General features: G+C 71.4%; 49 protein-coding genes and 1 pseudogene. 19 read left to right on the forward strand and 31 right to left on the reverse strand.

Annotation, left to right across the window (positions count from 1 at the left end; genetic code table 11):
* Window positions 1–111: biotin carboxylase N-terminal domain-containing protein (locus AC07C1_RS23190; RefSeq protein ID WP_392821657.1), on the reverse strand; the 111-nt coding region annotated here is incomplete at its 3' end.
* A 48-nt stretch (window positions 112–159) separates the two neighbouring features.
* Window positions 160–297 (reverse strand): hypothetical protein, encoded by a 138-nt coding sequence (locus AC07C1_RS23195; protein ID WP_478941745.1) that lies wholly within the window; start codon window positions 295–297, stop codon window positions 160–162.
* 675 nt (window positions 298–972) lie between these two features.
* Here AC07C1_RS23195 and AC07C1_RS23200 point away from each other — a divergent pair.
* On the forward strand, window positions 973–1,728 hold the full coding sequence (locus AC07C1_RS23200; RefSeq protein WP_478941747.1) for a response regulator transcription factor: 756 nt from the start codon (window positions 973–975) through the stop codon (window positions 1,726–1,728).
* Between the two features lie 10 nt (window positions 1,729–1,738).
* On the opposite strand, the gene AC07C1_RS23205 is transcribed toward AC07C1_RS23200, so the two are convergent.
* Both AC07C1_RS23205 and AC07C1_RS23210 read right to left on the reverse strand, forming a co-directional pair.
* A complete protein-coding gene (locus AC07C1_RS23205; RefSeq protein WP_478941749.1) occupies window positions 1,739–2,551 on the reverse strand; it encodes a hypothetical protein in 813 nt (270 codons plus the stop codon).
* A 336-nt stretch (window positions 2,552–2,887) separates the two neighbouring features.
* Window positions 2,888–3,343: a MarR family winged helix-turn-helix transcriptional regulator gene (locus AC07C1_RS23210; protein WP_478942083.1), complete on the reverse strand. Its 456-nt coding sequence runs from the start codon at window positions 3,341–3,343 to the stop codon at window positions 2,888–2,890.
* A gap of 152 nt (window positions 3,344–3,495) precedes the next feature.
* On the opposite strand from AC07C1_RS23210, the gene AC07C1_RS23215 reads away from it, so the two are divergent.
* The gene (locus AC07C1_RS23215) at window positions 3,496–4,320 is read left to right on the forward strand and encodes an NmrA family NAD(P)-binding protein (protein ID WP_478941751.1); all 825 of its coding nucleotides are present in this window, start codon (window positions 3,496–3,498) and stop codon (window positions 4,318–4,320) included.
* A 245-nt stretch (window positions 4,321–4,565) separates the two neighbouring features.
* Here the strand turns inward: AC07C1_RS23215 and AC07C1_RS23220 are convergent, their stop codons facing one another.
* From AC07C1_RS23220 to AC07C1_RS23240, 5 genes are all read right to left on the reverse strand, one after another.
* Window positions 4,566–5,954: an FAD-binding oxidoreductase gene (locus AC07C1_RS23220; RefSeq protein WP_478941753.1), complete on the reverse strand. Its 1,389-nt coding sequence runs from the start codon at window positions 5,952–5,954 to the stop codon at window positions 4,566–4,568.
* A gap of 204 nt (window positions 5,955–6,158) precedes the next feature.
* A complete protein-coding gene (locus AC07C1_RS23225; RefSeq protein ID WP_478941755.1) occupies window positions 6,159–7,073 on the reverse strand; it encodes an alpha/beta hydrolase in 915 nt (304 codons plus the stop codon).
* Window positions 7,074–7,131: 58 nt separating this feature from the next.
* Entirely contained in the window at window positions 7,132–7,761 is a 630-nt protein-coding gene (locus AC07C1_RS23230; RefSeq protein ID WP_478941757.1) for an NADPH-dependent FMN reductase, read from the reverse strand.
* A 35-nt stretch (window positions 7,762–7,796) separates the two neighbouring features.
* Window positions 7,797–8,615, reverse strand: a complete 819-nt coding sequence (locus AC07C1_RS23235) for an SDR family oxidoreductase (protein WP_478941759.1) — start codon at window positions 8,613–8,615, stop codon at window positions 7,797–7,799.
* 76 nt (window positions 8,616–8,691) lie between these two features.
* Window positions 8,692–10,230, reverse strand: coding sequence for an acyl-CoA dehydrogenase family protein (locus AC07C1_RS23240; protein ID WP_478941761.1), 1,539 nt, complete (start codon window positions 10,228–10,230; stop codon window positions 8,692–8,694).
* Window positions 10,231–10,361: 131 nt separating this feature from the next.
* On the opposite strand from AC07C1_RS23240, the gene AC07C1_RS23245 reads away from it, so the two are divergent.
* The gene (locus tag AC07C1_RS23245) at window positions 10,362–11,891 is read left to right on the forward strand and encodes an MFS transporter (protein WP_478941763.1); all 1,530 of its coding nucleotides are present in this window, start codon (window positions 10,362–10,364) and stop codon (window positions 11,889–11,891) included.
* A 49-nt stretch (window positions 11,892–11,940) separates the two neighbouring features.
* Window positions 11,941–12,612 (forward strand): TetR/AcrR family transcriptional regulator, encoded by a 672-nt coding sequence (locus AC07C1_RS23250; RefSeq protein WP_478941764.1) that lies wholly within the window; start codon window positions 11,941–11,943, stop codon window positions 12,610–12,612.
* 479 nt (window positions 12,613–13,091) lie between these two features.
* Here the strand turns inward: AC07C1_RS23250 and AC07C1_RS23255 are convergent, their stop codons facing one another.
* The 18 genes from AC07C1_RS23255 to AC07C1_RS23340 form a co-directional block, all read right to left on the reverse strand.
* Complete coding sequence (locus AC07C1_RS23255) at window positions 13,092–14,099, reverse strand: acyltransferase domain-containing protein (protein ID WP_478941766.1); 1,008 nt, start codon at window positions 14,097–14,099, stop codon at window positions 13,092–13,094.
* An 80-nt stretch (window positions 14,100–14,179) separates the two neighbouring features.
* Window positions 14,180–14,377 carry an acyl-CoA carboxylase epsilon subunit gene (locus AC07C1_RS23260; RefSeq protein WP_478941768.1) on the reverse strand — a complete coding sequence of 66 codons (198 nt, stop codon included), beginning with the start codon at window positions 14,375–14,377 and terminating at the stop codon, window positions 14,180–14,182.
* 68 nt (window positions 14,378–14,445) lie between these two features.
* Window positions 14,446–15,990, reverse strand: a complete 1,545-nt coding sequence (locus AC07C1_RS23265; protein ID WP_478941770.1) for an acyl-CoA carboxylase subunit beta — start codon at window positions 15,988–15,990, stop codon at window positions 14,446–14,448.
* Window positions 15,990–16,958: an ACP S-malonyltransferase gene (gene fabD / locus AC07C1_RS23270; RefSeq protein ID WP_478941772.1), complete on the reverse strand. Its 969-nt coding sequence runs from the start codon at window positions 16,956–16,958 to the stop codon at window positions 15,990–15,992. Before fabD ends, AC07C1_RS23265 begins: the two co-directional genes overlap by 1 nt.
* Before the next feature lie 49 nt (window positions 16,959–17,007).
* Complete coding sequence (locus AC07C1_RS23275; protein ID WP_478941774.1) at window positions 17,008–19,401, reverse strand: SDR family oxidoreductase; 2,394 nt, start codon at window positions 19,399–19,401, stop codon at window positions 17,008–17,010.
* A complete protein-coding gene (locus AC07C1_RS23280; RefSeq protein ID WP_478941776.1) occupies window positions 19,398–20,666 on the reverse strand; it encodes an NAD(P)/FAD-dependent oxidoreductase in 1,269 nt (422 codons plus the stop codon). Before AC07C1_RS23280 ends, AC07C1_RS23275 begins: the two co-directional genes overlap by 4 nt.
* The gene (locus tag AC07C1_RS23285) at window positions 20,663–22,018 is read right to left on the reverse strand and encodes an FAD-dependent oxidoreductase (RefSeq protein ID WP_478941778.1); all 1,356 of its coding nucleotides are present in this window, start codon (window positions 22,016–22,018) and stop codon (window positions 20,663–20,665) included. The genes AC07C1_RS23280 and AC07C1_RS23285 overlap by 4 nt, the downstream gene beginning before the upstream one ends.
* A gap of 49 nt (window positions 22,019–22,067) precedes the next feature.
* Entirely contained in the window at window positions 22,068–22,271 is a 204-nt protein-coding gene (locus AC07C1_RS23290) for a ferredoxin (protein WP_478941780.1), read from the reverse strand.
* Window positions 22,272–22,313: 42 nt separating this feature from the next.
* A complete protein-coding gene (locus AC07C1_RS23295; protein WP_478941782.1) occupies window positions 22,314–23,498 on the reverse strand; it encodes a cytochrome P450 in 1,185 nt (394 codons plus the stop codon).
* A 32-nt stretch (window positions 23,499–23,530) separates the two neighbouring features.
* Complete coding sequence (locus AC07C1_RS23300) at window positions 23,531–24,472, reverse strand: aromatase/cyclase (RefSeq protein WP_478941784.1); 942 nt, start codon at window positions 24,470–24,472, stop codon at window positions 23,531–23,533.
* A gap of 34 nt (window positions 24,473–24,506) precedes the next feature.
* Complete coding sequence (locus AC07C1_RS23305) at window positions 24,507–25,289, reverse strand: SDR family NAD(P)-dependent oxidoreductase (RefSeq protein ID WP_478941785.1); 783 nt, start codon at window positions 25,287–25,289, stop codon at window positions 24,507–24,509.
* Between the two features lie 81 nt (window positions 25,290–25,370).
* Window positions 25,371–25,634: an acyl carrier protein gene (locus tag AC07C1_RS23310; RefSeq protein ID WP_478941787.1), complete on the reverse strand. Its 264-nt coding sequence runs from the start codon at window positions 25,632–25,634 to the stop codon at window positions 25,371–25,373.
* A 50-nt stretch (window positions 25,635–25,684) separates the two neighbouring features.
* A complete protein-coding gene (locus tag AC07C1_RS23315; protein WP_478941789.1) occupies window positions 25,685–26,899 on the reverse strand; it encodes a ketosynthase chain-length factor in 1,215 nt (404 codons plus the stop codon).
* Window positions 26,896–28,164, reverse strand: a complete 1,269-nt coding sequence (locus tag AC07C1_RS23320; RefSeq protein WP_478941790.1) for a beta-ketoacyl-[acyl-carrier-protein] synthase family protein — start codon at window positions 28,162–28,164, stop codon at window positions 26,896–26,898. The genes AC07C1_RS23315 and AC07C1_RS23320 overlap by 4 nt, the downstream gene beginning before the upstream one ends.
* Window positions 28,161–28,499, reverse strand: coding sequence for a TcmI family type II polyketide cyclase (locus tag AC07C1_RS23325; protein WP_478941792.1), 339 nt, complete (start codon window positions 28,497–28,499; stop codon window positions 28,161–28,163). Before AC07C1_RS23325 ends, AC07C1_RS23320 begins: the two co-directional genes overlap by 4 nt.
* A 50-nt stretch (window positions 28,500–28,549) precedes the next feature.
* Window positions 28,550–30,013 carry an FAD-dependent monooxygenase gene (locus tag AC07C1_RS23330; protein WP_478941794.1) on the reverse strand — a complete coding sequence of 488 codons (1,464 nt, stop codon included), beginning with the start codon at window positions 30,011–30,013 and terminating at the stop codon, window positions 28,550–28,552.
* A 297-nt stretch (window positions 30,014–30,310) separates the two neighbouring features.
* Window positions 30,311–31,069: a DUF2182 domain-containing protein gene (locus AC07C1_RS23335; RefSeq protein ID WP_478941796.1), complete on the reverse strand. Its 759-nt coding sequence runs from the start codon at window positions 31,067–31,069 to the stop codon at window positions 30,311–30,313.
* Window positions 31,066–31,680, reverse strand: coding sequence for a DUF1326 domain-containing protein (locus AC07C1_RS23340; RefSeq protein ID WP_478941798.1), 615 nt, complete (start codon window positions 31,678–31,680; stop codon window positions 31,066–31,068). Before AC07C1_RS23340 ends, AC07C1_RS23335 begins: the two co-directional genes overlap by 4 nt.
* A gap of 203 nt (window positions 31,681–31,883) precedes the next feature.
* Between AC07C1_RS23340 and AC07C1_RS23345 the strand changes: the two genes are divergently transcribed.
* Window positions 31,884–32,396, forward strand: a complete 513-nt coding sequence (locus AC07C1_RS23345; protein WP_478941802.1) for a hypothetical protein — start codon at window positions 31,884–31,886, stop codon at window positions 32,394–32,396.
* Window positions 32,397–32,493: 97 nt separating this feature from the next.
* Here AC07C1_RS23345 and AC07C1_RS23350 read toward each other — a convergent pair whose 3' ends face one another.
* Window positions 32,494–34,119 (reverse strand): acetolactate synthase large subunit, encoded by a 1,626-nt coding sequence (locus AC07C1_RS23350; RefSeq protein ID WP_478941803.1) that lies wholly within the window; start codon window positions 34,117–34,119, stop codon window positions 32,494–32,496.
* 380 nt (window positions 34,120–34,499) lie between these two features.
* Here AC07C1_RS23350 and AC07C1_RS23355 point away from each other — a divergent pair.
* A pseudogene (locus AC07C1_RS23355) lies at window positions 34,500–34,824 on the forward strand (ATP-binding protein); the annotation flags it as partial.
* Between the two features lie 399 nt (window positions 34,825–35,223).
* Here the strand turns inward: AC07C1_RS23355 and AC07C1_RS23360 are convergent.
* The gene (locus tag AC07C1_RS23360) at window positions 35,224–36,045 is read right to left on the reverse strand and encodes a class I SAM-dependent methyltransferase (protein WP_478941805.1); all 822 of its coding nucleotides are present in this window, start codon (window positions 36,043–36,045) and stop codon (window positions 35,224–35,226) included.
* Between the two features lie 570 nt (window positions 36,046–36,615).
* Between AC07C1_RS23360 and AC07C1_RS23365 the strand changes: the two genes are divergently transcribed.
* From AC07C1_RS23365 to AC07C1_RS23420, 12 genes are all read left to right on the forward strand, one after another.
* Complete coding sequence (locus AC07C1_RS23365) at window positions 36,616–37,512, forward strand: TauD/TfdA dioxygenase family protein (protein ID WP_478941807.1); 897 nt, start codon at window positions 36,616–36,618, stop codon at window positions 37,510–37,512.
* Window positions 37,509–38,396: an ABC transporter permease gene (locus AC07C1_RS23370; protein ID WP_478941809.1), complete on the forward strand. Its 888-nt coding sequence runs from the start codon at window positions 37,509–37,511 to the stop codon at window positions 38,394–38,396. Before AC07C1_RS23365 ends, AC07C1_RS23370 begins: the two co-directional genes overlap by 4 nt.
* Window positions 38,393–39,124 (forward strand): ABC transporter ATP-binding protein, encoded by a 732-nt coding sequence (locus AC07C1_RS23375; protein WP_478941810.1) that lies wholly within the window; start codon window positions 38,393–38,395, stop codon window positions 39,122–39,124. The genes AC07C1_RS23370 and AC07C1_RS23375 overlap by 4 nt, the downstream gene beginning before the upstream one ends.
* A 36-nt stretch (window positions 39,125–39,160) precedes the next feature.
* Window positions 39,161–40,207: an aliphatic sulfonate ABC transporter substrate-binding protein gene (locus tag AC07C1_RS23380; protein ID WP_478941811.1), complete on the forward strand. Its 1,047-nt coding sequence runs from the start codon at window positions 39,161–39,163 to the stop codon at window positions 40,205–40,207.
* Window positions 40,208–40,251: 44 nt separating this feature from the next.
* Window positions 40,252–41,580, forward strand: coding sequence for an LLM class flavin-dependent oxidoreductase (locus AC07C1_RS23385; RefSeq protein ID WP_478941812.1), 1,329 nt, complete (start codon window positions 40,252–40,254; stop codon window positions 41,578–41,580).
* A 339-nt stretch (window positions 41,581–41,919) separates the two neighbouring features.
* On the forward strand, window positions 41,920–42,903 hold the full coding sequence (locus tag AC07C1_RS23390) for an ABC transporter permease (protein ID WP_478941813.1): 984 nt from the start codon (window positions 41,920–41,922) through the stop codon (window positions 42,901–42,903).
* A gap of 40 nt (window positions 42,904–42,943) precedes the next feature.
* On the forward strand, window positions 42,944–43,843 hold the full coding sequence (locus AC07C1_RS23395; protein WP_478942085.1) for an ABC transporter permease: 900 nt from the start codon (window positions 42,944–42,946) through the stop codon (window positions 43,841–43,843).
* The gene (locus AC07C1_RS23400; protein WP_478941814.1) at window positions 43,840–45,924 is read left to right on the forward strand and encodes a dipeptide ABC transporter ATP-binding protein; all 2,085 of its coding nucleotides are present in this window, start codon (window positions 43,840–43,842) and stop codon (window positions 45,922–45,924) included. The genes AC07C1_RS23395 and AC07C1_RS23400 overlap by 4 nt, the downstream gene beginning before the upstream one ends.
* 51 nt (window positions 45,925–45,975) lie before the next feature.
* Window positions 45,976–47,658 carry an ABC transporter family substrate-binding protein gene (locus AC07C1_RS23405; RefSeq protein WP_478941815.1) on the forward strand — a complete coding sequence of 561 codons (1,683 nt, stop codon included), beginning with the start codon at window positions 45,976–45,978 and terminating at the stop codon, window positions 47,656–47,658.
* A 227-nt stretch (window positions 47,659–47,885) separates the two neighbouring features.
* Window positions 47,886–48,149, forward strand: a complete 264-nt coding sequence (locus tag AC07C1_RS23410) for a hypothetical protein (protein WP_478941816.1) — start codon at window positions 47,886–47,888, stop codon at window positions 48,147–48,149.
* A gap of 108 nt (window positions 48,150–48,257) precedes the next feature.
* On the forward strand, window positions 48,258–48,677 hold the full coding sequence (panD, locus tag AC07C1_RS23415) for an aspartate 1-decarboxylase (RefSeq protein ID WP_478941817.1): 420 nt from the start codon (window positions 48,258–48,260) through the stop codon (window positions 48,675–48,677).
* 32 nt (window positions 48,678–48,709) lie between these two features.
* Complete coding sequence (locus AC07C1_RS23420) at window positions 48,710–49,054, forward strand: GNAT family N-acetyltransferase (RefSeq protein ID WP_478941818.1); 345 nt, start codon at window positions 48,710–48,712, stop codon at window positions 49,052–49,054.
* Window positions 49,055–50,220: 1,166 nt separating this feature from the next.
* Here the strand turns inward: AC07C1_RS23420 and gndA are convergent.
* Window positions 50,221–51,660 (reverse strand): NADP-dependent phosphogluconate dehydrogenase, encoded by a 1,440-nt coding sequence (gene gndA, locus AC07C1_RS23425; RefSeq protein ID WP_478941819.1) that lies wholly within the window; start codon window positions 51,658–51,660, stop codon window positions 50,221–50,223.
* A gap of 271 nt (window positions 51,661–51,931) precedes the next feature.
* Here gndA and AC07C1_RS23430 point away from each other — a divergent pair, with 271 nt between their 5' ends.
* A complete protein-coding gene (locus tag AC07C1_RS23430) occupies window positions 51,932–53,149 on the forward strand; it encodes a transglycosylase family protein (RefSeq protein WP_478941820.1) in 1,218 nt (405 codons plus the stop codon).
* Here AC07C1_RS23430 and AC07C1_RS23435 read toward each other — a convergent pair.
* Complete coding sequence (locus tag AC07C1_RS23435; RefSeq protein WP_478941821.1) at window positions 53,139–53,531, reverse strand: hypothetical protein; 393 nt, start codon at window positions 53,529–53,531, stop codon at window positions 53,139–53,141. The two genes, AC07C1_RS23430 and AC07C1_RS23435, sit on opposite strands and share 11 nt — an antisense overlap.
* Between the last annotated feature and the right edge of the window lie 95 nt (window positions 53,532–53,626).

Raw genomic sequence — 53,626 nt, forward strand, 5'->3', positions numbered from 1 at the left:
GTCCCGGTCCGGGTCGGCGTAGACGGCCACGCTCGCGATCCCGGCGTCCCGACAGGCCCGGGCCACGCGGACAGCGATTTCGCCACGGTTGGCGACGAGCACCTTGCGCACGGGTGTCTCCTTGGCTTCAAGTGGTGCGCGGATCGAGGGAATTGACGATCAGTCGATGCCACGCACGATGTGGTCCTCGGTCTCCTGCTCCTCGTCGCCGACGAGCGGGAGCGGGGGAGCGGACGGTGCCCCCGACTGCGGGGCCTCGACAAGGGTACGGTCCTCGTGATCAGGAACAGGGTTCATCGCTCCTCCGTGCTTCCGGTTCGGCCGTGTGAAGAATGTCTCCGAGGCGACCGCTCATGGCGCCCACGTCACCCACCCCCGGGCGTGTCGAAACCGACCCGCTCGCATTCACCGTGTGTGCCTATCGGTCGATGTCGCGCGAGGGATGCGGGCGGGCGGGCAAATGGAGTGGGGTCGCGCCGCGGGCCCGCTGAATTGAATGACGGGCGCAGCTATTCCATGCTGGTGCTCATCCTCTTCGTTCGGTCAGGGTCCGTCAAGGACGCCCGAAGTCGTCCTGATGGCGCCCTTGAAATAACCAGCCGACCTGAAACATGACCACCTGAAGCATGAGTTCCCCTGGAGAAAGCGCTTCCTTATGTCGGGCACAGGAGAGTGATCCGGACATCCGTACGACTCGGGCAAGTCTCCGTTTCAGCCAAATCATCAGTTAAGCATTGAAATGACGGCGTGACGTCCTAAGACTGGTGGGGCGTTCACAGGACTCAGCAAGTAGCTGATCGGCGTTGATGGCAAACCGCCGGAATGTGATGCCACAGTGGGGCGGTGTATCCATGTCTGTCTCGTTCGTTTTCCAGCAGGGCCCTGTAATTTCCGAGTGTTCGTTTCACGCTGCCAACGTTTGATTTTCGGGCAACTTTTCATTGTAGTTCAGGGCGGGAAAACGAGAGGTGAATGATGCGCGTTCTCTTTGTTGCAGACGACGGACACGATTCGTTATCCAGTATCGGAACACTGAAGCGGTACGGGCACAAAATCCTGGCGCGCTCGGCGCAGCAGGCCCTGACCATGCACACGCAGGCGGATTTCATCATCCTCGATCTCGGCGTGACCGATGCGGACGGGCTGGAGGTCTGCCGGACGATCCGTCAGGTCAGCGACACGCCCATGATCGCGGTGACCGAGCAGGGCGACGAGCTCGAGCGGGTCCTGGGACTCAAGGCGGGAGCGGACGACTGCGTCGACCGCGGCTGCGGCATCCATGAGCTGGTGGCGCGGATCGAGGCCGTCACGCGGCGCAGCGGGGCACGGCACCGGCCCTCCGGCAGCATCGCGTGCGGGCCGCTGCGCATCGATCAGTCGTCCCGGGCGGCCTGGCTCGCGGGGAAGCCGATCAGACTGACCCGCAAGGAGTTCGACCTGCTGCTCGCGCTCGCCTCCCGGCCCGGTGTCGTACTCACCCGCAAGGAGCTGATGTCCCGCGTCTGGAACGACAGCTGGACCCGGGGGCGGACGATCGACACGCATGTCAACAGCCTGCGGACCAAACTGGGTTCCAACGACTGGATCGTGACCGTCCGGGGGGTGGGCTTCCGGTTCGGCGAGTGCGCCGCGGCGCCGCCCGCCGGTCCGGAGCCTTCGAAGGAAACGGTGCAGGCCGGGCACCACCGGGCCGGTACGCACGTCGTGCCGCCGGCTCGGGTGGGCTGACCCGCGGTTCCTACGGTCCGGCGCGGCGGCCCCGTTCGGCCAGGGACCGCTGGGCGTCGCCCGCGTGGTAGAGGGTGCGCCCGGCCCGGTTGCGGCGGCGCCAGCCCTTCTCGCTCGCCAGCCGGTACACGGTGCCGCGGGGCGCCTGCCACAGCCGCGCTATGTCCGTCGCGGACAGCCACAACGAGGTGGCGGCCGCGGCGGCCCGGAGCGCGTCGCCGTCCGGGTTCGCCGGCCCGGGGCCCGGACCGGCGTCCTCGGGGAGCCACTCGTGAAGTGCCCAGCGATGGCCGGGCGTGGCGGTGCAGACCACCTCCGGCGGTGTCCTGGAGTCCCGCGCGGCACGGGCCACCAGAGTGCCCTCGCACCCGGCCAGCCGGCACCCGCCGATCGGCATGCTGCGCTCGGGCGGCGCGTCCACCACACGGGCCGCCGCACGCATCAGTGCCGCCACCTCCGCGGTGAGATCGCCGACGGCCTCATGGCCGGACAGCCAGTCCAGGTGACGCAACAGGAAGCCGGCGAGGGCGGGAATCTCGCGCCGCGGCGCGGTGGTACGGCGCTGCTCGGCCACCAGGCCGCTCCAGGAGGCGAGCACTCGAGTGATCGCCGTACGCACCTCCACGGCCGCCGTGTTGAGCGGCATGCCGGGCATCGCCCTGCTGGACGTGCGCTCCTCCCAGCGTCGGGTCCGGGAGCCGTCGAGGACGCGTCCGCACTCTTCGTAGGCGTCGGGCAGGGCCACCAGTGAACGGGCCAGCCGTCCGGCGCAGTCGGCGCACAGTCGTTTTTCCAGCGTTCTGCCGGCGGTCCCGGCCGGCATTCGGCCACGGGTTTTCACGCAGCGGAGATCCGGGCAGTGCACCCGTTCTTCCGGTCCCCGCCCGGTGTTCGACTGCCGCATTCTTGACTCCTTTTCGACGGGTTGTCCGGCTCGTCACCATGGTGCCCACCGAATCACCGGCGACCATTGTCCGTGCGGGAAATCTGACGGGGGCCGGTACGGAATTTTCCGGGGGCAGCACCGGCTTGTCGGTCACTACCGGAAAACCGCATGCGGAGTTGACGCACAGCGGTGGCGCCGTTCACGCGGAATTGACCGTCGCGGGCGCGGCACTCGCCCGGGCGGGGGAGCGGACCGTACGGGGCCGGCAGGGGCTCAGTCGCCCGGGGTCAGCCGGTGGTCGAGGACGCGTTCGAGCAGGGCCGTCAGCTGCCGGCGCTCGCCGGGCTCCAGTGGGGCCAGGAGGCTGTCCTGCGCCTCGGCCAGGGCGTGCTCGATGCGCTTGAGCTGCCGTACCCCGGCCGGGGTGATCGTGATGACGTTGCGCCGCCGGTCCTCGGCGTCCACGTCGCGCACCACCAGGCCGCCGCCGGCCAGTTCGTTGACCGCCTCCACGATGTAGCTGCGGTCGATCCCGCAGCGCCGGCCCAGCTCCGCCTGGCTGAGTGGGCCGAACTCGTCGAGCGACGCCAGCAGCGCGAAGTGGTAGCGACGGGCATCGACGGAGGCCAGCGCCTGAGAGACGAGACGGGCCGTGTGGGTGGCGATCTGGGTGACGAGCCAGCTGGGCGTGGCGCGCAGCCGGGCCGGAGCGTGGGAGATCGCCTTCATGGTCACCGCATCACGGTACCAGGCCAGTTCGGGCCCATCTGTTGGCCAGACCCACAAATATGTTACGTTGGCCAGGTCAACGATTCGGGTGCGTCGTCGGGTCTGTCCGCGTCGTCCGTCCCGGCCCTCGCCCTGCCTTGGGGAGTGAGTTCATGATTCTGGTCACCGGCGCCACCGGTAATGTCGGTCGCAATGTCGTACTGCAGTTGCTGGAAGCGGGCGAGACGGTCCGGGCCCTCACTCGCAACCCGGAAAAGGCCGCCCTTCCCGCGGCGGTGGAAGTGGTTGCCGGGGACATCGCCGACCCCAAAAGCCTGCCGCCCGCGCTGAAGGGCGTGGACCGGGCTTTCCTGTTCCCTGTCTTCGGGCAGCTGGACGGATTCCTGGAAGTCGCCAAGGAGTCCGGTCTTGAACACATCGCCATGCTGTCGTCGTCGACCATCGAATTCGACGACCCGGGATTCATCGGCCAGGTGCACCTGGAATGTGAGAACGCGGTGACGGCGTCCGGCATCCCGCGCACGTTCGTCCGGGCCGGTCTGTTCATGCTCAACGACCGTGGCTGGGCGCCGCAGATCCGGGAGGCGGGCGTGGTCCGCACGGCCTACGGCACGGCCGCGGCGGCCCCCGTCGACGAGCGGGACATCGCAGCGGTCGCGACCGCCTCGCTGCTGGCGCCCGACGACGGCGGCGTCCACAGCCTCACCGGCCCCGAGTCCCTGACACAGATCGACCGGGTGGGGATCATCGGCGAGGTGCTCGGCAAGCCGGTGGCGTTCGAGGAACTGTCCCGCGAGGAGGCACTGAGCCACCTCGTGCGGCAGATGCCGCCGGACGCCGCCGAGTTCCTGCTGAACCAGCTCGCCTCCTGGCAGGGCGTCACCGCCGAGGTGCTGCCCACGGTCGAGCAGGTCACTGGCCGCCCCGCGCACACCTACGCGCAGTGGGTCGAGCACCACGTGGCCGACTTCTCCTGACGCGTCCTCCGGCGGCCGGCTCTCCGGCGGACCGCACGGTGGAACACGGCGCGGGAAAACGCGGTGCGGGTGGCGAGCGGATGATTCCGCCGTCACCCACACCGCCCTTTTCCGTGCCCGGAAAGCCATGCCTTTCGATGAGCGCCTTGGGGGCCGATCCGTTGAAATGCTGCTGCCCGGACGCGCGTCGCGCGCGTCCGGGCAGCAGGTGGAACGGCGGGTGGAAATCCCCCGGTCCGCGCGGGTCAGGAGTGGTCTGCGGGAGGAATGTTGTGATTGATGCGGAAGAGATTTCCGGGGTCGTACGCCGCTTTGATCCGCCGCAGGCGGGCGTAGTCCTCCGGGGTGTAGCCGCGGGCGACGTCCTCGACCGCGCTGTCGCTGCTGAACATGAAGGTCGGCAGCAGCCGTCCCGTGTCCCACCGGACCAGCGCGTCGATCACCCGCTGCTCGGCCTTGCGGGCCCGCTCGGCGGCCTCCGTCCCCGGCTGGGCCGGCATGCTCATGAACAGGTGGAAGCCGGCCTCCGGCACGCCGAGGGCGCTGGGCACGGCTCCGGGCCGGGCCAGCGCGCCGCCCAGGTGGCGGATCTCGACACCCCCGGGCGGCAGGTGACCGTGGTCGTGCCCGGCCACATCCAGCAGGGCCTCCACCGCCGCCGCGTCGAACCCCCGCAGCAGCGCCGTCCGGACCCAGGCAGGGGTCGGGCGGGGCGGGTCGAGGTAGATCTCGCCGACCCGGGTGTACGCCATGTCCTCGACGGCGTCCCGCTCGGGGCCGAGCGCGCGCAGCGGCGCGACCAGCCGTTCTCCCTCCTCGGGGGGGCCGGTGAAGGCGATCCGCAGGTGGATCAGGAACTTCCCGCGGTTGTGTTCCGGCACTGCCGGAAGGTCGGGGAAGCGCAGCAGGATGACGGAGGAGGTCATCTCCTCGGGCTGGTCGCGCAGCCAGTCGAAGTACGCGGGCAGCACCTCGGCGGCGCGACCGCCGGGGAAGAACAGGCCGCCGCCGTAGACGCGGGTCACCGGCACCAGGTCGATCTCCGCGGCGGTGACCACCCCGAAGTTGCCCCGGCCGCCGCGTACCGCCCAGAACAGATCCGGCTCGCTGTCGGGGGTGACCGTGCGCACCGTGCCGTCCGCCGTGACCAGGTCGAACGAGCGCACCCGGTGCGTCGCGAAGCCGTAGGTGCGGCCGAGGACGGGCAGTCCGCCGCCGGTCAGGTAGCCCATGACGCCGACGGTGGGGGAGGAGCCGTTCAGCGGGGCCAGGCCCGACTTCGCGGTCTCGGCCACCACGTCGCCCCAGACCAGACCGGCACCGATCCTCGCGGTCCGGGCGGTGGCGTCGACCGACAGCTCTCTCATCCGCCGGGTGTTGACGATCACGGCGCCGTCGGCGGGGACGGAGGAGCCGTGTCCGGCGGCGAGGACGGCGATCGGGGCACCGGTCCCGGAGGCGTGGCGCACGGCGGCGGCGACGTCCGCCGCCGACTCCGCGAGCACCACCGCGGAGGGTGCGTGGGCCACCGAGAGGTTCCAGCCGGTGTGCTCCTCATGGAATCCCTCGTCCTCGGGGAATAAGGTCCGGCCGGCCAGCTCGGCAGGCAGTCCTCCGGGGGAATGGGTTGTCACGTCGAACCCTTTCTCTATGCATGAAAAAATCGGCCCGCGGAGGTGACCGCTATGCGCACGAAGGAGCGGGCTCGATAATTCATCGTACTGCCCCGTCATCGGTCCGAGAAAGGCCATGGGTGGGTTTTACGCGGCGGAGGTCCTTTTTCGGAAACGGCCGCGACGCGAATCCCGGACGAACACCCCCGGAATTCCGCGGTCGCCTCAGCCGGCGGCCCGATGCAGCAGGCACTCCTCGAGGAAGGCGAGCATCCTCAGGTGGTACGCCCGGGCGGCCCAGCCGAGGCTGATGTTGTGGCCGGCGCCCGGTTGCCGGTCGACACTGACGGGCGCGTGCCGCAGCAGGCCGCCCAGCTCGGACAGCGCCGGCGGATCGTGCCGCCACCGCTGCTCGTGCTCGGCGAAGGTGAACCGGACCGGGACCCGCACCCCGGGAGCCAGTCGCTCCAGCGTCCCGGGCCAGGCGGGCAGTTCGGCCGCCTCGCGCGGAGGCATCGCGCTGCTGAAGGACTGCGCCAGGGTGAAGGTGCGCGGGGGATAGAGCCCCAGCGGCCCCCAGTTGTTGCCGCGCAGCCTGCGCCGCCACTGCCCCGACCCGGCCGCGTCCGGATCGCCGGTGAACCGGTGGCCGCAGCCCGACACCGCCAGTCCGGCCAGCGGCAGTTCGCGATGCCGGGCGGCGAGGGCGAGCGCCACCTTGCCGCCGTAGGAGTGCGCGAGGACGAACAGGCGCGCCCCGGTGGGCCGGGAGCCGAGGAATCCGGCCAGGGCCCGGCTGAGCACGGCCGCCTGCTCCAGCAGCGGCAGCCCCTCGGGCAGCCGCGCAGCCGAGTGGCCGTAGCCCGGCCGGTCCACGGCGAGTACGGTCAGGCCGAGCTCCGCTCCGAGGGTGAGCAGGGACAGACCGGGTGCGGCGGTCTGGTGGAAGTAGCCGGCGCGCATGCCGCCGCCGGGCACGGCCACGACGACGGCGCGCGGCACCGGCCGACGGGGCTCGGCCAGCAGACCGGACAGCCGGAGCCCGCCGGACTCCAGGACGACCTCCCGTACCGGAAGGGCGGATCGGGGCTCGTCGGCGGCAGGCGCCGACTCGCCGCGGACACCGACGGGCGATGACATGGTCACAATCCTCCTGAGGCCAGGGTGCGGATGGACGCCCGCGGCGGGCCGTGCGCTCTCAGGCCGGCCGGGGCGCGGCGGACACCACGGGCGTACGGGCCCCGTGCGGGTAGGGGTGGTGGACGCGGCCCTCCCGCAACACCCGCCCCCACCAGTCCAGTTCGCCGAGGAGCAGCTGGGCCGCGGCGGTACTGCCGGCCGGGTCGGTGGGCAGGCCGTCGGCGTCGAAGAGCTGCCCCACGCCGTGGAAGCTGACCCCGTCCCGTACCGGAACAGCGTGCAACTCGCCGAAGACGGACCGCAGTTGCTCGACCGCCCGCAGTCCGCCGGAGCGGCCGCCGTAGGAGACGAAGCCGACCGGCTTGGCCTGCCACTCACTGTCGTGCCAGTCGATCGCGGTCTTCAATGTGGCCGGAAACGAACGGTTGTACTCGGGGGTGACCACGACGAACATGTCCGCGCGGTCCAGTCGCGGGGTCAGACCCGCGAGGACCTCACGGACCTCCGGCGGCGGTACCGCCACCGGTTCGGCGGGCAGCGGGTGCTCGGCGAGGTCGACGACGTCCGTCTCCAGACCGTCGCACCGGCGCGCCGTCGCGGCGAACCAGCGGGCGACGGCCGTGCCGCTCCTTCCCGGCCTGCCGCTGCCGACCAGGACGGCCAGCCGCAAGGGGTCGTACCACATCATCAGCCTTTCCACGGCGGGACGTGCCGGCGGGACGATCAGGTGAAGTCGGCGACGTGGTCGGCCGCCCACTCGGCGAAGCCGCGGGCCGGCCGGCCGAGGTACGGCTCGATCGGCGAGATCTCGTGCGGCCGGTCGACCAGGGCCGCGAACATGCGCAGCCGGGCCTCCACGGCGGCGGGCGGGATGCCCGCTTCGGCCATCTCCTTGCGGGTCTCGTCGTGACTGATCTCCTCGAACCGCACCGGCTTGCCGATCGCCTCACCGATCAGCCGGGCCCGGTCCGCGTAGGTGATCGACTCCGGGCCGCTGAACATCGGTTTGGCACCGAGCAGTTCGTCGGTGAGCAGGGCACGGGCCGCCAGCTCGGCGATGTCCCGCTCGTGCACCGGCGCCGAATGGGCCCGGGCGAACGGGCCGCGGGCCACTCCGGAGGTGCGGATCTGCTCCCTCCACTCCAGCGCGGTCACCGCCAGGCCGCCGGCGGGCTGCAGGGCGGTCCACTCCAGGCCGGACTCCTCGATCCGCCGTTCCAGATCGCGATGGCGTACGGCGATGGAGTTCTTCGGGTCGTCGTCACGCGCCGAATAGGAGGACAGGGCGACGATGCGCCGCACGCCGTGCTCCTGGGCGCGGCGGATCACCTCGGCGGGGCCGTCGGGGAACGCGGCGAGCACGAAGAAGACCGCGTCGACGCCCTTCATGGGCAACTCGCCGGTGCGGGCCACTTCCACTCCCTCGGGCAGCCGCGCCCGGCCGGGGTCCCGGGTCAGGGCGCGCACGCTCACCCCGGCCTTCAGCAGGAGGTCGACAAGGGGGCGTCCGACGTGTCCGGTGGCGCCGGTGACCAGTATCACGTGTGTCTCCCAAATGAGTTCGTCGGTGTCTGGGGTCGGTGTCGTCGCGGGCGTCGCGGTGGTGTGCCGGGTGGCATCAGCCCGTCAGGCCGCGGGTGTGGTCCAGGCCGGCGGGCTCGAACTGGACGACGGCGTGGCTGGCCACCGAGTGGACGTCGCGCCAGAACCGCTGCAGCGAGTGCCGGTCGTCCTGGGCGCGAGTACCACCGGCCCGCAGCAGCGCGTCCACCGCCTCCACGAGCAGTTCCAGGGCCAGTGCCGCGTCACGGCGGCTGCGGCGGACGAGCACCGGGTTGAGCCGTCCGGCGTCGGCGGCCTCGGCGACCCGGAGCAGCAGCAGCTGGGCCGCGTCGATCAGGCCGGCTGCGCGCGCGTACCCGATCTGATAGGCCTGTCCGGATGCCTCGCGCGGGCCGGTCGCGGGCACGGTGGTGGCGTGGGCGGCGGCCCGCAGCGCGCCGAGTGCCGCACCGAGCGCCGGGGCCACGAAGGTCAGGCCGTTGACCGCCAGGGTGGGCGGCGGCGGAGCGGACACGCCGACCACGCGGCCCTTCATGGCGTCCTCCCGCAGGCAGGTGCGGTACTCCGGAACCAGGACACCGTCCAGGACGACCGTGTGGCTGCCGGTGCCCCGCATGCCGAGCGACCGCCACGTGTCCCGGTGGCCGAAGTCCGCGCGCGGCACCAGGAAGAACCGCGGCGGCTCGCCGCCCTTTCCGGGCGGGCCGGCGGGCGCGGGACCGGCGAGCAGGGCCCAGTCCGCGTACTCGACGCCGCTGACGAACGTCCACTCGCCGGACAGCCGCCAGCCGTCCTCGACCGGTACGGCCGTGCCGAGCGGCTTGTTCACCACGCACACCCGGGCGTCGGGGCCGTCCGCCCAGACGTCGGCCTGCGCCTTCTCGGGCAGGCAGGCGACGTACCGGGCGGCGAACGCGAACAGCGAGGCCAGCCAGGCGGTGGAGGCGCACTCGCTGCCCAGTGCCGCGACCCAGCGCACGAGTTCGGCGTAGCCGCGTGGCTCGCCGCCCCGCTCACGCGGTACGAACCAGCGGGCGAACCCGGCGGCGGTCAGGGCCTCGATCACCTCCGGTGCCACCCGCCGGCCGGTGTCGGCCGGGCCGGCCTGCGCGGCGGCCAGAACCGCCGCGTCACGCAGCGCCGCCGGCGGCCAGGCGGCCGGGTCGGAGGGAGCCGGTTCGGCCCGCTCGGCCAGCAGGTCGCGCCCCTCGTGGCTCTGCAGTGCCGCGGTGGTCTCGAAGGTGGTGAGGTGGACGACGGCACCGTCCGAGGAGTGCACCGTGGCGGGCCCGGCGCCGGTGTAGGAGCCGCCCTCGCGTACGGCGTCGACGCTGACGCGGACGTATCCGGCCATACCGGTGACGGCCGGGTCGAAGGTCTCGGTGAAGGAGTAGCCGAAGCCCCGGTCGGTCGGCCGCCAGGTGCCCCGGCCGCTGCTGAACGGGGTGACCAGGGTGACGGTCCCGTCGGGCAGGAAGGAGATCGTGAACGAGTCGGTCTGCCCGTCGTGCGTGGCCGTGCCGGTCCACACCCCGACCGGGGCCGAGGGGGAGCCGAGGGCGCGGCCGGCGGTGTCGTGAATGCCTGTGGTCATGCGTCACCTTCCCTGGAAAAAGTACAAGCGGTCATTTATGATCGGGCGTACATTTCTGAGCTCCCGCGTGGTCCCGGGGGATTCGTCCGCCGGGGCCGGGAGCGGTTCCCACCGGACGAGTTGGAGGAGCCATGTCCGTGGACGACCGGCCCGTGGCCGCCGCCGGGGCGGCAGCCGGGCAGCCGAGCGGACGGCAGGGCTTAGTCCTGGCCGTCCTCGCGACGGCACAGGTCATGATCATTCTGGACAGCACGATCATGAACATCGCGCTGCCCAGCATCCAGCGCGATCTGGGCGTCAGCAGTGGTGCGCTGGCCTGGATCGTCACCGCGTACGCACTGTCCTTCGGCGGTCTGCTGCTGATCTGCGGACGCGCCGGTGACATCTACGGCCGCCTGCGGGTGTTCCGCCTGGGCATCGTCGTCTTCACCCTGGCGTCCCTCGCCGGCGGCCTCGCACCGAACGAGGCCGTGCTCATCGCCGCCCGCGCCGCCCAGGGGCTCGGCGGCGCCCTTGTCTCCCCGGCCGTGGTCGCGCTGATCGCGGCGAACTTCCCCGAGGGACCCGCGCGCAACCGGGCCATGGGCGTGTACGGCTCGATGAACGGCGTCGGTTCCACCCTCGGCCTGCTGCTCGGCGGCGTGCTCACCGCCTACCTGGACTGGCGCTGGGTGCTGCTCGTCAACGTCCCCGTCGGCGCCGTCGTCGTCTGGGGCACCCGGCTGCTGCGCGACCCCGGCCGGCACGCCGGCCGCCTCGACGTGCCCGGCGCGATCACCAGCACGATCGGCCTGACCTCGCTGGTGTACGGGCTCACCCGGGGCGGTGAGACCGGCTGGGCGGACCCGGTGGCCCTCGCCTCGCTGGGCACCGCCGTCGTGCTGCTCAGCCTGTTCCTGGCGGTCCAGGCGCGCAGTGACCACCCGATGATGCCGCTCCGGCTGCTGCGCGACCGCAACCGCAGCGGCGGCTACGCCACGATGCTGCTCGTCGGTGCGGGCATGTTCGCGATGTACTACTTCCTCACCCTGTACATGCAGCAGATCCTCGGCTTCTCCGCGATGCGTACCGGACTGGCCTATCTCCCGCTGAGCCTCGGCATGTTCCTCTCCGGCGGCTTCCTCGCGCCCCGCCTGGTGGGCCGGCTGCCCACCCGCGCGGTGACCGGGCCGGGGCTGGCGCTGAGTACGCTGGGCGTCCTGTGGTTCAGCACCCTGACGCCGGACTCGGCGTACCTCACACACCTCGCCCCGGCGATGCTGATGACCTCGGTCGGGCTCGGGCTGTGCTTCATGCCGCTGACGGTCCGTATCGTCAGCGGTGTCTCCCCGCAGGAGACCGGCGTCGCCGCCGGGATCCTCACCACGACCAGCCAGGTCGGCGGCGCCGTCGGGCTGGCCTTCCTGCCGGGGATCGCGGCGACCACGGCCGAGAACCGGCTGGCGGGCGCGCCGGACGCCCTGCTGCGGGCGCTCGCCACGCACGACCAGGGGCTGCTGCACCGGGCGGCCGACGCCCTCACCCACGGCTACGGCACGGCGTTCCGCACCGTCGCCGCCCTGTACGCCGTGGCCCTCGTGACCGTGGTGGCCGCGGTCACGGCCAGGGGGCCGCGGGCCGCCCGGCCCGAACACCCCGCGCAGCGGCGCCCCGAGGCGTAGCGACCGCCGCAGTATCACCCAGAACCGTTACCGGACAGGAGGCAGCGCAGTGATCCTCAGCGTCGACGAAACGCCGCAGCACAGGCCGGCGGCGAGCACCCCGGTCGTGCCGCGGCCCGACGGCAAGGGGGAACGGACTCGTCACCGCATCCTCCTCGCGGCCCGCCGCGTCTTCGGCGAGTACGGCTACGAGCGGGCGACCATCCGCCTGATCGCGGAGGCCGCCGACGCGCACAAGTCGTCCGTGATGCAGTACTTCGGCACCAAGGAACAGCTGTTCAGGGAGGCGGTCCACTTCGAGATCCCGATCGACGAGCTGACCACGCCCGATCCGGTGAGCAGCGCGGAGAACTACCTGCGCACGATGCTGGGCCGGTGGGCGGCAGGTCCGGACAGTCCGATGGCGGTGCTGGCCCGCACCAGCATGACCAGCGAGATGGCGGCGGAGGAACTGCGCCGCCTGGTCACCGACCAGTCCACCGAGGCGATCGCCCAGCACATCGGTCTGCCCGATGCGCGGGTGCGGGCGGGTCTGTTCTCGGTGATCATGTTCGGCATCGCCAGCGGACGCTATCTGCTGCGCATCCCCGACGTCAGCGAGCCGGACCTGGAGGACATCGTCCGGGTGGCCGCGCCGGTGATCCGCACCCTGATCGCCGGCGAGAGCGGACCGGCGGACTCGTGCGCGGCGGCACGGCAGGAGCCACCCGAACACGGCTGACACGCGGTCGGGCACGCGCCGCGTCCCGAGCGCGGCGGTTGGACGCGGCCCCGTTGTGTGGCCCGGCTGGGTGTGTGGTGGGGTCGGGTGTGTGGTCCGGCCGGGTGTGCGTCCCGCGTGGGGCCGTTGGCCGCGGCCGGGCGTGTGGCCCGGCTGGGTCAGGGGTCGGGCGCGCGCCGTGTCCCGGGTGCGGTCGTTGGCCATGGCTCGTTGTGGGGTGTGGCTGGGTGTGTGGTGGGGTCGGGTGTGTGGTCCGGCCGGGTGTGCGTCCCGCGTGGGGCCGTTGGCCGCGGCCGGGCGTGTGGCCCGGCTGGGGGTGTGGCCCGGCTGGGGGTGTGGCCGGCTGGGTGTGGCGTCCTGGATGGGGCCGTAGGCCGCGGACCGGCCGGGCGTGTGGTCCGGCCGGCGTGCGTGCGGCCCGGCGTGTGGCCGGTCGTTGACCTCGGCGTCCCGCCCGGGGAGCCGTATCGCAGCGTCCGTCACCCCCGTGCCGTCACCCGGTGGCTCGTCGCGCCCAGCTCCGCCAGCCGGTCCAGGGCCGCCTGCCAGGTGCGCCAACAGTCCTGGCGCTCGCCGGGGAGCATGGAGACCGCCTCGCTGCGGCCGGAGCGGACAGCGGGGTGCCGGCGGGCCGGGGCGGACAGGGAGCTGCCCGGGCCCGTCTCGACCAGCGTGTGGTCGCCGGAGTCCAGCAGCTTCGAAAGGGCCTCCCAGTACAGCACCGGCTCGGCCATCTGACCGGCCCAGAACGCCGGGTCCACGGCCTCGCGCGCGGTGACGGCCCGGCCGGTGCGCGCCGAACGGATCGGCACCCGTGGCGGATGCAGCGGCTCGGCTGCCACCGCCTCCTCGAAGGCGAGCGCCGCCTCCCGCAGCACCGGCGAGTGCCACGGCTCGGTCGCCCGCACCCGCCGGGCCACCAACCCGGCGGCGCCCAGTGTCTCCTCGGTCCGGGCCAGAGACGGCTCGGGCCCGGCCAGGATCGTCTGCGCGGGCGCGTTGACCGCGCCGACGGCGACGCCGCGGTGCGCACCCTCCACGTCGAGCCAGGGCCGTATCCGCTCCGGCGCGGCGGCGACGGCGAGCATGCCGCCGGCCGGCGCGGCGGACAGCGACCGCGAGCGGGCCAGCAGGATGCGGGCCGCGCTCGGCAGGTCGAAGACACCGGCCAGAGCCGCCGCGGCCAGTTCGCCGATGCTGTGCCCGAGGAGCACCGCCGGGCGCACACCGAGCTGCTCCAGGACCCGGCCGACGCCGTAGCCGATGGCGAACAACAGCGGCTGGGCCCGCCGCCCGTCGTCCACCGGCAGTGCCGGTGCGTCGGCGAGCCAGTCCGTGCGGATCCGTGCGCCCTGCGGGCCCATCAGGTCCAGCACCTCGTCCACGGCGACACGGAACCGGGGCTCTCGTTGGTACAGCGGTACCGCCATGCGCGGGTACTGCGCCCCCTGACCGGGGAGCAGCAGCGCGACGGGACGTTCGGCCATGGGGATCTCCGTCACAGGTCTGGGGACACAGGCGAAAGGCATGGGCGGGAAAGGGGCCACAGCGGGGGGACGGTCGGCCTTCAGTGCCGCCAGCTGCGCGGCGAACCGAAAGCGGTGCGCCGCTCGGGCCGCTGCCAGCGGACGGCCGCCGGGGGTGCGTGCCCCCGTCGCCCGTCCGCGCCGGCCAGCGCCAGCAGCAGGACGAGGACCGCGGCGATCTCCTTCTCGGCGGCGTGCCCGCGCTCGACGCGCAGGACGTCCCCGACAGCCGTCGACATCGTGAACTCCTCTCGTGAGCAGGCCCCGTACGCCCCAAGGGCTGCTGGGACGCGGGTGCGGGTGGTGCTCACTGCGGCGGGTTGCCGTGTTTGCGGTGCGGCAGTTCGGCGTGCTTGGTACGGAGCATGTGCAGCGAGCCGATCAGGATCCGGCGGGTCTCGGACGGGTCGATCACCTCGTCGATCAGCCCGCGCTCGGCGGCGTAGTACGGGTGCATCAGCTCGGCCCGGTACTCCTTGACCCGGCGGGCGCGCACCGCCTCCGGGTCGTCCGCCTCGGCGATCTGGCGCCGGAAGATGACGTTGGCCGCGCCCTCCGCGCCCATCACCGCGATCTCGTTGGTCGGCCACGCGTAGGTGAGGTCCGCTCCGATGGACTGCGAGTCCATGACGATGTACGCGCCCCCGTAGGCCTTGCGCAGCACCAGGGAGATCCGGGGCGTGGTCGCGTTGCAGTACGCGTACAGCAGTTTGGCGCCGTGCCGGATGATGCCGCCGTGCTCCTGGTCGACGCCGGGCAGGAAGCCCGGGACGTCCAGCAGCGTGACGATCGGGATGTTGAAGGCGTCGCACAGCTGCACGAACCGCGCGGCCTTCTCGGACGCGTGGATGTCGAGCACGCCCGCCAGCACCTGCGGCTGGTTCGCGACGATCCCCACGACCTGGCCGTCCAGCCGGGCCAGCGCGCAGATGATGTTGCGCGCCCAGCGGTCGTGGATCTCCAGCAGCTCCCCGTCGTCGACGATCTCCTCGATCACCGCCCGCATGTCGTACGGCCGGTTGCCGTCCTCCGGCACGAGTTCGAGCAACGTGTCGGTCAGCCGCCCGGGCGAGTCCGACGGCACGGTCACCGGCGGAAGTTCGCGGTTGTTGGACGGCAGCAGGGACAGTAGAAAGCGGACCTCGGCCAGGCAGCTCTCCTCGTCGTCGTGGACGAAGTGGGCGACCCCGGAGGTCCCGGCGTGCACATCGGCGCCGCCCAGCCCGTCGTGACTGATCTCCTCGCCCGTCACGGCCTTGACCACATCCGGGCCGGTGATGAACATCTGTGACGTGCCCCGCACCATGAACACGAAGTCCGTCAGCGCGGGGGAGTAGGCCGCGCCGCCCGCGCACGGGCCGAGCATCACGCTGATCTGCGGGATCACCCCGCTCGCCCGGGTGTTGCGCTGGAAGATCCCGCCGTATCCGGCGAGTGCCGAGACACCTTCCTGGATGCGCGCACCGGCCCCGTCGTTCAGGGAGACCAGCGGCGCACCGGCCGCGATGGCCATGTCCATGATCTTGTGGATCTTGGTGGCGTGGGCCTCGCCCAGGGCGCCGCCGAAGATCCGGAAGTCATGGGCGTAGACGAAGACCGTCCGGCCGTCCACCGTGCCCCAGCCGGTCACCACTCCGTCGGTATACGGCTTCTTCGCCTCCAGGCCGAAACCGGTCGCCCGGTGCCGGCGCAGCGACTCCACCTCGTGGAACGAGCCCTTGTCCAGCAGCAGACCGATCCGCTCACGAGCGGTCAGCTTGCCCTTGGCCCGCTGCGCCTGAGTGGCCTGCTCGCTCGGCCCGCGCAGCACCTCTTCCCGCAGCGCGTGCAGTTCCGCCACCCGGGAGAACATCAGACCGCTCCTTCGGACGCCGCCGACCGCACCAGGGCGTCGACGGTCGTCTTCATCTGCTGCGCGTCGGTGGTGCGCAGCGTCGCCACACCGGGCACGATCCGCGTGCACAGGCCGCCGAGTGCCTTGCCCTGGCCCACCTCGACGAACCGGTCCACGCCGGCGGCCGACAGGTGCCGCACCACGTCCGTCCACAGCACCCGCCCGGTGAGCTGGGCCCGCAGGAACTCCCTGGCCTCGGTCCCGCTGGTGACGAGGGCCCCACCCGTGCCCGAGTACAGCGGTATCGCCGGGTCGCAGAACTCCACCTCCGCCAGCGCCGCGGCGAACTCCGGGGCCACCCGGCCCATCAGGCTGCAGTGCGCCGGGCCGCCGATCCGCAGCACGACGACCCGGTCGGCGCCCGCCGTGTCCACCAGCCGCACGAGCCGGTCCAACCCCGCCACCTCGCCGGAGACGACCACCTGGGTGGGGTCGTTGTGGTTCGCGATCTCCACCACGCAGGCCGTCTCCTCGGCCGCCTGCGCGCACAGCTCCTCCACCTGAGGCAGCGTCAGACCGAGCACGGCCGCCATCCGGCCCGGCACCGACCCGGTCACCGACGCCATCAGCTCGCCGCGCACCCGCACCACGCGCAGCGCGTCCTTCCAGTCCAGCACGCCCGCACACACCAGCGCGGCGAACTCACCCAGGCTGTGCCCGGCCACCGCGTCCGGCGCGGCCCCGTGGGACCGGAGCACGTCGAGCGCGGCCACGCTGGTCAGCAGCATGGCCGGCTGGGTGACGCGCATGTCGGCCAGCGCCTCGGCCGGCCCCTCGAAGCACAGCGTGGAGATCGGCATGCCGAGCAGCTCGTCGGCGGGCGCGTAGTAGGTGTCGATCAGATACGGCCACTGCTTCGCGAGGTCGAGTCCCATACCGACCCGCTGCGAACCCTGGCCCGGAAAAACGAAAGCGGTCCTGCCCATGCTGGGCCCTCCCTGGTGAACGTGTCGGTTGAGCGGGGGCCGGCCGGGGTCACAGGAGCGTGCCACCGGTGGCGTCGATGAAGGCGCCCGTGATCCAGCGCGAGGCGTCGGAGGCGAGGAAGGCGACCACGTCCGCGATGTCCGACGGCTCACCCACGCGGTTGAAGGCGGACAACTGGGCCATGAACTGCACGGCCTGCGGGTTGCCGAAGATCTCACCGCCGTTGTCCGTCACGCCGGGGGCCACGCTGTTGACGGTGATGCCGCGCCCGGCCAGGTGCTTGGCATAGTGCCGGGCCAGGGTCTCGACGGCGCCCTTGGTCATCGCGTACGCGATCTCCTCAGGGTTGGCGAACCGGGTGAGCCCCGAGGTGATGTTGATGATCCGGCCACCGTCGCGCAGGGTGCGCAGGGCCCGCTGGATGATGAAGAACGGCGCCTTGGCGTTGACCGCCACGAGCCGGTCGAAGAGTTCCGGTGTGGTGTCCTCCGGGGGGACGCCGCCCATGATCCCGGCATTGTTGACGACGATGTCCAGCTCGACACCGCCGGTGTGCTCCTTGAGTCCTTCCTCGACCCCGTCGAACAGGGCGTCGACGTCACCGGCCGCCCCGAGGGTCGCGCGGACCGCGAAGGCGCGGCCGCCGGCGGCCCGGATACCGGTCACGGTGTCCTCCGCGGCCTCCTTGTTCCGGGCGTAGTGCACCACGACCAGCGCGCCCTCGGCGGCCAGCCGCTCGGCGACGGCCCGCCCGATGCCGCGGCTGGACCCGGTCACCAGGGCCGTCCTGTTCTCCAGCGTTCCCATCTTCTGCCTCCTGGGGAGTGGGGCGTGTGCCGATGTGCCGGCCGGGCCCGCGGTCGTGCGCCCGGCCGGGGGAGCGGTCCGCGTACCGCCCGGTGCCGTACGTCCTTTCGCGCGGGCCACGGTGCCCAGCGCGCGGGGCGCGCCGAACCAGCGGCGCAGCGCCTCGAGGGCGGCAGCGGGACCCTCCGCGCGCGCCCAGACGATGTGTCCGTCGGGCCGCACCAGGACGGCCCCGAGCCGGGCCGGTTCGCTGTCCGGAGCCGCGGTGGCCACGACGACCCGGACCCGGTCGGCCCACAGCGCGGCCTGTGCGCGCAGGTGCGCGTGACCGGGCGCGTCGGGGTCGGTGTCGATCAGCAGACCCGTGCCCGAGCGCAGCAGTTCGGCCGTCGAGGCGGCCGCGCCCGGGCCGGTGACCAGCTCCGCCGGTGCCAGCCGGGCTCCGGACCAGGGTTCGTCGGACGGTCCGGCGCAGCGCAGGTCCACCCCGCTGATCCGGCCCGCGAGGTGCCGCACGGCGCTGTCGTGGCGCAGCAGTTCGGCGAGGACGGCGCGCAGGCCGGTCACCTCTCCGCCGCCGAGCAGGACCGCCGACTGTGCCGCGATGTTGTCGAGGACCTGCCGCCCGATGGCGTGCCGTTCCTCGTGGTAGGTGTCGAGCAGCCCCGCGGGCGCCCGGCCGGCCACCTCGGCGGCGAGCTTCCAGCCCAGGTTCGCCGCGTCCTGCAGGCCCAGGTTGAGGGCCTGGCCGCCGACGGGCAGCTGGACGTGCGCGGCGTCCCCGGCGAGCAGGACCCGGCCGACGCGGTAGCGGGCGGCCTGCCGCCGGGCGTCGCCGAAGGCGTTCAGCCACAGCGGGGTGCCGGCACCGATGTCCTCACCGGTGACCTCCCGCCACACGGCGGCGACCTCGGCGAACTCCGGGTCGGTGGTCCGTCGCACGGCGGGTCGGCCGAACCGGTGCACCATGACCCGGGTCACGCCGTCCGGCCGGCGGCCCGCGATGGCCAGCCCGTCCGGGAACCGTTCGAAGCGGCGGTCCGGGATGTCGATCCCGGCCACGTCCGCGCGCAGCAGCTCCCGAGTGGCGTCGACGCCGGGGAACGCGAAGCCGGCCAGCCGCCGCACCGCGCTGTCCTCGCCGTCGCACCCGACCAGGTAGGCGCAGCCGATCCGCGCCGTGCGCCCCTCGGCGGTGCGCACGGTGGCCAGCACCCGGTCGTCGTCCCGCACCAGCCCGACCAGCTCGTGGCCGGACCTGACCTCGGCGCCCAGCTCGGTCGCCCACTCGAGGAGGACCTCGCGGGTGCGGGTCTGCGGCACCTTCCACTGGCCGGCGTACGGACTGTCCACGCCGCCCAGGTCCATGGGGATGCCACCGAAGTGGCCCCGCGGCTCCCGCGGCGGGGTCGGACCGATGCGGGCCAACAGGCCGCGCTGGTCGAACAGTTCCATGGTCCGGGCGTGCAGGGTGGTGGCCCGGGACTCCCGGGACGGCTCGGTCAGCCGCTCCAGGACCACCACATCGGCGCCACCGAGACGCAGTTCGCCGGCGAGCAGCAGCCCGACCGGCCCCGCGCCCACCACGACGACCTGGGTGTCCGACGCCGCCTCCGGACGTGTCGTGCCGTTCACTTGCGTCCTCCGTTCAGCGCCGCCGGGCGTCGGTTCCCGCCGGTCGCGTCAGCGCCGGGTTCCCGGCGGGCCGCGTGGTCCAGGGCCTCGCGCCAGGTCGCGCGGGCGCGGAGCAACTGCCGGTACCGGGCGACCTCGCCGCGCCGGTCGACGGCCAGCACGCCGGTGAGCCGGTCGCCCGTGCCCAGCAGCGCGACGAAACGGTGTGTGGCGGGGTCGCCGATGATCTCGGTGCGCTCGGCCTGCGGGACCCCGAGGAACTGGATCCGCACCCCGTACCAGTCCGACCAGAAGTACGGCACCGTCGCGCATTCCTCGCGCTCCGGGCCCAGCGCGTTGCGGGCGGCGAGGGCGCCCTGCTCGGCCGCGCTGGTCCAGTGTTCGAGGCGCATGGTCCGGTCGAACAGGGGATTGTGCCAGCGCAGCACGTCACCGGCCGCGTACACGCCGGGCACCCCGGTGGCGAGGTCGCCGCCGCACACCACGCCGTCGTCGAGCACGACCCCGCTGCCGCGCAGCCACTCCACGGCCGGATCCGCCCCGATCCCGAGGACGACCAGATCGGCCGGCAGCACGGCGCCGTCGCGCAGCACCACCCGCTCCACCCGCCCGGCGCCCTCGACCCGCTCGACGACGGCCCCGCATCTCAGCCGGCTGCCCGCACCGGCGTGCAACCCGGCCAGCAGGGCGCCGAGTTCAGGCCCGACCGAGCGGGCCAGCGGCGAACGTTCCGCGTCCAGCAGCGTCACCTCGGCACCGAGGGCCCGGGCGGCCGAGGCCACCTCGGCGCCGACGAACCCGGCGCCCACCACGACGACCCGGCGGGCCGTGCGCAGCTCGCGGCGCAGAGCCCGGGCGTCGTCCACCGTGCGCAGCGTGTGCACACCGGCGGGCGGTACGGCCGCGGGCAGCCGCCGGGCGCGTACCCCGGTGGCGACGACCAGCCGGTCGTAGGGCACCGGGGTGTCGCCGACGCGGACGGTGCGGGCGGCGGCGTCCAGTTCGGTGGCGGGGGACCCGAGCAGCAGTCGTACGCCCAACTCGTCGGCGTAGGAGGCTGGTTCACGGTAGTGCGGGACCGGCGGCTCGGTGGCCTGCGGATCCGCGACGAAGGACTTCGAGAGCACCGTGCGGTCGTAGGGCAGGTGCGGTTCGGCGCCGATGAGGGTCAGCTCGCCGGTGAACCCGGCCCCTCGCGCGGCCTCCACGGCCCGCAGCCCGGCCAGCGACGCGCCCACCACGACCAGCCGGCGGGGCACGCTCACCGCGCTTCCCACCGGCCCCGCGCGCCCGGCGCGACCAGCGTGCGCAGCACGCGCAGCGCGAACGCCGGGCGCAGCAGCGCCGTGCCCGGATCCACCAGGGACAGCACCCGGATCAGGGCGTGGCTGACGTCGGCGTCCCGCGACGCGGCCCGCTGCACGAGGCCGATGTAGGCCTGGGTGAACCGGGTGCGGGGCGAACGCCGGCCGGGCACGCCGGGAAACCGCAGGTCGTTCACGGCGTTGGTGTCCCACACCGGACCGACCGCCCGCCGGGCCACGTCCCGCAGATACGGCAGCGGCGCCGGGTGGCCGCCGCGGCGCAGATGCTCGCGCAGCACCTCGGCGCCCAGCGCGGCCACCGTCATGCCCTGGGCGTAGACGGGGTTGAAACTGCACAACCCGTCCCCGACGACCAGCAGCCGGTCCGGGAACCGCGCCATGCGCTCGTAGCGCCGTCGCACGCTCACCGGGAAACGATGGGCGACCGGGTCGTCCAGCGGTTCGGCGAGCTGCGTCAGCTCGTGGAGATCCGGCACCGGCAGCGACTTCAGATACGCCTCGAAACCGGCCGGTTCGGCGGGCGGGACGTCACCCAGGATGCCGTTGACCGTCACCTGGATCCGCCCGTCCTCGATGTGCGCGCAGATCCCGCCCCGCGGATTGTCCGGGGACGCGACCACGATGACCGCCCGGCCGTGGTGCTCGACGCCCGGCCGCAGCCGGTATTGGCGGGTGGCGTAGCCGACACCGATCTCCAGCCGGTCGGTGGCGACCTCCGGATAGCCGAACTCGGTCAGCCACACCGGCGTGCGGCTGCCGCGGCCCATGGCGTCGACCACCAGATCGGCGGAGAGCTCCCGCTGGATGCCGTCCGTACGGCCGCGCACCACCGCTCCGGTGACCCGGCCCCGGTCGGGCGTGACCGTCAGGCCGGTGACCTCGTGGCCGTCGGCGATCACCACCCCCGGCAACGCCCGGACCCGGTCCCGGACGCACGCCTCCAGGAACGGCCGGCCGGCCGCCAGCGTCACCAGGTCGCTGCGGGTCTTGCGCAGCGACAACGCGCCGAAGTACCAGTCGCCGTCGGCGACCGTGTCGTTGACCCGGGCCCCGGCCGCTGTCATCCCGTCGGCCAGACCGGGGAACAGCGACTCGAGGATCTCCAGGCCACGCGGTTGCAGGCCGTGGATCTGCCGGCCCTGGGGGACGCCGCGCCGGGCGGTGGTGCCCGCCAGCACGTCGCGGTCGACCACGGTCACCCGCGCGTACCGGTCGGACAGCACCCGCGCGGTCAGCAGCCCCGCGATGCTCCCGCCCAGGACCAGCGCGTGCTCACCGGTGTGCGGTGTCATCGCCCTCACCTCCTGGTTTTCTGTGTCGCCTCGTCGGCGTCCATCCCGGTCACTCGCTGCGGCTGCGCAGCGCGCCGATCGGGCACACCCGTACGGCACTCGCGGCGGCCGCCACGTGCTCCGCCGGCAGGTCGGCGGCGGTGTCGAACAGGACTTCGAGATCCCCCCGGTCGTCCAGCCGGAACAGCTCCGGCGCTGCCTCCTCGCACAGGCCGTGGCCCTCGCACCGGGCGAGGTCGACGGACAGCTTCATGCCTCTGCGCTCCTAGTCGTCGATGCCTCGTCGTCCCGCCGCTCAGGCGTGCAGAACCACGGGAAGGGACTCGATGCCCCGGATGGTGTTGTGCAGCCGCCACACCGGACGGCCGACCTCGATCCGCCGGACCCTGCGCAGCAGCGCGTCCATCAGCGAGTGGCCCTCCAGACGGGACAGGGCCTGGCCCACGCAGCCGTGGATGCCGTGCCCGAAGCCGAGGTGCTCGGCCGCGCCGGGCCGGGTGATGTCGAAGGTCTCCGGAGACCGCCAGTGCCGCTCGTCCCGGTTGGCCGACCCGTACAGCAGCAGCACCCGGGTGCCCGCCGACAGCGGGACACCGCCCAGCTCACGGTCGGCGGCGAGCAGCCGGGTGAAGCCGCGCAGCGGCGACTCCACACGGACCACCTCGTTGAAGGCGTTCGGGGCCAACGCGGGCTCCGCACGCAGCAGTTCCCACTGGCCGGGATGTGCGCCGAACAGCCACAGCATGCTCGCCAGCGCGCTGACGGAGGTGTCCATCGAGGGCGCGAGGAAGTCACCGAGCAGGGCGGGCAGCAACTCGTCGGCGATCTTCCCGGCCTGCGCGTCGGCGACCAGCTGGGCACCCCAGGTGCCCGGCCGCAGATTGCCCGGCACGGACATGCGCCGCAGGAACGCGCCCATCTCCTGCAGGTGCGGGAAACCCGCCATGGTCCGCTCGTTGAGCGGGCCGAAGGCGTTGAAGCCGGCCGAGGCCCAGTCGAGGAGCCGCTCGCGGCCCTCGTCCACCGGCCAGCCCAGCAGGTCCGGCACGATCGCCAGCGGGAAGGCCTGCCCGAAGTCCCGCACCGCGTCGAACTCGCCGCGGGCGATCAGCTCGTCCACCAGCCGGTCCGCCCAGTCCTCGACGTAGGCGTGCACCTCGCGCAGCGCCTTCGGCGTCAGATGCCGGGCGACCAGACCGCGCACCAGGTCGTGGTAGGGCGGGTCGCTGGTGAGGCTGCTGCCGTGCTGTGCCTTGTTGAGCTGTTCGGTGATGCCGACGCCCTCGCCGGAGATGAACGCCTCGTGGTCGTGGAGGGCGTCGTAGACCTCCTGGTAGCGGGCGACGGCGAATACCTGGTACTGGTCCAGGCGCACCACCGGGCCCAGATCGCGCAGCGCCCGGTAAGGGACGTACGGATCGAGGATCGACGCGTCCGTGTACAGGTCGATGTCAGAGCTGGGGATGTCAGTGGTCAGCACGGGGACTCCTCGGGTCTCCGGGGGCGGGACGGTCAGCGGCGGGCCTCGGCGTACGCCTTGGCGTGGCCGAGGGTGGCGCGGCTGTTGCCGCTGAGCGCGGTGCGCACGAACTCCTTGGCCTGGGCGAGGCCGGCCTCCGGGCCCAGAACGGTGGCGATGCGGGCCGTGTTGACGGCGACCGTGTGCTGGGAGGTGGCCTGCACCCCGCCGTCGTCCTCCTCCAGCAGCCAGTAGCCCGTGTGCAGGGTCATCAGCGCGGGCAGCACCGACTGCTTGTAGACGATGCGGTGGTGTGGGAAGCACACCCGGACCGACTTGGTGGTGTGCGTGGAACCGTCCTTGGTGCGGGTGTCCATCTCCAGGGTCTGCAGACCCGGCGACGGCTCCTCCAGCCGTACGGCGGCCACGTGCGGCAGCCGCTCCGTCCACAGCCCGGCCTCGTTGAGGAAGTCGTACACGTCCTTGGCCGACCCGGCGATCCGCACGCTGTCCTCGAAGGACACCACGGTGTCCCCGGCGGTGATCAGCTCCAGGCTCGTCCTGAGGGCGGCGAGTTCGGCGCGCGAGTTGCGGTCCACGGCCTCGTCGATCCAGGCCAGGGCGGCCGGATCGTCGTCGACCGCCCGGTAGTCGTGCAGCAGCCGGATGCGCGAGGTGGTCGCCGACAGCGGCTCGATGATCCAGCTGCCGCCCATGGAGGCCACCGGCGGCGCCGAGATCTCCTGGCGGAAGTCGATCCGCAGCTCGTCGGGCCGGACCGTGCGGCGTGACGTCCAGTTCTTGGGTTCGCCGTTGGCGGTGGCCCAGATGCGGATGCGTTCCTCCGCGCCGTCGCGCTCGATCGTCTCGGCGTGCACGGTCGGCGGGAAGACCTGCGGCCAGGTCTCGACCCGCGACAGGAACCGGTGGACGGCACCTGCTTCGGCGAGCACGGTGACCTCGTGCTCGACCGTCTTCGGGGACTGTTGCGCCATGGATGACTCCTTGCTGGTCGGCGCCGACGGGCGGTCAGAAGTTGCCGAGGCCACCGCAGACGTTGATCGCCTGGGCGGTGACGGAGGCGGCGGTGTCGCTGGTCAGATAGCCGACGAGCCCCGCGACCTCCTCGGGCGTGGAGTAGCGGCCGAGCGGGATCTTGGCCTGGAAACGCTCCAGAATGGCGTCCTCAGTGGTCTCCCAGGCCGCCGCGTACCCCTGCCGCACGCGCTGGGCCATCGGGGTCTCGACATAGCCGGGGCAGACCGCGTTGACGGTGATCCCGGTGGGCGCGAGTTCGTTGCCGAGTGCCTTGGTGAAGCCGACCACCCCGTGCTTGGAGGCCGAGTACGGGGCCGCCAGGACCACGCCCTGCTTGCCCGCCGTGGAGGCGATGTTGATGATCCGGCCCCGGTCCTTGTGCCGCATGCCCCCGGTGGTCAGCACCTCCCGCGTCACCCGGAAGACGCTGTGCAGGTTGGTGTCGACGACGTCGAACCACAGCTCGTCGGTGAGATCGGCGGTGACCCCGCCACCGCTGCGGCCGGCGTTGTTGACCAGCACGTCGACCGTCCCGAACCTGTCGACGGCGGCCTGCACGAAGGCGCGGACGTCGGTGCCCGACCGGACGTCGCAGGCGCGGCCGTCCACGGTCAGCCCCTCCTCCGTCAGCTGCTTGACGGTGGCCGCGACGGACTCCGCGGTCCGCGCGCAGAGGAAGACGCGGTGCGCCAGCTCGCCGAGCACCCTGGTGACCGCGAGGCCGATGCCGCTGGTCGCGCCGGTGACCAGCGCCACGGGCTGCTGTGTGGTCATGAACCCTCCCGAGTGGAGAAGTGAGCGGAAAACGGTGGAGGGCGGCCGGTGGGGACCGGCCGCCCTCCACCGGGCGGGGAATCAGGCGGTGCGCAGCGAGAGCAGCTGCTGGTTGAGCGCGTCGACCAGCTGACGCGGCGTCTCGGCGTCGACGAAGACGGTGTCCTCCAGCTCGATGCCGTACTCGCGGCCGATCCGGGCACCGGTCTCCAGCAGGGCGAGCGAGTCGTAGCCCAGGTCGCCGAAGGTGACGTCGTCGATGTCGCCGTCCAGGTCGACATCCTCGCCGGCGCCCTCGCGCAGGATGCGGCGCAGGTCGTCCATGGTGAACTCGTGTGCGGTCATGGGCCGTTCCCTCTCTGTCGGTCGTCGAAGGCGTTGGGGCGGCGGCCGGGTCAGCCGACGGCGCGCACCACCATCACCGAGTTGAACCCGCCGTAACCGCGGGCGATGACCAGCGCGGTGCGCACGTCCGCCGAGCGCGGCACCCCGGTCACGAGGTCCAGTTCGTGCGCGGGATCCGGGGTCACGTTGACGGTCGGCGGGATGATCCCGTCCCGGATGGCCAGCAGCGCGGCGGTCACGTCCAGGGACGCGGCCCCCGAGTACAGCCGCCCGGTCATCGTCTTCGGCGCGGTGACGGGAACACCCCGGGCGCCGAACACCTCGCGAATCGCCCCGGCCTCCTGGCGGTCCAGCTCCCGTACGCCCGCCGCATCCGCGAAGACCACGTCGACGTCGCCGGGCGCGGCGCCCGCGTCCGCCAGTGCCAGGGAGATCGCCCGGCCCAGCGCCGGGGGCCGGTCGCCGCCGGGCCGTGGGTCGGTCGTGGCGGCGTACCCCGCGATCTCTCCGTAGACGCGGGCGCCGCGCTCGCGGGCGTGCTCGGCGTCCTCCAGGACCACCAGAGCACCACCCTCGCCGGCCACGAAGCCGTCGGCATCGCGGTCGAAGGGAAGGTAGGCGCGGCCGGGATCGGCGCGGGTGCTCATCCGCCCCGCGGCCATCTGCGCCACCCAGCCCCAGGAGCACAGGGAACTGTCGATGCCGCCGGAGACGATCAGCGTGGTGCCCTTGCGGATCTGCCGGCGTGCCTGCGCGATCGCGTCCAGCCCGCCGGCCTGGTCGGAGACGACCACGCCGCTCGGCCCCCGCATGCCGTTACGGATGGAGATCTGGCCGGTGTTGACGGCGTAGAACCAGGCGTACGACTGGTAGGCGCTGACGTACTTGCTGCCCTTGCTCCACAGGTTCTCCAGCTCCCGCTGGCCGAACTCGAAGCCGCCGGAGGACGCCGCCGTGATCACGCCGGCGTCGAAGTCGGGCAGGTCGCCCGGTTTGACGTCGGCGTCGGCGAGCGCCCAGTCGGCGGCCACCAGCGCGAGCCGCGTCATGTGATCGGTCTGCGGGACCAGCCGGTTCGGCAGATGCTCCGTGGGGCTGAAGCCGGGCACCTCCCCGGCCAGCCCGGCCGGATAGCCCGAGGCGTCGAACCGGCTGACCGGCCGGATGCCGCTGACGCCCTGCCGGGTGGCCGCCCACCAGGCATCGACGCCGAACCCGTTGGGCGCGGTGACACCCACGCCCGTGACGACGACGGTCCTGGTCATGCTGCCCTCCTGTCGGGCCGGGCGAGCACCATGGCGCTCTGGAAGCCGCCGAACCCGCTGCCCACGGTGAGCACCGAGTCGGTGCGCCACTCGCGGGCGTGCAACGGCACGTAGTCCAGGTCGAGTTCGGGGTCGGGATGGTGCAAGTTGGCCGTGGGAGGCACCACGTTGTGCTCCATGGCCAGCGCGGAGGCGGCGATCTCGATGGAGCCGATCGCGCCCAGCGAATGCCCGATCATCGACTTGATGGAGCTGACCGGCACCCGGTACGCGTGAGCGCCCAGACTGGTCTTGAAGGCCGCGGTCTCGTGCCGGTCGTTCTGCTTGGTGCCCGAGCCGTGCGCGTTGACATAGTCGATGTCGGACGGGTCGAGCCGCGCCTGGTCCAGGGCCACCCGGATCGCCTCGGCCATCTCCGCACCGTCGGCGCGCAGACCCGTCATGTGGTACGCGTTGCAGCGCGAGGCGTACCCGCTGATCTCCGCGTAGATGTGCGCCCCGCGCCGCCGGGCGCTCTCCAGCTCCTCCAGCACGAACCCGGCCGCGCCCTCGCCGAGGACGAACCCGGTACGGGTGGCGTCGTAGGGCCGGGAGGAGTGTTCGGGGTCGTCGTTGTACGTCGACGTCGCCTTGATGGCGTCGAAGCAGGCGACCGTGATGGGCGAGATCGGCGCCTCGGTCGCGCCGGTGACGGCGATGTCCGCGGTGCCCTCACGGATCAGTTCCACGGCGTAGCCCACCGCGTCGATACCGGAGGTGCAGCCGGTCGACACGACCGCGGCCGGTCCCTCGGCGCCCACCGCCCAGGCCACCTCGGCGGCGAAGGAGGAGGGCACCAGGTGGTGGTACAGGTGCGGCGGGGCGTAGGTGTGGTCGACCAGGGGAAGCCGGCCGTCGTCGCTGACCACCCGGTACTCGTTCTCCAGGCTGATGGTGGCGCCCACCGCGCTGCCGATGGCGACCGCCACCCGCGCCGGGTCCGCAGCCGTGAAGTCGAGGCCGCTGTCCGCGACCGCCTCGCGCGCGGTGACCACGGCGAACTGCGCGGCCCGGTCCATCCGGCGCAGCTCCTGCGGCTGCAGACCGTGCTGGCCGGGGAAGAAGTCCACTTCGGCCGCGACCCGCGAACGGTAGCCCGTCGGATCGAAGCAGGACAGCGTGCGGGTGGCTGTACGGCCCGCGGTCAGCAGGGCCCAGAAGTCCTTCGCGTTGGTGGCGCCCGGTGCCACCACGCCGATGCCGGTGATGACGACGCGTCGGGTCACTGTGATCCAGCCTCCTTCGGGTTCCACAGGTAGAAGCGCTCGGCCATCGCGTCCGACGGCGTCCGCCAGGCGGGGTCGTAGGGGTCGATGAAGGGGCGGAGATCGGCGCTGATCTGCTTGAACCGCGGATCGTTCTTGGCCGCCTCGATGGTGTCTCCGCCGCCGGCGTGGTCGAAGTCCTGGAGGTGGAAGTACAGGCCGTGGTAGGCGAACAGCTGGCGGCGCCGCGTGCCCATCAGGTGCGGCATCTCCGTGGCGTCGAACTCCCGGAAGAGCCGGGCGACCTCGGCCCGCGACTCGGGGTCCATCCGGGCCACGATGAGGGTGCTGTGCATCCGTGTCCTCTTCTCTGTGGGGTGATTGACCGGCGGTACCCTCCAGCGCCTCAGCGCGGCAGACCGAACCACCGGTACAGGGACCGCGGCAGGTCGCCGCTGCCGGGCGACGTCCAGGCGATATGGCCGTCGGGGCGGAGCAGCAGGGCCCGCGTGCCCGGGAGCGGGCTGCCCTGCGCCGGTTCGTGCGGCCGGCCGGTGAACACGTCGACCCGCCCATCCCAGGCCGAGGCGATCCGCCGTACGGCGCCATCGCCGGCCAGGTCGAGCAGGACACCGCGGCCGGCCCGCAGCAGCTCGGCGGTGCTGGTCTTGTCACCGTCCTGCGCCACCAGTTCCTGGAAGGGCAGGCGGCGGCCGAGCAGCGGGTGGTCGCCGGGGCCCACGTCGTAGCGGACCTCCACACCGGTGACCATCTCGGCGAGGTGGAGGCTCACCTCCGGCAGCGCGATGAGCTCGCCGAGCAGGTCGCGCAGCGGCTGCACCTCCTCGTCGCCGAGGAACAGCAGGCCCTGCGCCCGGGTGTTCATCAGCAGCCGCTCGCCCACCGGGTGCCGCTCGCGGTGGTAGGTGTCGAGCAGTCCGGGCGGGGCCCAGCCACCGACCACCGCGGCCAGCTTCCAGCCGAGATTGACGGCGTCCTGGATGCCGACGTTCATGCCCTGGCCGCCGGCCGGCAGATGAATGTGGGCGGCGTCGCCCGCGAGCATGATCCGCCCGCGCCGGTAGGCGCTGGTCAGCCTGCTGGCGTCACTGAACGAACTGGCCCACACCGGCGTGGCGTGGCCGATGTCCTGCCCGGTCAGCCGCCGCCAGGCGGCCGCGACGTCGGTGAACTCCGCGGGCCGCTCCCGGGCCGGTGCGCCGTGCTCCTTGACGATCAGCCGGTGCACCCCCTCGCCCAGCGGGGCCGCCATGGCGACCCCGCCCGGCAGCCGCTCACCGAAGGGCCTGGCGTCGATCTCGCAGCCGGTGACATCGGCCAGCAGCATCTCGTACGTTCCCGCCTTGCCCGGGAAATCGAATCCGGCGAGTTTCCGTATCGTGCTGTGTCCGCCGTCGCACCCCACGACATAAGAGGCACGCAGCGTCCGGGGCCCGTCCGGTCCGGTGATCTGGACTTCGACGCCGTAGGAATCCTGCTCGATTCCGGTGACCCGGTGTCCGCGCCGGATGTCCGCGCCGAGTTCCGCGGCCCATTTTCCGAGTACTTCCTCGGTCTGCGACTGTTTGATTCCGTGCGAGGTGCGGTGCGGGCTGCCCAGCGCGGCGAAGTCCACGAGCAGTCCGCCGAAGTGGCCCACGGGGCTGGTCTGAATGTCACCGAACCGGTCGAGCAGCCCGCGCTCGTCCAGGATCTCCATCGTCCGCACGGTGAAGCCGAGCGCCCGGGACTGCCTGGTGGGTTCCCGCAGTTGCTCCAGTACGACGACGGACGCCCCGGCCAGCCGCAACTCGCCCGCGAGCATCAGCCCGACGGGGCCCGCGCCCACGATGATCACCGCGGTGTCCATGACTACCGCCTCTCTCCAGTGGTTGACAGGTCCGGCGGAACACTCCTGGAACACGAAGAAAAGGCCCCGCAGGGAAAAATCCCTGGGGCCTTTACGAAACAGAATCGAAATGGCTGGTGCGCCCCGAGGAAATCGGGGCCCGAAGACAAAGCACCGGACTCTGGTAATGAGTCTCTTCGCCGCAGGTCGAGCGCGCAAGATCCTTGTTTTCAGGATTACGCAAAGCTCGTGTCAGTCGATTCCCCGAATGTCATGGGAACGTAAGAAGGCGGTCAGGGAACGGCACGAAGCCGCTGGTCACATCCCGGCCATGCCGCCGCCGGTGAGGCCCGGAGCCAGTGCCGGGACCCAGAAGACGGCGATGGCCAGGGCGATCGAGGCGATCCCCACGGCGCGGGCCAGCAGACGGCCGAGCGGAGCCAGCTTTTCCGCACTGATCACGGCGGCCAGGATCACCATGGCCCACAGGTTCATCACACCGAACGCCGCCAGCAGGACCATCAGCGACCAGCAGCAGCCCAGACAGAAGGCCCCGTGGTGGACTCCGGCACGCAGATCACGCCAGGGCCCGGGGTACGAGGCGTAGCGGAGCATCAGCCCGATCGGCGAGCGGCACCTCGCCAGGCAGCGGTCCTTGAGGGGCGTGAGCTGGTAGACGCCGCTGACCGCGAACACGGTCGCGGCCACTGCGGTCCCCACCGCGGCGGGGAGGCTCACCGCCCGGCCCAGACCCGCGGCCAGCCAGTAGGCCGGCAGCCCGGCCGCGGACCAGACGAGCAGGTAGGCGACTGTGAAAACGACCATGCGCGGCGCCCGGTGCACGGTGATGGAGCGTGCGTACAGCGCGGCGACCGGCGCCGTGGCGGGCAGCATCATCGCGACCATCATCAGCGTCCACACGGCCAGGAAGGCGGGCAGGCCCAGGCCCATGGTGCCCGGCACCGCCTGCGTGCCGCCCCAGCGCGTCACCAGCCAGGCCCAGGCGGCGGCCGCCGCGACCAGCAGCAGTCCGGCGGGGCCTGCCCCGCGGTGGACGGCGGCCGGCCCACCGCTCATCCGGACCACGTGAAGGGCGCCGAGTGCCCGTTGCCGCCGGTGAAGTCCCAGGACCGGCCGTACACGCCGTCGCCCGTCGCCCGGGTGGACCGGGCGATCGTCAGCGTGCTGTTCGCCGGGTGGAACATGCCGGTCAGACCCATCACCGGACCGTCCTCGCCGAACTGCGGGGCGACCTGGTCCTCGATCTCGATGTCAATGGCGTCACCCACCCGCGCGGCGTGGCGGCGACCGTCGTCGCGGTAGTCGATGCGGACGCGCTCCACGCCGAGGACCTCGCCGATGAGCGGAGTGAGCGCCGCCATCGGCCCGCCCGCCTGACCGGAGAAGACCTTGCCCAGCGCCTCCGCCTGGCCGTCGTCCGTCGAGGCGTCGACGTACAGCGCCACCTGCCAGCCGCCCTCGGCCATCACCTGCGGCGCGTCGATGAAGACGGCGACGCTGCGGTCGGAGACGTCCACGCCGTCCACGTTCCCGCTGTCCACGTGGAACGCCAAGGTCACCTGGCAGCGCTCGTGATCGGCCGGGGCGGTCATGCCCGAGGTGGTGCAGGGGCACACCGCGTCACAGTTGCAGCTCTCCAGGTACGTGCCGTTCAGTTTCCAGGGCATGACGCTTCCTCCCTGTTGCGCGTCCCCCCAGGGAACGCCTCGGGAGGCCCGCCCCGTCCCGGTGCCGTTCCTCCCCACGCTATTCCCGTCGACCCCGTCGCGCAGGTCCACCCCGAGCACGGCCGACTCGGCCGGCCGCGGGGTGGAGACGCGTTCAGGTACCGTCCCGATTCGGGACGAAGTGCCGGGGAACGCGGCCCGGCATGATGCAGAGAATTGTGCGCGGTGGCGCGGCAGGCGCCGTCGGGACGACCGTACTGAACGCTGTGACCTATGCCGACATGGCGCTGCGAGGCAGGCCCTCGAGCCAGACGCCGGCCCAGACGGTGGACAAGATCGCCCAGGACATGGGGCATCCGGTCCCCGGGTCAGGAGAAACCCGGGACAACCGGATCTCAGGCCTGGGCGCCCTGTCAGGCATCGCCGTCGGCTGCGGTGTCGGCGTGGCGGTCTCCGTGCTGCGCCGGGCCGGCATCCGGATGCCCTGGTGGCTGGGTGGTGTGGTCACCGGCGCCCTGGCCATGGCGGCGACCGACCTGCCGATGGCACGGCTGGGGGTCAGCGATCCGACAAGCTGGTCGGCGAAGGACTGGGCGTCGGACGTCGTACCGCACCTGATGTACGGGCTGGCGACCTACGGGATCATGACGGCCGATGAGGGTCGGCGTCCCCCTGGACGTCGTCCGGCAGCTCGATGGGGACCTCGGCTCGGTTGATCGGAGAGATCACCGAGGCGGGGGAGTTCTGGGAGGCCCCTGATGCCGGGCGCCAGCACGGCGGGTCGGGCTGTCGTCCGCTCATTGGGCCGGCAGGTCAGAACGGGCCGCTGAGGCTGCCGAGTCGGTCGGTCAAGCGGAGGTTCTCGGAGTAGTCGACGGGGCAGGCGATCACGGAGACGCCATCGTCGTCGAGGGCGCGGCGCAGTGCGGGCAGCAGCTGGTCGGCGGACTCGACCCGATGGCCGCGTGCACCGAAACTCTCGGCGTAGGCGACCAGGTCCGGGTTGGTGAACCGGGTGTGGCTGTGGCGGCCGAGTTCGAGTTCCATCTTCCAGGTGATCAGTCCGTATTCCTCGTCCACGAGGACGAGGACGGCCAGGGGGATGCGCTCGCGGACGGCGGTCTCCAGTTCCTGGGAGTTCATCAGGAAGGATCCGTCGCCCATCATGGCCAGGACGCGTCGGTCCGGCCGGGCCAGTTTGGCGGCGATGGCGCCCGGCAACGCGAAGCCCATGGTGGACAGGCCGTTGGAGACCAGGCACGTGTCCGGTTCGTAGGTGGGGTAGAGGCGGGACATCCACATCTTCCCGGCGCCGGTGTCGGCGAGCACGATGTCGTGGCGGTCCAGCGCGGTGCGGACATCGGCCACCACGCGCTGCGGCACCAGGGGGAATGCCTCGTTGTCGCGCCCGTACTGGAGTTCGGCGTCCAGCAGTGTACGGATCTTCGCGCTGCTCGCCGAGTCGTAGGTGAGTCCGTCGGGCAGTGCTGCCGCGAGTGCGTCCAGCGCCTGCGAGGGATCACCTTGGACGCCGACTGCGACCGGGTAGTGGGCGTCCACTTCGGCAGGGAAGCGGTGCACGTGCACGATGCGCTTGTCGCCGTCCGGGTTGATCTTGGCCGGATCGAATTCCTGGATCTCGTAGCCCACGCAGACCAGCACGTCAGCAGCGTCGAAGCCGAAGTTGCCGTAGTCGTGGCGCATGAAGCCGAGCGCGCCGAGGGCGTTCGGATGGTCGTCCGGAAACACGCCCTTGCCGTGGAACGTGGTCGCGACCGGGATGTCCAACCGCTCGGCGAACCGCATGAGAGCGGCTGAGGCCCCGGCCCTCGCGGCACCGTGACCGGCCAGCACGACGGGATGCCGTGCCGCGGTGAGGATCTCGACCGCCCGCGCGATCTGCGAGAGAGACGGCGCATCGGCGTGCACCGCATCGATCTGCAGGGGTGCCACATGCCCGGCGGGCAGCTCCGCTTCGACGTCCTCCGGCACCGCCAGGAACACGGCACCGGGGCGTTCGCTCTGCGCGGTCTTGAACGCCTTGCGCACCATCTCCGGCACCGCGTCCGGACACTCCACGCGGGCCGCCCACTGAGTGACGGGAGCGAACATCGACACCAGATCGATGACCTGGTGCGACTCCTTGTGGGTGCGGCGCAGGGAGCCCTGGGCGGCCAGGGCCACCATCGGCGAGCCGTTGGTCATGGCGTCTGCGGTGCCGAGCAGCAGGTTGATCGCGCCGGGGCCCAGCGTGGCCGAACACACCCCGGCCCGGCCGGTCAGCCGTCCGTAGATCTCCGCCATGAACGAGGCGGCCTGTTCGTGGCGCACCAGGACGTATCTGATCCCGGAACCCTGCAAGGCGTCGACGAAGCGGATGTTGTCCTCGCCGGGGATTCCGAAGACGTACTCCACGCCCTCGGCTCGCAGACAGCGCAAAAGTCGACCGCCTGATGCGCGCGGCACACCGGATTCGCAAGCTGGGCGACGGCGTCACGGTCAACAGCCGCACGACGGACGTGGCGAGCCATGAACCTCTCGCTCACCGACGCCACCTCCTTCATCAACTTCGGCGCGTTCCTGGGCTTCACGCTCGTCAACGTCTGCGTGAGGCGGCGGGCGCCGACAGCACCGCCCGGACCGTCTTCCCGCTGGGCGGGTAAGGGACGCACCAGCAGGCCGACGGCGCCGGTGATCAGCACGTTGACCACCGGGGTGAGCAGCTTGCGGTGCAGGCTGTCGACGCTGGAGCTGGCACGCCCGAACGGTTTGCGACCCGTCTTCACGACCGGTGAGCGCCGACCCGCAGCTTTACGCAACTGCTGTCCTCCACACGGCGCGGTGCCCCGGCTCGCCCGGCTGCTCGGCGTCACCGAGCTGCGGTCCTGGGGCGTTCCGCGGGACCTCACGGAGCGTGCCGAAGCCATCGTCGCGGAACTCGCCGCCAACGCCGTCTTCCACGGCCGCGTGCCCGGCCGCTGCTTTCGGCTGACGCTCGTCTTCGACCCCTCGGCCGGCCGTCTGCGCGTGGAGGTCAGCGACGCACGCGGGGACCTCTACCCGCAGATCACGACGGGCGTCGCCGGATCCGACGCCCTCCGCGTCGGCGGCCGCGGCCTGACGCTCGTCACCGCCCTCGCCGACCCTGGAAGTCAGGCGTGCGGCCATCGAGGCGGGCGAGGAGATCCAGGACCTCACCGCCGAGGTGGCCGCCGAGAAGCTGGCGAGTTCGGCTCGGACGCGTCGTGCGAAGGCCGACGGCGAGGTCACTTCGCAGGGCGCGGCAGCGGGCTGAGCACGGGCGGTCCGCAAGGGCAGCACAGGGAACATCTCGAGCACCCCGCCCGGCTGCCAGGCCTGACCCACCTGTCACACCGTCAGGCCGCACGCTGGGCCCTCGACAGTCAAGCGTTCCACGTCGACGTCGACGTGGACACCCCCGGGTCATGAATCGACGCCGGCAGCCCCGGGCGGGCCGCCACCGGTGTACCGGCCGTCAGGGCCCGTCGGTACACCCGCTTGGCGGGCGGCCCAGAGGGGCGGTCACGTGAGACTCGGCTTGCGGGCCAGTTGGTAGGCGTAGCTGACCGTTTCGGTGAGGCGGTCGTCGGCTGCGCAGGAGCCGATTTCGGTGGTGAGGTCGGCGTCGAACCCGGCGGCGTGCTCCGTGAGCACCGACGGCGGCAGGAACGACGTCGAGCGGATGTATCCGGCGAGTTCACGGATCGTCCAGTGGTGCTCGACGGAGAACTCGTGGAGTCCGGCGGGCTCGAACCCGGCACGGGACAGGATGTCGTGGTCAGGGTCCTGCTTCCTTGCCTGGTCCCAGCCGACGGGCACGCGGCCGGACGCGCCGAGGGTGTTCTGCCATCTGCGCAGCATGCCATCGAGCGCCCGCTGCCAGTTCCGGGGGCCTGTCCAGGGGCTGGTCGACCAGCACAGCGCGAGGCAGCCGCCGGGCTTGAGCCAGCCGTAGGCGCGCTGGGCGACCAGGGTGCGGGGGAGCCGGTGGAAGGCATTGCCGATGACGATCAGCTCGAAGCCGCCCGGCTCGGCGTGGAGATCCTCGGCGCCGACGGTGATCGTCCTGATGTGGACTGCGCCGGACGCGTTCGCCTTGGCGCGGACCACCTCGGTCATGCCGGGTTCGGCGTCCACGGACCATACTTCGGCGAACCGGTTCCGCAGCGGGAACGTGAGCTGGCCGGTGCCGCATGCCAGGTCGAGCAGACGCCCTTGCCCCGACGGTGCTGCCCGGCGTGCGAGATCGGCGATCATCGAGTCGGGGTAGGGGAGGCGGAACCGGTCGTAGTACTCGGCGGTGCCTCGGTAGAGGCCGGGCTCGAACCCGATCTCACTGGCCATGGGATCACCATGGCACAGGGCGGCTCGGCTCCCGGAGGTGCGAGGGTTGTTCGTGTCCGCCATGCAAGACCCGTCCGGGAAGTTCTTGACCAGCGCGATGGACCTCTGCTGGACTCCGGTCCCATGAACCCGCGCGTGGACCTCACTCGGCGGCGCCACATCGATCTGGCGCACGTCTCCAGCGCGTTCTGTTGTCGCTGAGCCGGCACCTCGGCATACGGTGCTCAGCGTGACCGTCGTCTCCACCTTCTGAAGGTCTCCTTCTCCGGCTCCTGGCCACGTCTCTCCTCGCCTGTGCGGGCGGGCCGAGGCCGTCAGTGAAGATCTGCTGAGCGGTCGGCCGGGCTTCGGAGCTACCTGCCGGTGGACCAGCCGGGGCGGTGCCTGCCCACCGGTCGCCAGACCTGCATCAGATGCCGTCAGCGCCGTCGACGTTCCGTCCCTCCCGCATCGCTCCTGACGGCCACCGAATTTCTGGTGGGCCGGCCCCACGAGTCGCCCCTTCACTCCCACTCTTCGTCACGGCGCACCCTGTGCTGCGCCCGCCGCCTCGTCAAGAAGGACCTCCGCATGCCTCCGTCCATCCGCAAGCTGACCGGCCGTATCGGCGCGGTCGTCGAGGGCGTCGACCTCACGGCACCGGCCGACCCCTCGACGGTCACGACGCTCCGCCAGGCCCTCAACGAACACAAGGCCATCGTGTTCGACCAGGTGAACCTCGACAACGGCGGTCAGGAGCGCGTGGCCGCATGGTTCGGCGAACTCACCACCGCGCACCCGAACGTGCCGGCCGCCGACGGTACGAGGAACGTGCTCGCCGTCGACAGCGAGACGTCCAAGGCCAACGAGTGGCACACGGACGTCACCTTCGTGGTCAACCCGCCGCAGGTCACCACCCTCCGGTCCCTCACGGTCCCGCCGTACGGCGGCGAGACGCTCATCGCGAACGCGGCCGCCGCCTACCGCGACCTGCCCGAACCGCTGCGCCTCCTAGCGGACTCGCTGCGCGTCGTGCACTCCAACCAGTACGACTACGCCCGCTCTTCCGCCACGACGGCGCTGCGACAGGAGTACGACCGGGTGTTCGTCTCGACGCCGTACGAGGCCGAGCACCCGCTCGTGCGGGTGCATCCGCTGACCGGCGAACGCGGCCTGTTCATCGGCGGGTTCGCCAAGCGGATCGCCGGGCTGTCGAGCAGCGACTCGGCCGATCTGCTGCGCATCCTGCAGTCGTACGTGACGCGTCCGGAGAACGTCCTGCGCTGGACCTGGTCGCCCGGCCAGTTGCTGATCTTCGACAACCGCATCACGCAGCACTACGGGGTGGACAACCACGACGACCACCCGCGCCTCCTCAACCGGGTGACGGTGGCCGGAGACGTGCCGGTCGGTGTCGACGGCCGCCGCAGCGAGCAACTCGTCGGGGATGCCTCGCACTACACCGGCGTCCTGGAGACGGTCGCATGACCGACATCGTGGCGCCGGCCGTCACCAGGACCGCCGACGCCGAGTCGGCGAGCGCGCGGGACCGCGAGGTCTTCGTGCCACGCGACACCCGCCGTCGGACACCGTTCAGCACGCTCCGCGAGCGCCTTCGCTGGCCGCTCGGGATCTATACGACTCCGGTCGTGATCCTGCTCGCCTGGGAGGTTCTCGCCAGGGCCGGCGTGCTGGCGAAGACGTACGCTCCGGCGCCGACCTCCATCGTGAGATCCGCCGCCGACCTGTGGCACCAGGGCGTGCTCGGGCCGGACGTGACCATCTCGCTGCAGCGGGCCGGCATCGGACTCCTGATCGGACTGACCGTGGGCATCGTCACCGGGGTGCTCGGCGGACTGTTGCGCAGCGGTGAGTACCTGTTCAACGGCGTGGTGCAGGTCCTCAACACGATCCCGCTGCTGGCCGTGCTGCCGCTGATGATCGTGTGGTTCGGCATCGACGAGCTCACGAAGGTGCTGCTGATCTCGTTCGGGGCCGGCGTCCCGATGTATCTCAACCTGTTCGCCGCGATCAGGGGCGTCGACCAGCGCCTGATCGAGATGGCGCGCACGACGGGTGCGGGCACGTGGCGCATCGTGACGCGGGTGCTGGTGCCCGGAGCCCTGCCAGGGTTCCTGGTCGGACTCCGGTTCTCCCTCGCATACAGCGTTCTGGGCCTCGTCGCCGCCGAGACGGTCAACGCCGACAAGGGACTCGGCTTCCTCATCACTCAAGGGCAGACCTATCTGCAGACCAACCAGGTCTTCGTGGGACTGGTGATCTACTCGCTCCTCGGCCTGCTCGCCGACCAGCTCGTCCGGGTACTCGAGCGGGTGCTGCTGCGGTGGCGCCCCGGTTATGAGGCGTCATGAGCGGCACGATCGGAACACAGACCCGTCGGCGGACCGGAGTCGTCGTCGAGCAGGTCGTCCGCCGGTTCGGTGACCGAGTGGTGCTCGACCACCTCGACCTCACCGTCGCCGACGAGGAGTTGGTGATCCTGCTCGGCCCCTCGGGCTGCGGCAAGAGCACCCTTCTGCGTCTGCTCGCCGGACTGGACCGGCCCGACGGCGGGCGGGTGGAGGTCCCGGCGAAGCGAGCGATCGTGTTCCAGGCCGACCGGCTGCTGCCGTGGCAGCGGGTGCTGCGCAACATCACGCTCGGCCTGTACGGGCCCGACGCGGAGCAGCGAGCCCGCGACGTGCTCGCCGAGGTGGGACTCGCGGGGCGTGAGAGGGCATGGCCCAAGGAGCTCTCCGGCGGCGAGGCCCAGCGGGTGTCGCTCGCGCGGGCACTGGTCTCCGAGCCCGAACTCGTACTGCTGGACGAGCCGTTCGCGGCCCTCGACGCGATCACCCGGCTGCGCATGCACGACCTCGTGCGGGCGCTGCGCAGCAAGCACCACGCGGCCATGCTGCTGGTCACCCACGACGTGGACGAGGCGATCGCCCTGGCGGACCGCATCGTCGTGATGAGCGAGGGACGCATCGGCGCCGCACATCCCGTCCAGCTCTCGGCAGCGGACCGCGAGGCGAGCGTCGCCCGCGAGGAGCTGCGTTCCGCGCTCCTGAACGACCTCGGTATCGCCGGTCACCACTGACATCCTCCACCACTGCACACAAAGCGGAGAGAAACCATGTACAGAAGAACCACCCGCCTCGTCGGCGCCGTCGGCCTGCTCGCCCTCACGGGCACCCTTGCCGCGTGCGGCTCGTCGTCGCAGGCGGCGCCGCTGAGCAAGTCGAGCGGCAGCGCGTCCGCGCACCCCGAGTGGAGCAAGTACACCTTCACCATCGGAGACAACGGCGGTGACGGCAGCCAGGCCCTGGCGAAGATCACCGGTGCGTTCGACGACGCGCCGTACAAGGTGAAGTTCGCCCGGTTCACCTACGGACCGCCGCTGGTGCAGGCCGCCGCATCGGGCGACATCGATCTGGGCAGCGTCGGCGACGTACCGCCGATCACCGGCGCCGCGAAGGAGTACGGCTTCAAGGTCGTGGCCGTCAACCGCTCGCTCAGGCCCAGCCAGTCGAACGAGAACATCATCGTGCCGAAGGGGTCGAAGCTGAAGACGCTCGCCGACCTCAAGGGCAAGAGGATCGCTGTACCGCAGGGCAGTTCGGCGCACGGTCTGGCCCTCAACGCGTTGAAGAGCGTCGGCCTCAGTCCCAAGGACGTGCACCTGGTCTTCCTCGACCCGGCGGCCGGCGCCACGGCGTTCAACACCGGCAAGGTGGACGCCTGGTCGATCTGGAACCCGCAGTCGGTGATCGCGGTCAGGAACGGGGCACGGATCCTGGCCAAGGGCCTTCCGCCGATCGACCAGACGAGCAGTTACTACGTCGCCAGTGAGAAGTCGCTCAACGACACCACGAAGCGGGCCGCCCTGACGGACGTTCTGCAGCGACTGGCACGCGAGTTCGCCTATGCGATCAAGCACGAGGACAAGTACGCACAGGCCATCTCCGAGGAGGAGGGCATCCCGCTGGCCGACGCCACGGCGTCCCTGCAGGCATTCGAGACCCGGGTGACTCCGATCCAGAAGTCGGACATCGCGGCGGAGCAGAAGCTCGCCGATGCCTTCCTGGAGGCGGGACAGATCACCAAGAAGGTCGATGTCCCGTCGATCACCGACAACCTCCTCCCGGCCGGCTACGACAGCTCGAAGCTGGCGTTCGGCTGAGCAAGGCCGCCAGGAAAACGGACACAACGGAAAGGAGAGCACTCGTGAGCACCAGACCACGGCGACTCCACCTCAACGCCTTCCTCATGGAGGCCGGCCACCATGAAGCGGCATGGAGGCTCCCCGACAGCAACCCACGGGCCGACTTCGACCTCCAGCACTGGATCGAGCTGGCCCGGCTCGCCGAGAGCGCCAAGTTCGACTCGCTGTTCCTCGCGGACGGGCCGGCCCTCACCGGAACCGGCGAGTTCCGGCCCCCGGGCCAGCTCGAACCGCTGACGCTACTGACCGCGCTGTCCCAGGCGACCAGCAGGATCGGCCTCATCGCGACCGTGTCGTCGACGTACAACGAGCCGTACAACCTCGCCCGTCGGCTGGCGTCCGTCGACCACGTCAGCGGGGGCCGCGCGGGCTGGAACATCGTCACCTCGGCAGGGGCCGACGAGGCGGCCAACTTCGGCCTCGACGACCGTCCCGGCCACGCCGAACGCTACGCCCGGGCCGACGAGTTCCTGAGGGTTGCCAAGGCACTGTGGGACAGCTGGGAGTCCGAGGCCGTCGTCGCCGACAAGACCACGGGGCGTTACGCCGACCCGGCGCGGCTGCACGGGCTGGGCCACCGTGGCCGGTACTTCAAGGTGGCCGGGCCGCTCAACGTCGAGCGTCCTCCGCAGGGCTACCCCCTGCTCGTCCAGGCCGGTTCCTCCGAGGACGGCAAGGACTTCGCGGCCCGTCACGCCGAGGCGATCTTCACCGCCCACACGACGTACGAGCGTGCGGCCGCCTTCTACGCGGACATCAAGGCACGGACCAGGGCCGCGGAGCGTGACCCGGACTCCGTGATCGTCCTGCCGGGGATCGTCCCGTACATCGGGTCGACCGAGGCCGAAGCCCGTGCGCTGGCGAAGCAGTTCGACGACCTGCGCATCCCGGAGTACGGGCTGCGCCAGCTGGCCGCGGTCTTCGAGACCGAACCGTCGGTCTTCGAACTCGACGAAAGTCTGCCGGACTTCATCCTGGCGAGGCCGAAGCTGGAGGGATCGCAGAGCCGTTCCGATCTGATCGTAGAGCTCGCGGTGCGCCAGAAGCTCACGGTGCGGCAGATCATCTCCCGACTCGGGGGCGGACGCGGTCACTTCGAGTTCGTCGGCACACCTGAGCAGGTCGCGGACACGATCATCGCCTGGTTCGAGGGCGGTGCCGCGGACGGGTTCAACATCATGGCGCCCGCCCTGCCGTCGGGTCTTGCGACCTTCGTCGAGCAGGTGCTCCCCATTCTGCGCGGCAAGGGCCTTTTCCGCGAGGAATACGAGGGCACGACCCTGCGCGAGCACTACGGGCTCCCGGTGCCGGCGAACCAGTTCCACGACTGACCCGCACACTGCTCCGCCGCCGTGCACCGCCGGCCCGGGAGGCGTACACAAGCCTTGCCCGGCGGTGCCGGCCCGGGCACCTGCGCGAGCCGGCCAGAACGTAACGGCCGAGCAGGTTCCGAATCGCACCGTATTCCGGACTGCGTGCTACGGCAACATGTCGACCTCATGGCGCCGCCAGGCAAAACCTGGTGCCGCGGCAAAGTACGGACCAGGCTGACGTGTACATCTCCATGTGTTCCTTCCGTGCCCGCAGAAAGCTTGACCGCGCATGCATTCGACCTGTCTTCCCGGTGCTCCACAGGCACACATCTCGTGTGTGGCGAGGAGGTGCCGCGCATGATGCGCTATGTGATGCGCAAGACGGTCGGCTGGCTTCTGATGATCGTGATCGCGACGAACGCTACGTACTTCCTGGCCAGTTGGTTGCTGGACCCGCGGTCGAACTTCAAGGAACTGCGGCCCGTCCGCAGTGAGGCACAGATCGACCGGGCCCTCGCGCCGTACAACCTGGACCCGAGGATGCCGTTGGTGCACCGTTGGTGGGACTGGCTGACCTCGGTGACCCTGCGCTTCGACTGGGGAAAGTCCCCCACCGGCGTCTCCGTCAACGGCGAAGTGGGCTACCGGGCGCTCATCAGCGCGGAGCTGGTCGTCGTCGCGACGGTGCTGTCCGTCGTGATCGGCGTCGCGCTCGGCGTCTACACCGCCGCACGGCAGTACGGCTGGGCCGACCGGGTCTCGCAGGCCGTGTCCATCGTGGTGTTCAACGTCCCCACCTCCGTCGCCGCCCTCGCCATGGTCTTCGTCGCCATCTGGCTGAACCAGCACGCCGGGCTGCACTTCCTCTACGTCGCCGGGGAGAACTCACCGGGCGTCGAAGGACTGCTCCCCACGATCGGTGACCGCCTCCTGCACCTGATCCTGCCGACTCTGACGCTCACGCTGATGGGTTACGTCGGCTACCACCTGACGCAGCGTTCACTGTTGCTCGACATGCTCCACGCCGACTTCGTGCGGACCGCCCAGGCCACCGGCCTCACCCGCGGTCAGGCCATCCGCAGGCACGCGTTGAGGGCCGCGCTCATCCCGACGGCGGCTTCCGTGGCGTTCAGCGTCCCGGCCGTCTTCACCGGTGCCGTCATCACGGAGACGATCTTCGGCTGGAACGGCATGGGCCGCTACTTCATCCAGACCATCAGCAAGAACGACGTACACGGCGCGGTCGCGACGGCTGCCTTCGCCGCGGCTCTGACCGCGATCGGAGCGATCCTCGCGGACATCGCCACGGTGTTCCTCGACCCGAGAGTCCGGGTGAGCTGACGTGACCACCGACGCGACGACCGACGCACCTTCCCGTCCGATCGCGGCGGAGCGGACTCCGGAACCGGTGACCACCGCGCGGAAGCACTGGAACCTCGGCCTTGGCCGGCTCTATCTGCGCCGCTTCATGCGCAACCGCCTCGCCGTCGTCGGAGTGGTGATCTTCGTGCTGCTGGTGCTGTTCGGTGCCTTCGGTTACGCGTACACCGACGCCGACTTCACCGCACTCACCCAGCCTCCGAGCAGCCTCCACTGGTTCGGCACCAACCAGGGTGGCAACGACATCTACGCCTGTGCCGTGCACGGGCTCCAGCGCTCCCTGATCATCGCCGTGAGCGTGTCGGTACTGACGATCGTCCTGGCCGCGATCATCGGCTCCGGCGCCGCGTACTTCGGGGGCCGAGTCGAGCGGGTGACCCTCGCCGTCATCCACTTCCTCCTGATCGTCCCCTCGTTCCTCATCCTCGCTCTGGTCTCCCACCGGCTGGCCGGCGACTGGCGCGTCCTCATCGTCGTGCTGACCGTGTTCGGCTGGATGTCCACTGCGCGGGTGATCTGGTCCGTCTCGACCTCACTGCGCGAACGGGACTACGTGAAGGCCGCCGAGTTCATGGGCGTCGGCCCACTGCGCATCATCTTCCGCCACATCATCCCCAACCTCGGCTCCCTGCTGATCGTCAACCTGACGCTCGGGGTCGTGGCGACCGTGCTCAGCGAAACCTCCCTCTCGTTCCTCGGGTTCGGCGTCCAGACCCCGGACGTCTCCCTCGGCACGATGCTCGCGGACGGCGCGAGCACCGTCACGAGCGCCCCCTGGCTCTTCGCCGTCCCCGCCGGGCTGGTCGTTCTGCTCACCGTGTCGATGACCTTCATCGGCGACGGCTTGCGCGACGCCCTCGACCCCACGTCGGTGGCGGGCTCGGCAGGAGGCCGACGATGACCCTCGCGAGCCCGCTGCCCGCCCCGGCACCACCCACCGACGCAGTACCCGTCCTCTCCGTGCGGGATCTGCGGATCTCCTTCCCCTCCGAGGCGGGCACCGTCGAGGCGGTGCGCGGCGTGAGCTTCGACCTGCTGCCCGGCCGGACCCTCTGCATCGTCGGTGAATCCGGCTCGGGCAAGTCGGCCACCGCGATGGGCATCATGGGCCTGCTGCCGCCCACCGCCGACCTGCGCGGCAAGGTGCTGCTCGGCGGACGGGACCTCATCGGCCTCGACGACCGGGCGCTGTCGAAGATCCGCGGCAACTCCATCGGCATGGTCTTCCAGGACCCCTTGTCCGCCCTCACGCCGATCTTCTCGGTGGGCAGGCTGCTCTCCGACGCCCTGCGGGTCCATCAGGACCTGACGAAGCGGGCGGCCTGGGAACAGGCCGTGCAACTGCTCGATCTCGTCGGCATCCCCGACCCGCGCAACCGGGCCGCCGCCTTCCCGCACGAGTTCTCCGGCGGCATGCGCCAGCGCGTGGTCATCGCCATGGCCATCGCCAACAGGCCGTCCGTGCTCGTGGCCGACGAACCCACCACCGCACTCGACGTCACCGTGCAGGCCCAGATCCTCGACGTGCTGCGGCTGGCACAGCAGGAGACCGGCGCCGGTCTCGTCCTGATCACGCACGACCTCGGGGTCGTCGCCGGCCACGCGGACGACGTCGCCGTCATGTACGCCGGCCGGTTCGTGGAACACGCGGGCGTCGAGGAACTCTTCCGCCGGCCGACGATGCCGTACACCGCGCGGCTGCTGGCCGCCGTGCCGACCGTGGACGGCGGGTCCCGCCGCCCCCTGGTCCCCATCGGTGGCGAGCCACCCGCCCTGGTGAACCTCCCGGACGGCTGCCCCTTCGCACCCCGCTGTGCCGTCGCCCTCGGCGCGTGCCGCTCCGACGAACCGGAGCTGCGTCACGTCACCGGGCACGGACACGTGGCCTGCCTTCGCGCCACCGAGATCGCCGACGGATCCCTGGACCCGACGGGAGATGCCGCGCCCCTCGGCCGACCGGCGCCCTCGCGTCGTGCCGAGGCCGGCGAGGTGGTGCTCCGTGTCGAGGACCTCGTCAAGACCTTTCCGGTCACCAAGGGCGCCCTCCTCAAGCGCCGGGTCGGCACGCTGCACGCCGTCAACCGGGTCAGCTTCGAGCTGCGCGCCGGCGAGACGCTCGGCCTGGTCGGTGAGTCCGGCAGCGGCAAGACCACGACCCTGATGGAGATCCTTCGGCTCAGACGGCCCGAAGGCGGCCGGATCGAGGTCTCCGGCATCGACGTCGGCACGGTCGCATCCGGCGCGCGCCCACGGGAGCTGCGGCAGGACGTGCAGATCGTCATGCAGGACCCCCTGGGGGCTCTGGACCCCCGGATGCCCGTATTCCACTCGCTGGCCGAACCCCTGCGGGCGATCGGGCGTGATCGCGAGTCGATACGTGCACGGGTCCACGAACTGCTGACCCTGGTGGGTCTGGACGACTCGGTGGCCGACCGCTTCCCGGCCGCACTCTCCGGAGGCCAACGCCAACGGGTCGGCATCGCCCGTGCCCTGGCGACGGAGCCGAAGCTGCTCGCGCTCGACGAGCCGCTCTCCGCCCTGGACGTCTCGGTACAGGCCGGGGTGATCAACCTGTTGGCGCGGCTCAAGCGGGAACTCGGCCTGGCCTACCTCGTGGTCGCCCACGATCTGGCCGTGGTCCGGTACATCTCCGATCGCATCGCGGTGATGTACCTGGGGCACATCGTCGAGACCGGGGACACCGAGACGATCTTCTCCGATCCGAAGCACCCCTACACCCGTGCGCTGCTGTCGGCGATCCCGGTACCCGACCCCGAGCGGGAACGCACCCGTGAACGCGTCGTGCTGGAGGGCGAGCAGCCGAACGCCGCGCACATGCCCGCGGGGTGTGTCTTCGTCGACCGCTGCCCGCTGTACCGCCTTGCCGACGAGGAGCTGCGGCACCGCTGTCGCACCCAGCCCCCCGTGCCGACCTCCGCAGCCGGACGCCCCGGCCATCAGTACGCCTGCCACGGCGTCTGAACACCGGCCCGGCGATGTTGTCCCTCACCGACCTCTAAGGAACCTTCCACCATGCGCACGAGACTGGCCCTGCCCGTCGCTCTGATCGCTGCCGTCTCCGTCACCGCCACCGCGTGCCAGTCCTCGTCGGGGAAGGACTCCGCGCAGTCGGACGCGAAGAACGCTCCCTCGGCGGCATCGGCCGTCGCCGACTACAACCCGACGCCGTACGACCGGATCAAGGAGGGGGGCACGTACACCACGGTCGGGACCTTCGACGACCAGGGCAATCCGTTCAACGTCAATGCCACGCTGACCGCGTCCCGTGTCTGGGCCTGGTACAACGCCGACGCGATCACCTACTCGGCGACCGGCGAGGTGCAGTACAACCCGGACTACTTCAGCGACGTGAAGGTCTCCGTGGAAGGCGGGAACCAGAAGATCAGGCTCACCATCAACCCGAAGGCCGTCTTCAACGACGGCACACCCATCGACTGGACCGCGATCAAGGCCACGTGGAAGGCCAACAACGGTTCCGACAAGGCCTACGCCGCCTCCTCCACGGACGGCTACGACCAGATCACCTCGGTCGAGAAGGGCAGCAACGCCAAGCAGGCCGTGATCACCTTCAAGGGAGTGAACCCTTCCTGGTCGAGCCTGTTCACCACCTTCCTGCACCCCAAGGCCGCGACGGTCCAGAACTTCAACAACGCCTACGTCAAGAAGGCCCACCCGGAGTGGGGCGCGGGGCCGTACACCGTCGGCAAGTGGGACACCCACTCGGGCGACATCACGTTCGTCCGCAACCCGAAGTGGTGGGGCAGGAAGGGCAAGCTCGACAAGCGCGTCTACGTCAACCTGGAATCGGCCGCGGCGATCAACGCCTTCAAGAACGGGCAGCTCGACTACGTCTCCGCGGTCGACGCCGAGAGCCTCAAGCAGATCAAGGGGCTCCGGGGCACGGAGATCCGCAGTGGCGGAAGCCCCTTCGAGTACTCGCTCTACTTCAACACCAAGTCCTCCGTCCTCGCCGACAAAACCGTGCGCAAGGCCATCGAGGAGAGCATCGACCGCACACAGACCGCGAAGATCAGGTTCCAGGGCCTGGACTACAAGAAGCCGCTGCCCGGTTCCGCCATCCTCTACAGCTTCCAGAAGGGCTACGAGGACAACGTCTCGGCCGTGTTGAAGTACGCGCCGGACGAGGCACGAAAGGCACTCGACGCGGCGGGCTGGAAGCCCGGGGCCGACGGTGTACGAGTCAAGAACGGCAAGAAGCTCGAAGTCGGCTACACGCTCCTCGGCGACGACCCGCTGGACAAGGCGACCGCCGGCGCCTTCGCGGCGATGCTGAAACCGGTGGGCATTCGCCTCGACATCAGGAAGGCCGACGAGGCGGACTTCTCCAAGATCCTCAGCGACCGCAAGTTCGATCTGTTCCTGTCGGGAAACCGCTCGATGGACCCGTTCGGCGCCCGTTACCTGTGCGACTTCTACTGCTCCGACCGCGACTCCAACATCACCGGTGCGGGTTCGCCCGCGCTGGACACGGAGATCCGTGCCACCAGCAAGATCGCCGACCTCGGCAAGCAGGCCGCGGCGGCCAACGAGGTCGAACGGAAGGCGCTCCAGGAGTACGCCTTCCTCCCGCTGTTCAGCGGACCCTCGACCTACGGCGTGAAGAAGGGCCTCGCCAACGTCGGCGCGACCATCTTCTACAACCCCCTCCCGGAGACGGTCGGCTGGGAGAAGTGACCACCCCGCAGGACGGTGGCCAGGTCCGTTAGGCGCACGGCAGGTTCGCGGCGCGGTCGAAGTCCAGGACGACCGCGCCGTCGGCGGCGGCTCGACGGCCAGGACCCGGTGGGCGGCGTAGGTGGTGACCCCGGAGGTCGCGTCGAGCGGTTCGGCGTGACGCCGGACGGTCGGCTGTTCCGGATCCGGGCCGGCACCTACGTGGACGCAGCTGCGCATGGGACGACGTGAGCGCGGGCACGGCACGCGAGGCCCCCGCCGGCGAATCCTGCGCCACCAGCGCGGGCATACTCCGCGCGAGGCAGCTCGGCATCACCGGCATTTCGCTCTTGCTCTTCGACGGGGAGTGCGTCGTGCCCGGTGCCCAGCCGGTCCAGGCGTTCCTCCAGGCACTCGACATCGACTGGAACGAAAAGCGCGCCGAGATTCCCGTGACGCGGTGCCCATCTCCCTGGCGCGGCGTCAGGAAGGTCAGCAATGGGCCAGTGTGAGTCCTTCAACACCCGGCGACAGCTGACCAGACATGCCAATCGATGTACTCTCCGGACGACGCCCTTGACCTGCGGCAGGCAGGGAGCAGACAAACCGGGAGTTTCTCCATGTTTCGCACCATGTTCAAGTCCAAGATCCACCGCGCCACCGTCACCCAGGCCGACCTGCACTACGTGGGATCGGTGACCATCGACGCGGATCTCCTCGACGCCGCCGACCTGCTGCCGGGCGAGCTCGTGCACATCGTCGACATCACCAACGGTGCCCGGCTGGAGACGTACGTCATCGAGGGCGAGCGCGGGTCCGGCGTGATCGGGATCAACGGGGCGGCCGCTCATCTCGTCCACCCCGGCGACCTGGTGATCATCATCAGCTACGCTCAGGTCACCGACGCCGAGGCGCGGGCGCTGAAGCCGCGCGTCGTGCACGTCGACGGTGACAACCGGATCGTGTCCCTCGGCGCCGACCCGTCCGCGCCGGTGCCCGGCTCGGACCAGCAGCGCAGCCCGCAGGCCGTCACGGCCTGACCGGCGGACCAGGACCAGGAGCGTGCGTGCCCATGAGCGAGATCGAGATCCGCGACGACCGGGCGGCGGGCCGCCTGGAGGCCGTCGGCGACGGTGAAGTCGTCGGCCACATCGAGTACTTCGTCCTGGAGTCGCCCGCGCGCGCCCTGGTTCCGGTGCACACGATCGTGGAGCCGGCACACGAGGGCAAGGGCATCGCCGGTTCCCTGGCCCGCGAGCTGTACGCCCTCGCCGAGCGCGAGGGCGTGCCGGTGGCCCCGCTCTGCCCGTACGTCGTCAAGTGGGCCGAACGGCACCCCGAGGTGGCCCCGTCGGCCGATCCGCGGTTGCTGACGGCCGCGAAGGACTGGCTGCGTGCCCACCCCGAGAACTTCTGACCGACCGGTTCGCACTACGGGACCGACCGACCCGAGGTGACGGGGTGTCCCGGTCACTCATGCCGGTGCCTGGCGACTGAGGCCGGGTTCGGGCGGGGCTCGGTTGCTGAGGCCGGGGCTCTGGTGGGGCTGGTTGCTGGGGTCGGACGTGGATGAGCCTGGACTGTTGGGGCCGGGACTCGGGTGGGGCTTGGCTGCTGCGGCCCGGTGCGGGTGAGCCTGGGCCGGCCGGTGTACGCCGTCACCCAGCGGGGCCGCCATGGCTACCCCGCCCGGCAGCCGCTCACCGAAGGGCCTGGGTTCGCGGTGGAGGCCGGGTTCCGGTGGGGACACCGATCCCGGTTCCGGGCGGAGCTGGCCCGGGGTCTCAGCGGTGTCACTGAGCCCGGGGATTCCGGCGGGGCCGTTCGGGCCCACCCCGGCGGGTCACGGACGAGGGTGCCCGGCTCTCGCGGGTCCGGCCTGCCGTGGGCTCGGAGTGTGGAGACCGGATTCCGGTGGTGCCACTGAGCCCCGGGTTCCGGCGGGGGGCACTCGCACGGACGCCGGCTGCCAGGACACTGCTGCCCGGCCGCTGATATCCGCCGCCCCCGTTCGGCCGCCGGCGCAGCCCCGCACCCACCTGGACCCGTCCGGTCCCGCCGTCGGGTGAGTGCTGGAGCGGCTGTCGGGTAGGCGGGGGAGTAGTCCAGAGGCGACGTCCAGTGACTGCCCGGAGGACACCGATGACGAACCCGTACCCCGACCCCGTCCCGCCGGTACCCGCGCCGGGCCCGGGCCCGACCCCGCCGGACCCGTATCCGAGCCCCGTCCCGGCCCCGCATCCAGGCCCCGAGCCCACCCCGCCGGGCCCCGGGCCAGAGCCCACGCCACCCGCACCGGGTCCCGACCCGACCCCGCCCCCGGCACCCCCGGCACCGGGCCCGCCGGAGCCCTCACCGTCCCCGATCCCACCGGGGCCCGAGCCGGTACCGAGTCCCGAGCCCGGCCCGCCGCTCACCTGAGGACATCGAGGGCGCACCGAGTCCCCAGGCCGGCCCGCCGCTCGCCTGAGGACATCGAGCGGGGCCACCACCTCAGGGGCGCGGGGAACTGCGCGACCGGCCACGACGAACCCGCACCGGCGCCGCGACCGTTCCCCCGCCCCCGCCCCCCCAGACGTCCGGCTAGGCCGACACCTCCGACCGGTCCCCGCCCCACAGCGTGTGGAACGACCCGTCCCGGTCCACTCGCCGATACGTGTGCGCCCCGAAGAAGTCCCGCTGCCCCTGCGTCAGAGCCGCCGGCAGACGTTCCGCGCGGAGCGCGTCGTAGTACGCGAGCGCCGCCGCGAAGCCCGGTGTCGGCACGCCCTGCCGCGTCGCCGCGACCAGCACCTCGCGCCAGTCGTCCTGCGCCGCCGCGATCTCCTGCGCGAACGTCTCGTCCGACAGCAGGCTCGGCAGATCGGCGCGGGCGCCGTACGCGGCACGGATACGGTCGAGGAAGGCCGCGCGGATGATGCAGCCGCCACGCCAGATCGCGGAGACGGCGCCCGGGTCGATGCCCCAGCCGTACTCCTCGCTGCCCGCCGCGATCTCGTGGAAGCCCTGCGTGTACGACACGATCTTGGACGCGTACAGCGCCTGCTCCACCCGGTCCGCGAAGGCCGCCGCCTCCGACTCGCTCAGCGCGGACGCCGTCGGCCCGGCCAGCCCCCGCGAGGCCTCCCGCAGGCCCGCGTGGCCGGACAGGGAACGGGCGAAGACCGCCTCGGCGATACCGGACACCGGCACGCCCAGGTCCAGGGCGATCTGCACGGTCCAGCGGCCGGTGCCCTTCTGCTCGGCCTGGTCGACCACGACGTCCACGAACGGCTTGCCGGTCGCCTCGTCCACATGGGACAGCACCTCGGCGGTGATCTCGATCAGGTAGGAGTCCAGCCGCCCCGTGTTCCAGGTGCGGAAGATGTCCGCGATCTGCGCGGGGGAGTAACCGGCCACATCGCGCAGCAGCTGGTACGCCTCGCCGATCAGCTGCATGTCGGCGTACTCGATGCCGTTGTGGACCATCTTCACGAAGTGCCCGGCACCGTCCGGGCCGCAGTGCGTGACGCACGGTGCGCCGTCCGCCGCCTTCGCGGAGATCTTCTCCAGCATCGGGCCGAGGGATTCGTACGACTCCTTCGAACCGCCCGGCATGATGCTCGGCCCGTGCAGCGCGCCCTCCTCGCCGCCGGAGATGCCCGTACCGACGAAGTGGATACCCCGCTCGCGCAGCTCCCGCTCCCGGCGCCGGGTGTCGGCGAAGTGCGCGTTGCCGCCGTCGATGATCATGTCACCGGGCTCCAGCAGCGGCGCGAACTCCTCGATCACCGCGTCCGTCGGCTCACCCGCCTTGACCATGATGACCAGCCGGCGGGGGCGTTCCAGCGCCGCCACGAAGTCCTCGGCGGTCTCGGCCGCGATGAAGTCCCCTTCCTGCCCGAACTCCTCCACCAGCGCCTTCGTCCGCGAGACCGTACGGTTGTGCACGGCGACCGTGTAGCCGTTGCGAGCGAAGTTGCGGGCGAGATTGCGGCCCATGACCGCGAGTCCCGTGACGCCGATCTGCGCTGAAGTGCTCATACCGCCTGCTCCCTAGCTGCCTCGTGACTACGGCTCCGTCAGTACGGGCCCTCGCCCATCCTGACGTGCCGCTACGGCGAGCGCACATCCGACCCGCCACGCTTGATTACGCAGTGACGGCGCTCTGAGCCTCACTCTTCCGCGATCCCGTCCAAGGAACGGCCGTTCCCGGCCACTTGGCAGGGACGCAAGGCCGAATTCCTGTCTTGTCATGGCCTGTTCGCCGCGCTTACTTTTGCCCCTCCTGACGCATGCCGAGGGGATTTCGGACATGGCCGTACGCGGCCGGCACCGCCGGTACCAGCCGAGCAGGATCAACCGCGCCTCACTCACCGTCACGGCGGGCGGTGCCGGCCTCGCGATCCCGCTGGTCGCCGCCGGCACGGCCGGCGCCGCCGACGCGGGGACCTGGAACAAGGTCGCCGCCTGCGAGTCCAGCGGCAACTGGGACATCAACACCGGCAACGGTTATTACGGCGGGCTGCAGTTCACCCGGTCCACCTGGGAGGCTTACGGCGGTACCCGGTACGCGCCGCGCGCCGATCTCGCGACCAGCGACCAGCAGATCGCCGTCGCGGAGAGGGTGCTCGACGGGCAGGGGCCGGGAGCCTGGCCGGTGTGCTCGGTGCGGGCCGGGCTGACGCGGGGCGGTGCCGGACCCGATCCGCACACGGACAGCGTCGCCACGCACCCTGCGCGGAGCGGCCCGAAGGCCCGCGCCGCGAAGACCGGCCCGGTGCAGGACGTGCGGCCGCAGACCACCCCGCAGTCCCGCGCGGGCCAGGCCGAGATGTACACGGTGGTGCACGGTGACACCCTGTCCGGCGTCGCCGGCGACCACCATGTCCGGGGCGGCTGGCGGCAGCTGTACGCGGGCAACCGCGCGACGATCGGCGACGATCCCGATCTCATCCTGCCCGGCCAGCGGCTCAGCCTGCGCGCCACCGGCGCCGCGCCGGACACCCACACCACGACCAAGTCACCGAAGAGGAAGTCCCCCTCCGAGAAGAAGAAAGTCCCTTCGGATAAGAAGAAAGTCCCTTCGGAGAAGAAGTCCGCTCCCCATCACACATCCCCGACCGGTCACTCGCTCGTCGCACCGGTGAACGCGCCCATCGGCACCAGCTACCACATGGCGGGCTCGCACTGGTCGAAGGGCTACCACACGGGCGTCGACTTCCTCGTGCCGACCGGCACCTCGGTGCGGGCGGCGGAGGCCGGGCAGGTGGTGGCCGCGGGGTGGGGTGGCGCCTACGGCTACCAGGTCGTGCTCCGGCACGCCGACGGCCGCTACACCCAGTACGCGCATCTGTCGGCCATCTCCGTGCGGGTCGGCCAGCATGTCACCACGGGCCAGCGCCTCGGCCGCTCCGGTGCCACCGGGAACGTCACCGGCCCGCATCTGCACTTCGAGGTGCGGACCGGGCCCGGCTTCGGCACGGACATCGACCCGCTCGCCTATCTGCGGGCCGGGGGCGTCAGGATCTGACGCACGCCCGGTGCCGGTCCAGGAGCGGCAGCGGCACGTAGATGCTCAGGGGCAGCGCGGCGCTCGCCACGGGGGGCGCCGCGTGTCCGGCCGGCGCCTCGCCGCCCTCGGTGCCGCCGCCGCTGCCGTCCGGCCCCGGTACCAGCAGCTCCCGCAGACCCGGTTCGGCCGCTTCCCGCAGGACCGGTTCGCCCGCCTCCCGCAGGACGCGCTCGCCCGGCGCCCGCGGGATCCGCTCCGCTGACCCGTCGTCGGCCCCGGCCGTTTCCGGACGGCTCGCCGTCTTCGCCTCGGACTCCGCTGCCGGGCGCTGCTGCGGCACGGCGAGAAGCGCGTCCCGCGCGGGAGCCGGCTCGCAGGCGGCGGAAACGGACTCCGGCATCGCAGCCGTCCCCGCGCCCGCAGCCGTCCCGGCGCCCGCAGCCGTCCCCGCGCCCGCAACCGTGCGCGCGCTCGCAGCCGTTGCCACGCCCGGAG

This window comes from Streptomyces sp. NPDC045022 (genome assembly GCF_056432605.1).

Coding starts and splice junctions, on each gene's coding strand:
- AC07C1_RS23195 (WP_478941745.1), bottom strand. CDS start 297: ATGAACCCTGTTCCTGATCACGAGGACCGTACCCTTGTCGAGGCCCCG.
- AC07C1_RS23200 (WP_478941747.1), top strand. CDS start 973: ATGATGCGCGTTCTCTTTGTTGCAGACGACGGACACGATTCGTTATCC.
- AC07C1_RS23205 (WP_478941749.1), bottom strand. CDS start 2,551: ATGCCGGCCGGGACCGCCGGCAGAACGCTGGAAAAACGACTGTGCGCC.
- AC07C1_RS23210 (WP_478942083.1), bottom strand. CDS start 3,343: ATGAAGGCGATCTCCCACGCTCCGGCCCGGCTGCGCGCCACGCCCAGC.
- AC07C1_RS23215 (WP_478941751.1), top strand. CDS start 3,496: ATGATTCTGGTCACCGGCGCCACCGGTAATGTCGGTCGCAATGTCGTA.
- AC07C1_RS23225 (WP_478941755.1), bottom strand. CDS start 7,073: ATGTCATCGCCCGTCGGTGTCCGCGGCGAGTCGGCGCCTGCCGCCGAC.
- AC07C1_RS23230 (WP_478941757.1), bottom strand. CDS start 7,761: ATGATGTGGTACGACCCCTTGCGGCTGGCCGTCCTGGTCGGCAGCGGC.
- AC07C1_RS23240 (WP_478941761.1), bottom strand. CDS start 10,230: ATGACCACAGGCATTCACGACACCGCCGGCCGCGCCCTCGGCTCCCCC.
- AC07C1_RS23245 (WP_478941763.1), top strand. CDS start 10,362: ATGTCCGTGGACGACCGGCCCGTGGCCGCCGCCGGGGCGGCAGCCGGG.
- AC07C1_RS23255 (WP_478941766.1), bottom strand. CDS start 14,099: ATGGCCGAACGTCCCGTCGCGCTGCTGCTCCCCGGTCAGGGGGCGCAG.
- AC07C1_RS23260 (WP_478941768.1), bottom strand. CDS start 14,377: ATGTCGACGGCTGTCGGGGACGTCCTGCGCGTCGAGCGCGGGCACGCC.
- AC07C1_RS23265 (WP_478941770.1), bottom strand. CDS start 15,990: ATGTTCTCCCGGGTGGCGGAACTGCACGCGCTGCGGGAAGAGGTGCTG.
- fabD (WP_478941772.1), bottom strand. CDS start 16,958: ATGGGCAGGACCGCTTTCGTTTTTCCGGGCCAGGGTTCGCAGCGGGTC.
- AC07C1_RS23285 (WP_478941778.1), bottom strand. CDS start 22,018: ATGACACCGCACACCGGTGAGCACGCGCTGGTCCTGGGCGGGAGCATC.
- AC07C1_RS23290 (WP_478941780.1), bottom strand. CDS start 22,271: ATGAAGCTGTCCGTCGACCTCGCCCGGTGCGAGGGCCACGGCCTGTGC.
- AC07C1_RS23300 (WP_478941784.1), bottom strand. CDS start 24,472: ATGGCGCAACAGTCCCCGAAGACGGTCGAGCACGAGGTCACCGTGCTC.
- AC07C1_RS23305 (WP_478941785.1), bottom strand. CDS start 25,289: ATGACCACACAGCAGCCCGTGGCGCTGGTCACCGGCGCGACCAGCGGC.
- AC07C1_RS23310 (WP_478941787.1), bottom strand. CDS start 25,634: ATGACCGCACACGAGTTCACCATGGACGACCTGCGCCGCATCCTGCGC.
- AC07C1_RS23315 (WP_478941789.1), bottom strand. CDS start 26,899: ATGACCAGGACCGTCGTCGTCACGGGCGTGGGTGTCACCGCGCCCAAC.
- AC07C1_RS23325 (WP_478941792.1), bottom strand. CDS start 28,499: ATGCACAGCACCCTCATCGTGGCCCGGATGGACCCCGAGTCGCGGGCC.
- AC07C1_RS23330 (WP_478941794.1), bottom strand. CDS start 30,013: ATGGACACCGCGGTGATCATCGTGGGCGCGGGCCCCGTCGGGCTGATG.
- AC07C1_RS23335 (WP_478941796.1), bottom strand. CDS start 31,069: ATGAGCGGTGGGCCGGCCGCCGTCCACCGCGGGGCAGGCCCCGCCGGA.
- AC07C1_RS23340 (WP_478941798.1), bottom strand. CDS start 31,680: ATGCCCTGGAAACTGAACGGCACGTACCTGGAGAGCTGCAACTGTGAC.
- AC07C1_RS23345 (WP_478941802.1), top strand. CDS start 31,884: ATGATGCAGAGAATTGTGCGCGGTGGCGCGGCAGGCGCCGTCGGGACG.
- AC07C1_RS23360 (WP_478941805.1), bottom strand. CDS start 36,045: ATGGCCAGTGAGATCGGGTTCGAGCCCGGCCTCTACCGAGGCACCGCC.
- AC07C1_RS23365 (WP_478941807.1), top strand. CDS start 36,616: ATGCCTCCGTCCATCCGCAAGCTGACCGGCCGTATCGGCGCGGTCGTC.
- AC07C1_RS23370 (WP_478941809.1), top strand. CDS start 37,509: ATGACCGACATCGTGGCGCCGGCCGTCACCAGGACCGCCGACGCCGAG.
- AC07C1_RS23375 (WP_478941810.1), top strand. CDS start 38,393: ATGAGCGGCACGATCGGAACACAGACCCGTCGGCGGACCGGAGTCGTC.
- AC07C1_RS23380 (WP_478941811.1), top strand. CDS start 39,161: ATGTACAGAAGAACCACCCGCCTCGTCGGCGCCGTCGGCCTGCTCGCC.
- AC07C1_RS23390 (WP_478941813.1), top strand. CDS start 41,920: ATGATGCGCTATGTGATGCGCAAGACGGTCGGCTGGCTTCTGATGATC.
- AC07C1_RS23400 (WP_478941814.1), top strand. CDS start 43,840: ATGACCCTCGCGAGCCCGCTGCCCGCCCCGGCACCACCCACCGACGCA.
- AC07C1_RS23405 (WP_478941815.1), top strand. CDS start 45,976: ATGCGCACGAGACTGGCCCTGCCCGTCGCTCTGATCGCTGCCGTCTCC.
- panD (WP_478941817.1), top strand. CDS start 48,258: ATGTTTCGCACCATGTTCAAGTCCAAGATCCACCGCGCCACCGTCACC.
- AC07C1_RS23420 (WP_478941818.1), top strand. CDS start 48,710: ATGAGCGAGATCGAGATCCGCGACGACCGGGCGGCGGGCCGCCTGGAG.
- gndA (WP_478941819.1), bottom strand. CDS start 51,660: ATGAGCACTTCAGCGCAGATCGGCGTCACGGGACTCGCGGTCATGGGC.
- AC07C1_RS23430 (WP_478941820.1), top strand. CDS start 51,932: ATGGCCGTACGCGGCCGGCACCGCCGGTACCAGCCGAGCAGGATCAAC.
- AC07C1_RS23435 (WP_478941821.1), bottom strand. CDS start 53,531: ATGCCGGAGTCCGTTTCCGCCGCCTGCGAGCCGGCTCCCGCGCGGGAC.